The organism is Roseibium denhamense (assembly GCF_009711415.1).
GTDB lineage: Bacteria > Pseudomonadota > Alphaproteobacteria > Rhizobiales > Stappiaceae > Roseibium > Roseibium denhamense.
Genome location: NZ_SMLZ01000103.1, coordinates 57,258 through 103,698, shown reverse-complemented (window position 1 = coordinate 103,698; position 46,441 = coordinate 57,258). Strand labels below are relative to the sequence as shown.

At 58.5% G+C, this 46,441-nt stretch carries 40 protein-coding genes (1 of these 40 running past the window's edge); 18 read left to right on the top strand and 22 right to left on the bottom strand.

The annotated features are described in order from the left end of the window. The first annotated feature begins 37 nt into the window (after positions 1-37). A complete protein-coding gene (locus E1180_RS08720) occupies positions 38-5,935 on the top strand; it encodes a VCBS domain-containing protein (RefSeq protein ID WP_244314010.1) in 5,898 nt (1,965 codons plus the stop codon). 165 nt (positions 5,936-6,100) lie between these two features. Here the strand turns inward: E1180_RS08720 and E1180_RS08715 are convergent, their stop codons facing one another. From E1180_RS08715 to E1180_RS08680, 8 genes are all read right to left on the bottom strand, one after another. Beyond that, the gene (locus E1180_RS08715; RefSeq protein ID WP_155190789.1) at positions 6,101-7,321 is read right to left on the bottom strand and encodes a tyrosine-type recombinase/integrase; all 1,221 of its coding nucleotides are present in this window, start codon (positions 7,319-7,321) and stop codon (positions 6,101-6,103) included. 449 nt (positions 7,322-7,770) lie between these two features. Next, entirely contained in the window at positions 7,771-8,562 is a 792-nt protein-coding gene (locus E1180_RS08710; RefSeq protein ID WP_155190788.1) for a carbon-nitrogen hydrolase family protein, read from the bottom strand. Beyond that, positions 8,559-9,362 carry an ABC transporter permease gene (locus E1180_RS08705; protein ID WP_155190787.1) on the bottom strand — a complete coding sequence of 268 codons (804 nt, stop codon included), beginning with the start codon at positions 9,360-9,362 and terminating at the stop codon, positions 8,559-8,561. The genes E1180_RS08710 and E1180_RS08705 overlap by 4 nt, the downstream gene beginning before the upstream one ends. After that, positions 9,359-10,219 carry an ABC transporter permease gene (locus E1180_RS08700; RefSeq protein ID WP_155190786.1) on the bottom strand — a complete coding sequence of 287 codons (861 nt, stop codon included), beginning with the start codon at positions 10,217-10,219 and terminating at the stop codon, positions 9,359-9,361. The genes E1180_RS08705 and E1180_RS08700 overlap by 4 nt, the downstream gene beginning before the upstream one ends. Then, complete coding sequence (locus E1180_RS08695; RefSeq protein WP_155190785.1) at positions 10,219-11,262, bottom strand: ABC transporter ATP-binding protein; 1,044 nt, start codon at positions 11,260-11,262, stop codon at positions 10,219-10,221. Before E1180_RS08695 ends, E1180_RS08700 begins: the two co-directional genes overlap by 1 nt. A 61-nt stretch (positions 11,263-11,323) precedes the next feature. Continuing rightward, the gene (locus tag E1180_RS08690; RefSeq protein WP_155190784.1) at positions 11,324-12,412 is read right to left on the bottom strand and encodes an ABC transporter substrate-binding protein; all 1,089 of its coding nucleotides are present in this window, start codon (positions 12,410-12,412) and stop codon (positions 11,324-11,326) included. Positions 12,413-12,504: 92 nt separating this feature from the next. Continuing rightward, on the bottom strand, positions 12,505-13,584 hold the full coding sequence (speB, locus tag E1180_RS08685; RefSeq protein ID WP_155190783.1) for an agmatinase: 1,080 nt from the start codon (positions 13,582-13,584) through the stop codon (positions 12,505-12,507). Then, positions 13,550-14,773 carry an aminotransferase gene (locus tag E1180_RS08680; protein WP_155190782.1) on the bottom strand — a complete coding sequence of 408 codons (1,224 nt, stop codon included), beginning with the start codon at positions 14,771-14,773 and terminating at the stop codon, positions 13,550-13,552. Before E1180_RS08680 ends, speB begins: the two co-directional genes overlap by 35 nt. A gap of 126 nt (positions 14,774-14,899) precedes the next feature. On the opposite strand from E1180_RS08680, the gene E1180_RS08675 reads away from it, so the two are divergent. Next, positions 14,900-15,799, top strand: a complete 900-nt coding sequence (locus tag E1180_RS08675; RefSeq protein WP_155190781.1) for a LysR family transcriptional regulator — start codon at positions 14,900-14,902, stop codon at positions 15,797-15,799. Between the two features lie 52 nt (positions 15,800-15,851). Here the strand turns inward: E1180_RS08675 and E1180_RS08670 are convergent, their stop codons facing one another. Both E1180_RS08670 and E1180_RS08665 read right to left on the bottom strand, forming a co-directional pair. Then, positions 15,852-16,409, bottom strand: coding sequence for a cytochrome b (locus tag E1180_RS08670; protein ID WP_244314009.1), 558 nt, complete (start codon positions 16,407-16,409; stop codon positions 15,852-15,854). A gap of 151 nt (positions 16,410-16,560) precedes the next feature. After that, positions 16,561-17,262, bottom strand: a complete 702-nt coding sequence (locus E1180_RS08665) for a Crp/Fnr family transcriptional regulator (protein ID WP_155190780.1) — start codon at positions 17,260-17,262, stop codon at positions 16,561-16,563. 122 nt (positions 17,263-17,384) lie between these two features. Between E1180_RS08665 and E1180_RS08660 the strand changes: the two genes are divergently transcribed. The 3 genes from E1180_RS08660 to E1180_RS08650 all read left to right on the top strand — a co-directional run bounded on the left by E1180_RS08660 (position 17,385) and on the right by E1180_RS08650 (position 21,305). After that, the gene (locus tag E1180_RS08660) at positions 17,385-17,897 is read left to right on the top strand and encodes a FecR family protein (protein WP_155190779.1); all 513 of its coding nucleotides are present in this window, start codon (positions 17,385-17,387) and stop codon (positions 17,895-17,897) included. Then, complete coding sequence (locus E1180_RS08655) at positions 17,894-19,750, top strand: CHASE2 domain-containing protein (RefSeq protein WP_155190778.1); 1,857 nt, start codon at positions 17,894-17,896, stop codon at positions 19,748-19,750. The genes E1180_RS08660 and E1180_RS08655 overlap by 4 nt, the downstream gene beginning before the upstream one ends. 265 nt (positions 19,751-20,015) lie before the next feature. Further along, entirely contained in the window at positions 20,016-21,305 is a 1,290-nt protein-coding gene (locus tag E1180_RS08650; RefSeq protein ID WP_155190777.1) for an Hsp70 family protein, read from the top strand. Between the two features lie 92 nt (positions 21,306-21,397). On the opposite strand, the gene E1180_RS08645 is transcribed toward E1180_RS08650, so the two are convergent. Continuing rightward, a complete protein-coding gene (locus E1180_RS08645; protein WP_155190776.1) occupies positions 21,398-21,916 on the bottom strand; it encodes a glycine cleavage system transcriptional repressor in 519 nt (172 codons plus the stop codon). Positions 21,917-22,132: 216 nt separating this feature from the next. Here E1180_RS08645 and E1180_RS22700 point away from each other — a divergent pair, with 216 nt between their 5' ends. Then, the gene (locus tag E1180_RS22700) at positions 22,133-23,722 is read left to right on the top strand and encodes a SpoIIE family protein phosphatase (RefSeq protein ID WP_341873550.1); all 1,590 of its coding nucleotides are present in this window, start codon (positions 22,133-22,135) and stop codon (positions 23,720-23,722) included. A gap of 71 nt (positions 23,723-23,793) precedes the next feature. Here the strand turns inward: E1180_RS22700 and E1180_RS08635 are convergent, their stop codons facing one another. Both E1180_RS08635 and E1180_RS08630 read right to left on the bottom strand, forming a co-directional pair. Then, the gene (locus tag E1180_RS08635) at positions 23,794-25,194 is read right to left on the bottom strand and encodes a PepSY-associated TM helix domain-containing protein (RefSeq protein ID WP_155190775.1); all 1,401 of its coding nucleotides are present in this window, start codon (positions 25,192-25,194) and stop codon (positions 23,794-23,796) included. A gap of 72 nt (positions 25,195-25,266) precedes the next feature. Continuing rightward, on the bottom strand, positions 25,267-25,662 hold the full coding sequence (locus E1180_RS08630) for a DUF2946 family protein (protein WP_196220567.1): 396 nt from the start codon (positions 25,660-25,662) through the stop codon (positions 25,267-25,269). Between the two features lie 391 nt (positions 25,663-26,053). On the opposite strand from E1180_RS08630, the gene E1180_RS08625 reads away from it, so the two are divergent. The 8 genes from E1180_RS08625 to E1180_RS08590 all read left to right on the top strand — a co-directional run bounded on the left by E1180_RS08625 (position 26,054) and on the right by E1180_RS08590 (position 32,514). Continuing rightward, entirely contained in the window at positions 26,054-26,290 is a 237-nt protein-coding gene (locus tag E1180_RS08625) for a DUF6732 family protein (protein ID WP_244314008.1), read from the top strand. Between the two features lie 51 nt (positions 26,291-26,341). Further along, positions 26,342-26,995, top strand: a complete 654-nt coding sequence (locus E1180_RS08620; protein WP_155190772.1) for a precorrin-8X methylmutase — start codon at positions 26,342-26,344, stop codon at positions 26,993-26,995. A gap of 1 nt (position 26,996) precedes the next feature. Next, positions 26,997-27,236, top strand: coding sequence for a hypothetical protein (locus tag E1180_RS08615; protein ID WP_155190771.1), 240 nt, complete (start codon positions 26,997-26,999; stop codon positions 27,234-27,236). Continuing rightward, a complete protein-coding gene (gene cbiE, locus E1180_RS08610; RefSeq protein ID WP_244314007.1) occupies positions 27,233-28,432 on the top strand; it encodes a precorrin-6y C5,15-methyltransferase (decarboxylating) subunit CbiE in 1,200 nt (399 codons plus the stop codon). Before E1180_RS08615 ends, cbiE begins: the two co-directional genes overlap by 4 nt. Continuing rightward, entirely contained in the window at positions 28,429-29,154 is a 726-nt protein-coding gene (cobI, locus tag E1180_RS08605; RefSeq protein ID WP_196220566.1) for a precorrin-2 C(20)-methyltransferase, read from the top strand. The genes cbiE and cobI overlap by 4 nt, the downstream gene beginning before the upstream one ends. Beyond that, positions 29,124-31,022 (top strand): precorrin-3B C(17)-methyltransferase, encoded by a 1,899-nt coding sequence (gene cobJ / locus E1180_RS08600; protein ID WP_155190769.1) that lies wholly within the window; start codon positions 29,124-29,126, stop codon positions 31,020-31,022. Before cobI ends, cobJ begins: the two co-directional genes overlap by 31 nt. Then, a complete protein-coding gene (gene cobM, locus E1180_RS08595) occupies positions 31,019-31,795 on the top strand; it encodes a precorrin-4 C(11)-methyltransferase (protein WP_155190768.1) in 777 nt (258 codons plus the stop codon). The genes cobJ and cobM overlap by 4 nt, the downstream gene beginning before the upstream one ends. Before the next feature lie 89 nt (positions 31,796-31,884). Beyond that, positions 31,885-32,514, top strand: coding sequence for a class I SAM-dependent DNA methyltransferase (locus E1180_RS08590; RefSeq protein WP_155190767.1), 630 nt, complete (start codon positions 31,885-31,887; stop codon positions 32,512-32,514). 39 nt (positions 32,515-32,553) lie between these two features. On the opposite strand, the gene E1180_RS08585 is transcribed toward E1180_RS08590, so the two are convergent. Beyond that, positions 32,554-33,873 (bottom strand): cobyrinic acid a,c-diamide synthase CobB, encoded by a 1,320-nt coding sequence (locus E1180_RS08585; protein ID WP_155190766.1) that lies wholly within the window; start codon positions 33,871-33,873, stop codon positions 32,554-32,556. Continuing rightward, entirely contained in the window at positions 33,863-34,729 is an 867-nt protein-coding gene (gene cobA / locus E1180_RS08580) for a uroporphyrinogen-III C-methyltransferase (RefSeq protein ID WP_155190765.1), read from the bottom strand. The genes E1180_RS08585 and cobA overlap by 11 nt, the downstream gene beginning before the upstream one ends. A gap of 121 nt (positions 34,730-34,850) precedes the next feature. Between cobA and E1180_RS08575 the strand changes: the two genes are divergently transcribed. Further along, positions 34,851-35,945 carry a cobalt-precorrin-5B (C(1))-methyltransferase gene (locus tag E1180_RS08575; protein ID WP_155190764.1) on the top strand — a complete coding sequence of 365 codons (1,095 nt, stop codon included), beginning with the start codon at positions 34,851-34,853 and terminating at the stop codon, positions 35,943-35,945. Continuing rightward, positions 35,935-36,687 (top strand): cobalt-precorrin-6A reductase, encoded by a 753-nt coding sequence (locus tag E1180_RS08570; protein ID WP_155190763.1) that lies wholly within the window; start codon positions 35,935-35,937, stop codon positions 36,685-36,687. Before E1180_RS08575 ends, E1180_RS08570 begins: the two co-directional genes overlap by 11 nt. On the opposite strand, the gene E1180_RS08565 is transcribed toward E1180_RS08570, so the two are convergent. From E1180_RS08565 to E1180_RS08535, 7 genes are all read right to left on the bottom strand, one after another. Then, positions 36,667-37,449, bottom strand: a complete 783-nt coding sequence (locus tag E1180_RS08565; RefSeq protein WP_208997020.1) for a WecB/TagA/CpsF family glycosyltransferase — start codon at positions 37,447-37,449, stop codon at positions 36,667-36,669. The two genes, E1180_RS08570 and E1180_RS08565, sit on opposite strands and share 21 nt — an antisense overlap. 155 nt (positions 37,450-37,604) lie before the next feature. Further along, positions 37,605-39,095, bottom strand: coding sequence for a GumC family protein (locus tag E1180_RS08560; protein ID WP_155190762.1), 1,491 nt, complete (start codon positions 39,093-39,095; stop codon positions 37,605-37,607). Positions 39,096-39,247: 152 nt separating this feature from the next. Continuing rightward, the gene (locus tag E1180_RS08555) at positions 39,248-40,318 is read right to left on the bottom strand and encodes a glycoside hydrolase family 5 protein (RefSeq protein ID WP_155190761.1); all 1,071 of its coding nucleotides are present in this window, start codon (positions 40,316-40,318) and stop codon (positions 39,248-39,250) included. 30 nt (positions 40,319-40,348) lie between these two features. After that, the gene (locus E1180_RS08550; RefSeq protein ID WP_208997019.1) at positions 40,349-41,392 is read right to left on the bottom strand and encodes an acyltransferase family protein; all 1,044 of its coding nucleotides are present in this window, start codon (positions 41,390-41,392) and stop codon (positions 40,349-40,351) included. Between the two features lie 7 nt (positions 41,393-41,399). After that, positions 41,400-42,677 (bottom strand): hypothetical protein, encoded by a 1,278-nt coding sequence (locus E1180_RS08545; protein ID WP_155190759.1) that lies wholly within the window; start codon positions 42,675-42,677, stop codon positions 41,400-41,402. A 212-nt stretch (positions 42,678-42,889) separates the two neighbouring features. Then, positions 42,890-44,011 (bottom strand): glycosyltransferase family 4 protein, encoded by a 1,122-nt coding sequence (locus tag E1180_RS08540; protein WP_244314006.1) that lies wholly within the window; start codon positions 44,009-44,011, stop codon positions 42,890-42,892. 111 nt (positions 44,012-44,122) lie between these two features. Then, on the bottom strand, positions 44,123-44,560 hold the full coding sequence (locus E1180_RS08535; RefSeq protein WP_155190757.1) for a cupin domain-containing protein: 438 nt from the start codon (positions 44,558-44,560) through the stop codon (positions 44,123-44,125). A 454-nt stretch (positions 44,561-45,014) separates the two neighbouring features. Here E1180_RS08535 and E1180_RS08530 point away from each other — a divergent pair, with 454 nt between their 5' ends. Together E1180_RS08530 and E1180_RS08525 are read left to right on the top strand one after the other, a co-directional pair. Continuing rightward, positions 45,015-46,118, top strand: coding sequence for a GumK N-terminal domain-containing glycosyltransferase (locus E1180_RS08530; RefSeq protein WP_155190756.1), 1,104 nt, complete (start codon positions 45,015-45,017; stop codon positions 46,116-46,118). A 164-nt stretch (positions 46,119-46,282) separates the two neighbouring features. Continuing rightward, a protein-coding gene (locus tag E1180_RS08525) for a lipopolysaccharide biosynthesis protein (RefSeq protein WP_155190755.1) crosses the window boundary here: on the top strand, positions 46,283-46,441 show its 5' end (the start). 1,362 nt of this gene lie beyond the right edge of the window; only the first 159 of its 1,521 coding nucleotides appear in the window; it begins with the start codon at positions 46,283-46,285; the stop codon falls past the right edge of the window.

Below are 46,441 nucleotides of genomic sequence, written 5' to 3'. Positions count from 1 at the left end.
GGCGTTCTCCGTCAGTCAGCCGGTCGACGGGTTCTCGATGAACGCCGACGGCTCCTGGAGCTTCGATCCCACCGACGCGGCCTATCAGCATCTGGCGGCTGGTCAGACTCTGCCCCTGTCGATCCCGGTGACCGTCACCGACAGCGAAGGGGCAACCGCGGTCGCAGACCTGGTCATCACGGTGACGGGGACGAATGATGCGCCCACGGTCGATCCGGCATCGGTCGACACCGGGCAGGTGACCGAGGATGTCACACGGGCACCAATCACGGGAACGCTGCAGGGGCTGGACCCCGACACCGGCGACACCATCACCTGGGCGGTCGAAGGCAGCGCGAACTCTCCTTATGGCATGATAGGCATCCAGCCGGGCACCGGGATGTGGGTCTACCGGCTGGACGACAAAAGGAGCGCTGTGGATGCGCTTCACCAGGGCGAGACAGTGGTGGACCGCTTCACAGTGTCCGGCACGGACGCATCCGGGGCAAAGGTCACGCACGAGGTGGCGATCACCATCCATGGCACAAACGATGCGCCCGAGTTGATCGCGACGACGGCCTCCACCACCGAAGATGCCGCGACAGTCTCCGGCACGCTGCCCGGCACCGATGTCGACAGCGGTGATACGCTCATCTACGCCGTGGACGGCACGGCGCCGGCGGGCTTTGCGCTGAACACGGACGGGACGTGGACGTTCGATCCGTCGGACCCGACGTACCAGTCGCTTTCGGCAGGTGCCTCGCAGCCGGTGCAGATCCCGGTGGCGGTAACGGATACAACCGGCGCCAGCACGCGCTCGACGCTGACGATCACGGTCGCGGGCAGCAACGACGCACCGCAGGTCACCGGCGCGGTGGCGCTGCCGGGCGGGACAGAGGACCAGACGCAGGTGATCACCCCGGCGCAGTTGCTCGGTCGGGCGAGCGACATCGACACGGGCGACACACTGAGCGTTGCCGGCACGCCGACAGCCGATCACGGCACCTTCTCGGCGAATACGGACGGCACGTTCACCTTCCACCCGGCCCCCGACTACAACGGCCCCGTCGCGATCAGCTACGCGGTGACCGACGGCACAGCACCCGCCGTCCCCGCCAGCGCCACGCTGGCCCTCGCAGCCGTCGGCGATGCGGCGGTGATCACGGATACACTCATCCCGGACGTCACTGAGGATCGGAGCTACATCAATACCTACGGACAGCTTCAGGCCGATGGGCATCTGGACATAACTGATCCTGATCCCGGAGAGGCAAAGTTTGATCCCAACATTGGTCCACAGACCTATGCGGGAATGGGGTACGACACGCAGATGGGTGGTCACCTGCTGCTTCAGCAGAATGGGGACTTCATCTATTACATCGACAATCGGCTGGCCGCGATACAAGCACTAACCGGTGGTCAGACGACGACCGATCACGTCACCATCCGATCCGCTGATGGGACGACCCATCAGGTTGCGATCACCATAAACGGCACTGACGATGCTGCTCAGATCGGTGGTGTCACATCGCAAAGCGTCACCGAGGACTCGGGTGTCTCTGGTACAGGGAAACTGGAAACCCGCGGTGCTTTGACCATCACCGATCCAGATGCAGGACAAGCTGCGTTCACTGCACAAACTGCCGTCGCCGGGAGCAATGGTTACGGCAGCTTCAGCGTCGATGCTCAGGGCAACTGGACCTACTCCGCCGATAACAGTCAGGCGGCGATTCAGAACCTGGGGCCGGGTCAAACGCTGACCGATACGCTGCAGGTGACTAGTGTCGACGGCACCACCCATGACATTATGGTCACGATCAACGGGGCTATTGATGAGCCCAGCGTGGGGGCCATTGTCGGCACGGCGCAATCCGCGCCCGGCCATGCCTCGGCCTTTGTGGCAGCGCTGAACACTCAGAATTCAGCAACAATTCAAGGGTTGACCTTGCACGGGTTTGCAGCGGGTCAGGCTTTTGAGACATCTGCGGGCGAGCTGGTCGATTTGACATCTGCCACGGGTAGCGTCGGGGCTGGCAGAGCTGGTATTGGCGTCGATGCACCGGAACCTGCGGCCGCAACCGCGATCCATCAGACCTCGGCAAGCGTCAGCAATATTGACAGCCGCAAGGTCGACCCGACCGATCCGTCCGTTCAACAAGGCGAAACGATGGTGATCGAATTTGCCGGCGTTACACGCGACGCGTTGATCACGATGCAGTCCTTCGGTGGCCAAGGCGACCGGTTCACCTGGACAGCCTATGCCCCGAATGGCACGCCGCTGGATCACGGTGATCTCTCGGCGACTTCAACGACAAATCCATCGGGGTTTGTGGATCTGAAAGTTCAGACGGCTCAGCCCTTTGCCTATATCGCGCTCCACGCGGAGACGCCACCAACAGTTCCTGGGGGCAGCGGACCTTCCCAGTTCACTACGAATGTGAACGTGGAGTCGGTGCGTGCCGAACTGGTGCGCTTTACCACATCGCTGACTCTCCAAGGGGCGATTGGCGATACCGGCGATCCAGATGAATCTGTGTCCTGGCGAATCGAGGGATTGCAACAGGCCGAATTGTCCGCCGGCACCCGAAACGCCGATGGCTCATGGACCGTGACCCGTTCCGAAGCGGCGGGCCTTCAGGTGCTGCATTCCGATGTGCAACATCTGACGGTCACAGCGATTGCCACCGACGCAGGAACAGGAACGACGGCGCAGAGCGCAACAGTGCCAGTCACCGTTGATCCGGCGGGTGCCACCTATACCGTTATCACCGGCTCGCCCATCATTCGCACGGATGAGGATCGCGTTACCCCGGTGACCGGTGATCTGGACATCGACACCAGCCTTGGGACCGCACCGACCTTTGTATCGGGCGATACCGCGACGCAATACGGCCTGTTCCACATCGATGCCGACGGTCAATGGAGTTTCACTGTCGATACCGCCAAGGCGCAGGAACTGATTGGCCTCGGTGTGCGCGAACAGGTCACGGTTCGTACCACCAATGGCGCGACGCTCGACATGGACATCGAGGTCAAGGGTCAGAACGATCCTGGTGTCATGGTGGATCTGGCCGGGTCAAATGTCCGCGGTCCGGCAGCGGTTGTGGGTGGTCAATTGCAGATTAACGACATCGATGATCACCGCCCGAACAACATGTTCGTCCCGTCTGCTGGCGGACGACCGAGCAGTTCGTCCGATATCGTCGGGCAGTTTGGCACGCTTCACCTGGATGAAGACAGTGGGGTCTGGACCTATACGGTTGATCCGGCGCAGGCCGCGACCATACCTGCTGGAGAAATACGCTCCGAAGACTTCACAGCACTTGGTCTGCAACTGGGCGGCGGTGGACGACACAGCCTGACGCTGCGTGTGCAAGTGGATTCGTCGGGCTCGGCCCAGGTGCTTCAGTCTCTGACGGGTCAGGACAGCGGCGATGTGACCGAGGATCAGGCCGCTTCGGGCACGCAGGACCTCGTCGCAACGGGCGCTCTGAGCGGTGTGGTCGCAACCGATCCGCTACCGACAACGCCGATCGCGGGAACACATGGCACCTTGACCACCACGGCAGATGGACATTGGACCTACACCGCCGATAACACCGACGCGACGATCCAGGCGCTGAAAACCGGCGAGACCCTGACGGATGAGATCATGGTGTCCACATCCAGTGGGCAGGCCTACCGCGTGGCGATTACGATCCACGGGACGGATGACATCGCGCAGATCGGCGGTGCCGTCTCTGGCGCGGTCACCGAAGATGTCGGGCCGGGGCATCACACGTTCCCTGCCATGATCAGCACGTCGGGTGATCTCACAATCACGGACGCCGATTCAGGCGAGGCCGCGTTCACCGTTCAGACGGGTGTTGTCGGCACATACGGTACGTTCAGCGTCGATGCTGCAGGGCACTGGACCTACGAGGCCAACAATCAGCAGGGCGCAATCCAGCAGTTGACTGGCCGATCTACGCCCTTGACCGACACCTTCACCGTGACGTCGAAGGACGGAACGCAGCATGACGTGACGATCTCGATCCATGGCACCAATGACGCGCCGGTCGCGGTGTCCCAACAGGGCAATGTCACCGAAGGCGCAAGCAAGTCCGGCCACCTTTCCGTCTGGGACGTGGATGCGGGCGACACCCATCGGTTCACGACAACTGCGACCGTGCCGGGATTTGTTCTGAATACCGACGGCACTTACAGTTTCGATGCGAGCGGGACTGATTACCAGGGGCTGAAAGACGGGGAACTCAAACAAATCGACATTCCTGTCACCATCACGGACAAGGCTGGTGCATCCGATAGCTTCACCTTCCGTTGGACTGTGACCGGGACCAATGATGCACCGGTGGCCAAAGCTGCTGATCTGGGACAAACAGACCAAGGGGTAGACAAGACTTTCACGTCCGCAGAATTGTTGTCGCTTGTCCACGCGCAGGATGTCGATCATGACACCTTGACGATTTCCAGTGTGCAGATTGATCCCCAATTCGGAACCATATCTCACAATGCCGGATTGGACACCTGGACTTTCCATCCAGCGCAGGGTGTTCACCAAGACAACTTGCCAGTTCAAATCACTGTTTCAGACGGAACTGATACAACACGCGCGTCAGCGATTATCGATGTGGTGCAGACTTACACAGCGCCACATCTGGATGTCCTGGTCGATGTCGCGAGTGGCCAACACGTTTCCGGAGGTGCTAGTGCCGGCCACGGCGGTCAGCACGGTGGAGGTTACAACCAATACCTCGACCAGATGATGCAGCAATTGCAACGGGATCACGGCGGGCGGTCGGTGACCCATGTTCATGACGAAGTGAAGGGATCAGAACACAATGACAGGGTGTTCATCTTCGACGATATGAGGCATGAGCAAATCAATATGGAGAAGGGTCGCGACTTCTTCTACTTGCGCGGAACCACTCATGAGAAAATCGAAGGCAAGGAGGGCAGTGATACGCTGATCCTCGGAAGCTACGACAGCCATTCCTGGCATCGAATTCCAGAGATTAAGGATGTCGAAAACATCATGACCAATGATGGGGTCTGGGTGAGAGGAGGACCGCCTCACGGCTTCGATCCGCACTATTTCCAAGCGTCTCCACCGGCCAAATGGCACTATCCGATCGACATTGATCTTCAATCACATACACAAGGAGACACCGTCACCCGGGTGGAGATCACCAGTCTGCCGCGGGGCAGCCAACTGCTCGATTCCGGAGGGCAGGCGATCACACCGGATCAGCACGGCCATTATGTTTTCAATGTGCATGGTGGACATGTGCCGCAACTGACGCTTGTTTCAGACTCACAACTCGATCCCGCCCATGATGGAGTTGGTGCCACTGTCATCACAGACAACGTCGCTTCCGGAATGTCGACGACGACCACGATTGGTGCAGATGGATCACACCATCATGTGACGGCTCCTATCGTCATTCATGACGAACCGAGTGATGGCGATGCGGATCTCCTGTCGGTAGATGTCGTGCTCGTTGATCCTGTCGATGGGGCTGACAGCGCCTCAGCTCCGGACACAGCAGAGGCGCCGCCCTTACATGCCGACCCCGAACAAACAGACGGAAGGATCTCCGACAGCGACATGGAAAGACCGGGTGAAACAGACAAGGGTCCAGCCAATTCAGGTCGCGACCACCTTGCCGCCTATTTCGATGCAATTGGCCATGACCCTGACGCTGCCGGGCCCTCTTCTAAACAGGCTGAGCACCTGACGGTTTATCTGGAGGCGAGCGGCGCGGATCCGGATCAGACCGTGCATTCGCAAGACCCGCCCGATCCGGCAGTGCTCGCACTTGACGATCCGCATGCGCTCTCGGGGAACGACGCTCAGGATACGCCCGAGGATGATCCGGATGGCGGACAGATTGCAGATGTGCCGGATCCTGTTGTGCAGGATCCCAATGATGACACATCTCATTTCGGATCCTGACACCACAGGTTGGCGAGAGCCCTTCACTTTGGTTGGTAAAGCAGCCGGTCCGCAACGTGAGCCGTCTCAAGAACATTGAGGTTCCTCTAACCTGCAATTCTCAAATCCGCTTGCGCGAGACCTGCAAAGCAACGCGAAAGCCCGATTTCGCACATCGGCACGAATTTAGTCCTCACCTCCTTTCAACACCCAGGCTTCCCACGCCAGCATCATGTCCCGTCGCTGGTCCAAGAGATCCGTGCGATGATAGGCGGCCTCGGTCGCATTCTTGATCGTGTGGGCAAGGGCCCTTTCCGCCAGATCCTTTGGGTAGCCGTTCTCCGACGCCCAATCCCGAAAACTTGAACGAAATCCGTGTGCCGTCGCGACGCGGTCTGGCGTATCGCTGGCAACCTTGTGATCGCGCAGACACTTGGTCAGCGTCATGTCGCTGACCGGGGTGTTGTTGCGTGAAGGAAAGACCAGCTTCGTCATATCCGGCTCGACTTCCTCCAACAGGTTTTCGAAAAGCTCGATCAAGCAGGGTGATAGCGGCACGCGGTGCGCGACCTTTGCCTTCATGCGCTGGGCCGGCAAAGTCCAGATGCCCTTTTCCAAATCCAGCTCCGGCCATTCCATAAGCCTCACTTCACCGGAGCGGGCCGCCGTCAGAATCAGAATTTCCAGCATGAGCTTGGAACGTGTCTGGAGACCCTGGCGCAGGACATTCTGCACAAAGGCAGGCACATCCCGCCACGGGACAGCGGGTTGATTGGCAACCCGTTCACGCTTGCCAGGCTGCTTTGGCAGCAGCTGGCTGACGACACCAACGGGGCTCGCCATGATGTATCCATGTGCGGCGCACCAGTTCATCACGGCATCGCACCGCTGTTTGACACGTGAGGCCGTTTCCGGCTTTTCCAGCCAGATCGGTTTCAGGGCGCCAGCGAAATCCGCAGGAGACAAGTTGGACACCTGAATGCTGCCGATAGATGGAAAGACATATTGCTCCAGCGTGTTGATCCACTGGTTGGAATGTTTCTCATTTCGAAACCCGGCCTTCAGGTCCTCATGGACCTTGCCCGCCGCCTCGGCAAAGGTTGGCAGCAACATCTTGCGCTGCTCGGTTTCCAGAAGCCTCTGTCTTTCATTCAGCGGGTCCTTGCCGTTCTCCAACAGCCGCCGCGCCTGGATGCCTTTGTCTCGAGCTTCCTTCAGGGGGACGGCCGGATAGCTCCCAAGCCCCATATCCCGGCGCTTGCCGTTTTCAGGCGACACAAACCGGAAAACCCACTTTGCCTTGCCGACTGACTTTCCAGGAAAGAGATAGAGCCCCTTAACATTGCCATCCGAAATTGGCTTGTCGCCAGGCTTGATCTTCCGGACCTTGGCATCTGAGAGCATCATACAATCCACCAAAGCGTAATGGCCAATTCTCTGTAGACCATCATCTAGACCATCACAAAACTCGCTATTCACTGCCTCTTGATAATAGAGATTGATACGATTAGGGAGTGCAGAAAGTCAATTAGTTGTTTAAATATAATTCTATAATCACACTGCGTGAAATCGATTGATCGAGATTGAAGCTCATTGCTTGGCGGACTCTCTGTCCGCCATTTTCTTTTCTTTTTCAATCGCCGTTTTTTGAGCATCTTGCGCCGCCAGCCGAAGCGCATGCCTTCGCAGCGGTCAGATCGTGATTGCCTCACTATCCGCCGCTGCCCGAGACTGGTGCGAAGCGCGGAGAATTGGCTAGACCCTCATGAATAAAAACGGGATGACCTCGGTAGCTGCGAATGGCCACCGGTTTGCGGGCCCGGCCTCAACGGGAACATTACAGATGTGCCCGGCGGTCACGCACTCCGGTCAAAACACAGGCGGACTTCTTCCAGATAGGGGTTTTGCTGGCGGCAGGCCGCGTAGGCGCCCGGATCAAGCTCTGCGGCAAGCAGCGCCGGATCCGTTGCCGGGGCCTGGGCCAGACGCTGCCCATCCGGAGCTGCGATTGAAGATTGGCCCTGATAGCAAAACATTGCGTCCTTGCCGCAGTGGTTGGCGTAGGCAATGAACACCTGGTTTTCAAAGGCACGAACAGGGATCACGCTTTGGGCGATGAAAGCGCCGCCGTCACTTTTGGGAAGCGCGGTCGGGACGAGGACAGCATCAGCACCGCGCAAGGCCAGCCCGCGTACCCGTTCGGGAAATTCCACATCGAAACACACAAGAAGGCCAAAGGTCAGGCCGCCAAAGGTGAAGACCGGCGGAGACGCGGCACCGCGCTTGAAGAGCGTCTGTTCGTAATCGCCGTAAAGATGGATCTTGTCATAGGCAATCACCGTTCCGTCCGGCGCGGTGAAAAGCGCTGTGTTGTAGACTTGCCCCTCCCGTTTCAGCGCAAGCCCGCACACGATCCCGCACCCGGTTTGCGCCGACAGGGCCTTCAGCCAAGTCACGTCCGCGCCTGAAAGCTCTTGCGCGTTCTTGCTTATCAATGTCCCCGCGCCATAACCGCTGAGCGCCAGTTCGGGCAAGACGACAAGGCTGCAGCCCAGACTGGCGGCTTCGGTGACAGCCGAAGCTATCTCACTCCGGCGCCGGTCAAGATGTGTGACACCTGCATCCAGCTGGGCGGTGGCGATTTTCATGTTCCTTCGCCCCGGCTCCAGGCGCCCATCAGTTTCGGCAAATCCCCGAAGCGGGCAACCAGGCCGAACACCAGCACCGCCAGCAGAATAAACACCACGGATACGGCGGCCATAGTCGGTGTGTAGCCATAACGCAGCGCATTGAAGACCTTGATCGGGATCGTCTCCAAGGTGAAGCCAACGGTCATGTAGGCAACAATATATTCGTTCAGCGACAGCACGAACGCAAAGGCGAAGCCGGAGATGACATAAGGACGGATCAGCGGAAAAATGACGGTTTTCAAAAGCGTCTTATCGTCGGCTCCCATGGTCATGCCCGCCTCCAGAATGTCCCGGTCGATGGTGGCGAAGCCGAGCGTGATCGTGACCAAAGGCAGGCTGACAAAGAAGATCCCGTGGCTGATGATCACGGTCCAGGGCTGTCCGTAAAAGCCGGTTGTTGCCCAGAAACTGAGAGCGCCCAGCGCCGTGATGACCGGCGGCAGGATGAAAGGAGCAAAACCGATCATCTGCACGGCCCGGGCCCAGGGCGCGACGCGGCGCCACAAGAACCACGACAGGGGCAAGGCAATTGCCACGCTGATGGCCGACGCTGCCGCTGCCACCATCAGCGAATTCAACAAGGCAGACCGCCAGGCAGGATCCGTCACCACGCTCAAGTACCAGTCGGCGGACAAGCCCTGGGGGGGAAAGACCAGCGTCTTCTTTGCATTCAGCGCCACGCCTGCGATGACGATGACCGGCAGCATCATGAACAGGCCAATGACCGCGAAAAAGAGTTTGGCAGCGGGGTTTTTCATGGCGTTCCGATGCCCTTCTTCTCCGAGACCAGGATCGACAGCCCGACCAGAAACAGACTGGACAGGACAAGGAACACGGCCATGGCCGCGGCGAACGGCATGTTCGACTGATAGATCGCCTGATCGGTCACCAGAACGGACAGGGTCCAATGCTGCGGACGTCCGAGGATTTGCGGGAGCAGATAGGCCCCGAGCGCAAAGATGAAAACGATGATAAAGGTCGCCAAAAGGGTCTTGCGCATGATGGGCAGAACCACGTTCCAGAAGGCACGAAGCGGAGAGGATCCGAGCGTCCGGGCTGCCTCCATCAAGGAAGGGTCAAGCCGGGAAAAGGCCGGGTAGAGAACCAGAACCGTATAGGGAAACGCCTGATAGACCAGTCCGGTCATAACGGCGCCAAACCCGGGCGTCCAGGCCTCCGGTTTGTCCATGATGCTAAGGAAAACAAGAAAGTTGCTGAGGCCCGCGGTCCGGCTCAAGAGCGTTGACCAGGCAAAGCCGATAATGACTTCGGACAAGGACAATACAGCCAGAAGCGTGATTAGCCAGAGGACCTGATACCGGCGGCCGATCCGGGTCAACAGATAGGTGAACGGGACACCGATCAAAAGGCAGACAACCGAAACAATGGCTGCCAACGCCAGCGAAAACATCAGCACTTCGCCGAAGAACGGGGTCAGGAACCTTGCATAATTGTCTAACGTGAAAGCCGGTTCGTAAAACCCGCCCTGGACCCGCTTGAACACCGAAATCGCGACCATGATGCCGAAAGGCACGACAAAGAACAGTGCAAGCATGGCCGCAGGAAAGGCGATGGGCAGGTAATCGGCCGGTTTTTGCGGGGGATTGCGGCGCATCAAACGGCCTCCCGGCTGTCGAAGACCACACAAGCGTCCGCGGGGAGATCGATGGACACACGCGCCCCAACCTTCAGGCCGCCGTCGCGTTTTGGCGGGGCAAGCGCGATGATACGGTCAGCGCCTGCGTCGAGGTGAACCTCGACGGTTGCTCCCATTTCCCGAATGAAAACGACATCCGCCGGCAGCGGCCCCTCGCCCCCGCCTTTGATGACAACATCTTCCGGGCGGATCGAAATCAAGGCTTCGTTGCGCGGTCCAAGGCTCAGGCCGGGCACACGGCCGCCGGACAAGGCGGCACCGCTTTCAGCTTTCTGCACCCTTATGAGGTTTGCCTGTCCCAGGAAATCGGCAACGAACGGGCTCGCCGGTTTTTTGTAAGCTTCGATAGGCGCCGCCATCTGCTCGACCTTGCCATTGGACATGACGACAATCTTATCTGACATCGACATCGCCTCGCGCTGGTCATGGGTCACAACGATGGTCGTGATGCCAAGGCGTTGCTGAAGCTGGCGCAGCTCCACCTGCATCGCCTCGCGGAGTTTGGCGTCGAGCGCGGAAAGCGGCTCGTCCAGCAAAAACAGCTGCGGGGAGACGGCGAGCGCCCGGGCAATCGCAACACGCTGACGCTGTCCGCCGGACAGCTGTGCCGTCGAGCGGTTTTCGATGCCCGGCAGTTGCACCATGTCCAAGAGGTCACGGACCCTTGCCTCGCAGTCGGCCCGGCTGTTGCCTCTTATCTTCAGCGGATAAGCAATGTTTTCGCCGATGGTCAGGTGCGGGAATAGTGCGAGCGACTGAAACACCATGCCGAGATTGCGCTTGTGTGCCGGCATGTCGTTGATGCGCGCGCCCTGCAGGCTGATATCACCGGCGCTTGGATCTTCAAGCCCGGCAATCATGCGCAAAAGCGTGGTTTTCCCGCACCCCGACGGCCCCAGCAGACAGACGAACGCGCCGTCCTCGATTTCAAGGGAGATACCATCGACAGCGGTGACTGCGCCGTATCTTTTGGTGATGTCGACGAGTTGAAGACCGGACATGTGAGTTTCCTGAAAGTTTAAATGTCCGGGCCGCGACTGTTGCCCCGGCCCGGAAACAGCATCAACCGACGATCAGTTCGGTCCATTTCTGGTTCAGCCAGTCGGACTTGGTCGAATAGAGATCGTAGCGCGGTATCACCGGATCGATATCGGACGACACGGACGCAAATTCCGCATCGGTCATATCAAGCGTGTCGCGTTTCAGGGTCGGGGCCGTGCCAACCTTGAGCGACATCAGCTTCTGCATGGAGGGCTGGGTCATGAAGTTGATAAACTCATGCGCCTCGTCGCCCTTTTCAGAAGCCCGTGACAGCGCCCAGCACCCGGAATCCAGAATGCCGCCCTCTTTCGGGAAGGTCGAGCGGACCGGAAACCCATCGGCTGCGGCCAGCCCGGTCACGTCGTGATAATATTGCCCCATCGGGATTTCGCCGGATTTCAGAGCCTGTTCGAACTGGGCTTCATCCCGATACCACAAACGGACATTCGGCTTGAGTTCGGCAAGCTTTTCCATCACCTGCAAGATGCCCTCATCCGTATCGAGAACGTCTGTTCCGCCGAAGAAAGTCTTGGCCGTCACCTCCAGGAGGAAGGAGTTAGACACAAGCGCCAGAAGGCCCAGCTTGTCTTCATTGGCCGGGTCCCACATGAAGGCCCAGCTTTCGGGCGCTTCCGGATAGCTTTCCGTGTTGGAGACCAGTGTGATGTACCAGGCGACCGCCCCAACCCCGGCAACCTTGCCGTCCGGATAGCTGTTAATGAACTGCGGCAGGACCTTGTCCGCATCGGCGACCTTGGACAAGTCCAGCGGCGTCCACAGATTGGTCGATTGCCCCTTCAGCATGGCGACCTGGGACATCATGGACAGGTCGGCGGGTGCCTGTCCGGCGCGCGCGGCCTGCTCCAGCTGCACCAGCCAGGCTTCGCCGGTCGGCTCTGCAATGGACTCCACTGCAATGCCCGTGGCGCTGGTGAACTCCGGGAAGATGTGCTTGTCGAAGCTGTCCTTGAAGTAACCGCCATAAACGCCGACCTTGAGCGAACGGTCCTGTGCTCGCAAGACGGTCGGCATGGCCAAGGTTGAAGCGCCCGCCAGACCGGCGGCCAGGACGGAACGTCTCGATAGTCCGAATTTTACTGTATCTGTCATTTTCAATTCCCCTCATTGGCTGACCGACTGAGCGCCGGTCAGGAACAGGGCAAGCGGCTCATTCTGTGTGGAACTCGCTTGCCGTGTGAACTTCATGACTTCGTGGCCAGAGCCGGGCTGAACACCATTAGAGACAGGATCTCAAACAGCATCTGGGCCCCCGCATGCGCAGTGTTTGTTGTTGCGTCATATTGCGGCGCGACCTCAACGACATCGCCGCCAATCAGGTTGGTGCCCTTGAGGGCGCGCAGGATTTCCTGGGCCTCGCGCGTGGTCAGGCCGCCGATTTCCGGTGTTCCCGTTCCTGGCGCGAAGGCCGGGTCCAGGCTGTCGATATCGAACGACAGATAGACCGGCCCGTCTCCAACCTTTTCACGGGCGATCTCCGCGATCCTGGCGCAGCCGCGACCGGAAACCTCTTCTGCATGAATGACGGTCATCCCGGTTTCCCGGGAGAATTCCCAAAGATACTCGGATGACCCGCGGATCCCGATCTGGATTGTGCGCTCCGGATCGAGAACCCCTTCCAGGACGGCCTGCCGGAAAGGCCCGCCATGATGAAAGCGGCTGCCGTCGAAGGGGCCGGACGTGTCGCAATGGGCATCGATGTGGATCATGCCGACGGGGGCCTCGTGTCCGAGCGCCTTGAGGATCGGCAGCGAAATGGAGTGATCCCCGCCAACGGACAAGGGCACGACACCCGCTGCGGTCAGCTTCAGGATCGCGGCCTCGATGTCCTCGTGCGATTTGGCAAGATCGAACCGGCTTCTGAACGGAACATCGCCAATGTCGAAGGCCTTCAGGTCGAAGCCGGGCATGCATTCCAGCACGTGATTGAACGGTCCCACACGTTCTATGGCCCGGATGGCACGCGGACCGAACCGGCAGCCATTCCGGTTGGTGATCCCCAAATCCATCGGCATACCGACGAGCGCGACATCCACGCCGCTGAAATCCGGATCCTGCCAGTCCGTTGGCCGGTATGGGAGGTCCAGAAAGCTTGGAATACCGGCATAGGGTGCAACCCGGGTTCCGGCTGGATCAAAAAGCTTGTCCGCGACCGCCTTGAAGCCGGGGGTGTAGATGACGCTTTCGTTTTCGCCGGAAAACCTGGCGCGGATGGCGTCGAGTTTGTTCTTATCCAAAGCGGTTGCCCTTCCACGTGAGGTCATTTTCGAAAGCGTCCTTTGGAAAGGCCGACAGACGATTGGGAATGTGTCTCAGGCTGTCACACCCGACATTGGCAAATGCCATTCGCAGGTGCTGGTCCTGACCCGGTCCGAAATAAGTGCCCGGCAGCGCCAAGAGCCCGCATGTCCTTGCCAAGGCTTCGGCAACCACGGGCGCAGGAACACCGTCAAATGGGTGGCGCACATAGGCGAAATAGGCACCAATCTGATCGATCCGCCACTCCGGATGCGCTGCCAGGGCGGACCGGAACGTGGCGGCCCGCTTGAGGAGTTCGGCATTGGTTGCGCCCCGCCACTCCGCCAGATGTGCGATTGCCCAGGGCAGTGCGATCTGCGCTGCGCGGGCTGGGCAGATCTGAACGCAATCGAGAATTTTTCCGATCTCACGGACAGTTTGCGCGGACGCTGTCAGGGCACCGAGACGATGCCCTGGAATGGCATAGGCCTTGGAGAAACTGTAAAGGCCTATGACCGTGTCCCGCCAACGCTGGTCCTGATAAAGAGCGTGCGGCCGGGACGATGCGGGTCTGAAATCCCGGTACGTCTCGTCAATGATCAACCGGATCCCCTTGGCATGCGCGAGATCCAGAAACGCCGCGATGGTCTCCGGCGGATACACAGCGCCAGTCGGATTGTTCGGGGTGACCAGAACGATGGCCTTGACCTTGCTGTCAATCAGGCTTGCGGCCGCCGATACATCTGGCACGAACCCGGTCGATGCATCGAGCGGAAGGGTCCGTGTTTCAATGCCCAGCATGTCCATGGTCATTTTGTGATTGAAGTACCACGGCGCCGGCAAAAGAACCGCATCACCGGCCGCTGCAATTGCCATGATTGACACAAAGAAGGCTTGATTGCACCCCGCCGTTATCGCCACTTCATCAAACGCGATTGGCGCTTGGTACAGACGCGAACACTCTGCGGCGTAAGCGCCACGGACAGCCTCGTCTCCATAAATATCGCCGTAGCGGGAAGCCTCAGGAGACCGGGCAGCTTCTGCGATCTTTTCCAGGAATTCGGCAGGGGGCGGGTCGCCGGGCACCGCCTGGCTGAGATTAAGTGCGGGACCGTGGCGGCCGTCAAATCCGGACAGCCATTCAGCAGCCTCGGGTATCGGCGGCGTTGCCGTATCGATCAGGTTCGCATTCAAATTCACTGCGGGATCGCCCATCGCTTAACCTTGCCCCTCGCACATGAATTGTGCATGTGCAAAAAATGATCATAGCGCGGCTGAAAACTTGTAAAATAAGAACCTATCAATCATTACATTGAAAATAACAAATGTAATGGAGGTCGTATGCGCCCTTCCGGAAGTGACCTCAGGCTGTTGCAAGTCTTCGATGCGGTTGTGCGCCATGGAGGGTTCTCAGCAGCCGAAGGCGAACTCAACCTCAGTCAATCCACCATTTCCAACCATATGGCGGCGCTAGAGGATCGCCTGGGCGTCGTGCTGTGCCGGCGCGGACGCGGCGGTTTTCAACTGACAGAGGATGGCCGCGCCGTTCATGAGGCCGCCACCCGGCTTCATGGTGCACTGCATGACTTTTCCGCCGACGTTGGTGCGGTTCAGGGCAAGATCAGCGGTGAATTGCGCATCGGGATCCTTGATGCCGTTGCCGATGATGAAGCAACGCGCCTTCCGGAAGTGCTCGCTGAATTTCATGAAACAGCCGGTGATGTGAAGGTCCTCCTTGCACAAGAGGCCGCACAGGATCTGCAACAAAAAGTCCGCGATGGCACCTACCATTGCGGTATCGGTGTCGACATTTCGCCGGTCGACGGCCTGGATGCGTTTCCGCTGCACACGGAAACCCACAGCCTTTATTGCGGGCGGACCCATCCGCTTTTCAACCTGCCGGCAGACGATATCGGCCGCGCCGCTTTGCTGGAGCTGCCCTTTGTGAAGCGCGGCTACTGGTGCACGGAAAAGTCCCGGCAAAATGTCTTTCGCAATGTTGCAGCAACCGTTCTTCAGATCGAACCGCAACTGCTGCTGATCCGGTCCGGCCATTATGTCGGCTATCTACCCGATCACTATGCCGAACGTTGGTGCATCAAGGGCGAATTACGGCGGTTTGAATTGGCGGAATTCATGTATTCCGCACAATTCTATCTTTTTACCGCCAGAGACAATCGGAATTCTGGGGTGATCACGACACTGATCAACTCCGTTAAATCCGTCTGGCAAAAACCCTAAGACCCATACCATTGCCAAGCACATTCCTGGCAAAGCCAAATCGGGTGTGCCGTCAAAGGATGCGGTAGAGTGTTTCGTCCTTGCGCACCACGTGGTGCATGAGCACCGCGCCCAGATGCAGGGCCAGAAGGGTCAGCAGGATCCAGGCGCTCCATGTGTGAATGGCCGACAAGGTCCAGGCAATATCTGGCGTTTTCCCGATGGGGCTCCACACCTCGAACAAGCCAAACCATTTGAGCGGAAACCCGTGCGCGTTGGTCGCGAGAAAGCCGGACACCGGCATGATGATGAGCGCCAGGTAAAGCCCTCCATGAACAACGCTCGCCGCAAATTTTTCCGGCCGTGATCCGCTGTGCTGCGGCGGTTTTGTGAGCCAGCGGTTCCCGACCCGCAGCAGCATGAGCCACAGCACCATGAACCCGAAGCTTTCATGAAGCAGGTAGAACGCGGACACCACGTCCTTTTTCGCAAAACCGATCATCATACCCAGAGGCCAGGTTATCAGCACCAGGCACGCGACGGACCAGTGCAGCATGCGCGCTGCAGATCCGTAGCGTTGGAAAAAGGGAATTGAGTGTGTTTCAACGTCGAGTGCCCGCATATCCGCCATAATGTCACCTTTGCCATCCAGTTTGCATGCTTGACCGCTTGCCGATCCTGCGCATGCCTGTCCTGATCAAATCGATAAGACGATCTTTGCCCGTTTGCTTATGATGCACGGCACAGGCGATGCGCCCGTTACGTCCAGATGTGCCTGACCCTCAGTCGCTGTCCGCCAGGGCTTCGAGTGCGGCGCGGTCTTCAATGATGAGCCACCCGTCTTTTAGCGACACCAGCTCTGCTTTTTGCCACTTGCCCAAACACCGGTTTACGTTTTCACGGGTGTTGCCAATCATTGCCGCCAATTCCGACTGGGATTGTGAGAGCTTGGCCAGGGGCTTTTGCGGTGAAGCGGGAGGGACCTCTGTCAGCCTCAATAAAAGGCGGGCGAGACGAACCGGAAGTTCGAGGAAGGCAATCTCAAGCATCCGCTCATCGGACCGGCGCACCCGCTGGCACAAGAGCTCAATCAGCTGAATTGCAAAAGCCGGGTTGCGCTGAAGAACGCCAAGCAACTCCCGGCGCTCGAGAATCACAAGCGTGCAATTGGTCAGAGCCTTGACGGTCGCAGACCGCTCCCGTCCGTCCAGGACCGCGATTTCGCCGAAAACATCGCCTTTTCGCAACTCGTTCAAGGTGATTTCCCGGGCTGTTGGCGTGAGCACACTTACCCGGACGGACCCTTCCGCGATTGCGGCCATGCTCTGGCCTGGCGTTCCCATCGTGTAAATGGTTTCACCGGCCTTGTAGCGTTTCACAAACGCAAATTTGGCAAGCTCCTGCTTCTCTTGATCGTCGAGAGCATCAAAAATGAAACTCCTGCTCAACAAGGCCGCTTTATCGAGGTTGTCGGTGTCGTTCATGGCTGTATTCTCACTGTCAATTGATGGCGGCACGGCGAACCAAGCCTCAACTCTGTCGGATTCATATGACATCGGATACACTTAGCACCAATATCATGGCAATTTCTGCTTAGGATGAGCAAATGCGACCATATTCCGTTTTCCTGATTTTCAGCTTGCTTTTATCGACGCTGGCGGCCCCTTCCTTCGCGCAAACAGTGTCTGGATGCACCGAGCGCACCGTTACAGATCCTGACCGCACCGTTTACGAATGTGCCGGCGGCGTTGTTCTTGATGCTGAGGCTGCGGCACAGCTCGGATTGACAACGCCCTCAGGTCAACAGCGCCCGGACGGGGCCGAGCTTGAGTCCGATGCCGTTCTTATTGAGGTCGACCCCGGCAGCGGGCCCTTTCAAATCAGAACACCCCACGCCATCGCTGCCGTCCGCGGCACCACATATGTGGTTGATGTGACGGCGGACACGACGTCCGTTTTTGTCAGGGAAGGGGTGGTTGAAGTCACCAGGCTGGACGGTTCGGAACCTGTTCTGCTGGAGGCGGGCGACGGTGTGGACGTGACAGCGCAGGACCCGTTGATCGTCCGGCAATGGCCGCAAGACAGGGTCAACCGTTTGCTCAGCCGTTTCGGCCGATGAAACGGGCACTACCTGCCTGGGCGATTGCGTTGGCTCTGGTCTGCGGCGGGCTTTGGACATGGACCTTGGGCCAGAGGCAGATTACCGGAACCGCGAGCGTGCTTGACCGTTTCGAAACGGTCATGCTCGATCTGCGCATACACCTGAAAGGCCCACGCAAACCGCCGCCCCGCGTTGCCATTGTTGCGATTGACGATGCGTCCCTGGCCCGGCTTGGCGGTTTTCCGGTCAATCGGCGGGCACTGGCCGGGGTGATTGACGCCTTGCGCGAACAAGGCACGAAGGCCGTTGCCGTCGACATCCTGCTGGCTGGCACAACAACGGCTGCGGACGATCAGGCGCTGGCAGCAGCGCTTGCCAGCCTGCCGACCGTGATTGCTGCGGCCGGCCAGTTCGAGCGCACTCAGCAAGGATCGAAGCGCGTTCCCGATGCTGCGAACCTGATCCTGCCCCTCGGTCTCCTTTCAAATGCTGCGTCCGTAGGCCTTGTCAATGTGGCCAGCGATCACGGCGGGACCCCACGGCATATCCCGCTCCTTTTCAAAACGCCAGGCGGCCTTCAAACCGCATTTGCGCTTCAGGCAGCCGGGGCTCAGCTCGGTGCGATACCGGTCATTTCCGGCGAAGCTTTGGATGTGTCGGGGCGGTTTCAAAGGCTCGATCAGGGCTGGCACCTCCCGCTCAATTATTATGGACGCGCGGGCAGCATTCCGACCATCAGCGCGGCGGCCTTTCTCGATCCACATCATGAAAAACCGGATCTTTCCGGCACACTTGTCGTTCTGGGCGTGACGGCTGCGGCCGTTGGCGATCAGTTTTCGACGCCTTTCGATCCGATCCTTCCAGGGGTCGAAATCCATGCCACCGCCATTGCAAACCTTCTGGATGGTTCGGCGCTCGTGCGTGATCAGCAAGTCCGGGCAATCGACACGATTGCCGCTGCAAGCCTTGTTGTTCTGGGCGTCCTGGCCGTCAGCTTTCTTCCCTTTGCCCAGGCCACCATCGTTTTCGCGCTCGCTTGCATCGGCTGGCTGGCGGTCACGGCGTTTGCTCATTTTGAGGGCCTCTGGCTGAGCGGAACTGTGCCCCTTGCTGCCAGTGTTCCGGTGGTTTTGGGCCTTTCCGTCGTGCGCCAAGTCTTTGACCGGCACCAGTCACGCCAGCTCGTCAAGGCGCGTGCGGCCCTTAGCCGGTTCCATTCGCCAAAACTGGCTGCCCGGATTGCGGATGATCCGGATTTTCTGGCCACCCCGGAAGACCAGAAAGCCGCCATTCTGTTCATCGACCTGTCCGGCTACACCGGCTTCAGCGAAGCAACCGGCGCCCGCAAAGCCCGGGATGTGCTGAAGGAATTTCATACCATTGTGGTCGACGAAGCGGCCCGTCACGACGCGGTCGTTCTCGATTTCATGGGGGACGGCGCCATGCTCGGCTTTGGCATTGCGGCTCCGTCGAAGACCGACCCATTGCGGGCCTTGCAATGCGCTTTCAGTCTTGTTGGATCTGTGTCGGACTGGATTTCCGCCCGCGCTCTCGCCCCCGCGATCCGGGAGGTCAGGATTGGCGTGCATTACGGAGATGTTGTCGTTTCGCGGCTCGGACACCAGAACCAGCAACAAATTGCCGCGACCGGCGACTGCGTGAATGTTGCAAGCCGCCTTCTCGACGTTGCCAAGCAAAACCAGTCAGCCTTGGCGGCCAGCCAGGACCTGATCCGTGCGGCAGATGACACAAGCGCTTCTGGTGTGTCCGCCCCCCTGGTCAAGATTAGCGCTCTAAGGGGCCGGACCCAGCCCCTCGAAACCGGCCTTTGGACATCACAGGAATGCAAGTCGGCCAACACTGCTTCTTGACCGGCTGCTCGTCCACTCCACAATCGATTAATGCCCGCGTCCTGTTGCATTTCAACTGCAATCGGCGTACCTCACCGTCCTCATTTTCAACTGCCCCGCCACATCAGCGAAACGTAAAAAACCTGGACCTCCCTCCTGTTGGCCAAGGCATCGCCGTCCTTGATGTCAAGTTCTGACGGTTGCCCCTGACGTTTTACGATTTGCTTGAACGCTCCGGTCCGGCACTGCGCCAATCCGGGCGCCGTATCTTTTTTGGAGAAACGCCATGCCTGGAACACTCGGACTGGATTTCGGCACGTCAAACACCGTTGCCGTCGACGCCAGTGACGGGCAGCCCCGCGCAATCACGTTCAAAGACGGTGCTGACGTTTTTGCCTCGTTGCCGACCGTCTTGAGTTTCCTGGACAAGGGCCGGTCGCTCCCGCCCCATCCTGAAGTAGGCCCCTGGGCGATCCGGCAGTTTTTGGAAAGCTTCGGTGACGTTCGCTTTATCCAGTCCCTGAAGACCTTTGCCGCCAGCAACGCCTTCAAGGGGACCGGGATCTTCGGCACGCGCTTCAACTTCGAGATGTTGATGGCAGCTTTCCTGAAAACCGCATTTTCCCGGTCCGGTGGCTCATTTGATCCAGCTGGAACACGACTGGTCGTTGGCAGGCCGGTAGAATTTGCGGGCTACAAGCCCGACGAAGCCCTTGCAATGGAGCGCTACCGGGCAGCGTTTTCGCGCTTGGGGTTCAACGATATCCTGTTCGTCATGGAACCCGTGGCCGCCGCCTTTTCCTTCGCACGAACGCTTAAAAGCGATCTCACGATCCTCGTGGCCGACCTCGGCGGCGGCACCACCGACTACTCACTGATGCGGTTCGAGACCGAGGCCGGGCATCTCAAGGCAACGCCTCTTGGCCGGGGTGGTCTGGGCGTTGCCGGGGACACATTCGACTACCGGATTATCGATCAGGTCGTGCTGCCGAAACTCGGCAAGGGAACGGCCTACAAAAGCATGGGCAAAACCCTCGAACTCCCGCCCAATCTGTTTTCCAATTTCGCCCGCTGGCACACCTTGTCGGTCTTCAAGACCTCGGACGACTTCAAGGAACTGAAGAAGCTGCTGCGCCGGTGCCTGGATCCCGACAAGATCGAGACCTTCATTGAGCTGGTCGAAGAGGATCAGGGGTATCCGCTCTACAAGGCGGTCTCAGAAACCAAGGCCCGCTTGTCCTTGGACGATGAGGCTGAGTTTTCCTTTCCGCCGCTCGGGGCCGATTTCCGGGCGACCATCAAACGGGCTGATTTTGAGACCTGGATCGAAGGTGACCTTCAGCGGATGGATCAAGCCCTTGACGCCACATTGAACCGAACCGGACTGGCGTGTGCGGATATCGACCGCGTCTTCCTGACTGGCGGCACATCCTTTGTCCCGGCCGTGCGGGCCCGGTTTGCGGAAAAGTTCGGCGCCGGGAAACTGTCCGGCGGCGAGGAACTCACGTCCGTTGCAAATGGACTGGCCCTGATCGGCGCGCGCGAGGATGCCGTCGAATGGGCCGTTGCACCATGATGCTCTGAGCATGGGGCTGTGTCAGAAAGCCCCTGCTCTGCCCTACCGCATTGAAGAGAATTTTGTCCCGCTCTGATTGATCGCCCGCTGATCTAGTCGACCAGATTGATATCCGCCATCAGGTCGGCTGCGGTTTCCTGCAAAGCGTCGCTCAGGGCACCAGGTGACAATGTTTCCGGCAAACGCAAATCGGCGGATGCCTTGAACAAGGCCTCCCCTTGCATGGAGCCTGCAACGACTTCCGTCGTCAAATGCTCGATACTCACGCCCTGCGCGGTCAACACATGTGTGATGTCCCGCAAAATTCCCGGATGATCCTGGGAGACGAGATCAAGATGCGCGGACGTCCCATTCTGGGCTTCCTGCCCGGCTCTATCGGATCTCAGTGTAATGTCGATCCCATCTGCCGAAAGGTCCTGGAGACTGGCGACCAAGGCATCCGCCTGGTCTGCAGCAATCGCAACGCGCACGATGCCGGCGAACTCTCCGCCCAGCCGCGCCATGGAACTTTCAATCCAGTTTCCGCCCAGCGCTGCAATGCAGGCTGAAATGCGCTCCACCAATCCTGCCCGGTCTTTCGCAATAACCGTGAACACCAAATGGTTCTGCATATCACCCCTCCCCTAGGGTTGTAGGATCGAACCGCCGGATTTACTGTTGTCCGGCGGGTTCCAATGGCCAAACTTTATGTGCACTTGGCGCAAAGCAGACACGCCATGATTGCAATTTATCCCCGTCAACTTTCATTGCGGTACGAAAGTTTTCTCACTATGACCAAGGCAAACGCAATTGGAAGACCTAAATCAGGTAGGGACGTGACTGCGCATATGACCGAAACGGATAGGCCCGGCGAAATGCAGCCCAATCAGAGTCTGAAAAAGATAGATCATTTCTGGCTGACGCTCATGGACCGCCCGCTGACCTTTGCCGTTGTCGTTTTGATGGCGCTGGCTCTTCTGCCCGTGGCTGTCTGGCTGGATCTGCGCACGATCTCCGACCAGTCCTTGCGCGCTCAAGCGGTGGATCTGGACCGCGCCATCACCGAAATCCGCACCTATTACGCCCGGAATGTTGTCGGGAGGGTGCTTGATTCCGACGGCAGTATCGAGCCGACGCATGATTATCATGACAAAGCCGGCGGCATCCCGATCCCTGCGACGCTATCGATCGAGCTTGGTGACGTGATCGGCGACCAGGGCAATCTCGATTACCGTTTCGTCTCGGATCTGCCCTTTTTGGAACGCGGTTCCCATGACCTGACACCGTTTGAAGTCCAGGCCCTTGCCGACTTCCGCGAGAGCCGGGATGCGAACGACATCGAGATTGAATATGCAGGCACGTTCTTTGACCGGCATGTTCAGATCGCCTCCCCCGTGCTGATGGGCGAATCCTGCGTGTCCTGCCACAACACCCATCCGGAAAGCCCGAAAACCGATTGGGAAACCGGCGACGTCAGGGGCATTCAGGCAATTACCATCGATCAGTCGATTGCTGCCAACCTTTGGTCCTTCAAGTTCCTCCTGACCTATTTCGCCGGAGCAGGTGCATTCGGCATTGCCTTTGCCGGCCTTCAATGGCGTCAGGCGGTCCGCTTTCACAAAATGAACCAGGACTTGGAATGCGCCAACGGCGAAATCAGCAGCCTCAACACGCAGCTGAAATCGGAAAACCTGCGGCTGGGCGCCGAGATCGAGATTGCGCGCGAAATCCAGATGATGGTTCTGCCGACGCCAAATGAGCTCGGCGGCATCGATGAGCTGGAGGTGGCAGCCTTCATGCAGCCCGCAGATGAGGTGGGCGGCGATTACTATGACGTCCTGCAGCTGTGCGACAAGGTCAAGATCGGCATAGGCGACGTGACAGGCCATGGCCTGGAAAGCGGCGTGTTGATGCTCATGGTGCAATCCATCGCCGTTGCCCTTCAAGAACAGGGGACGACCGACCCCAAGCAGTTCCTGAACACACTCAACAGTGCCATCTGCCGCAATATCAAACGGACCAGGACCGACAAGCACCTCACGCTGTCCTTTGTCGACATAGAAGGGGACACGATCACCCTCTCTGGCCAGCATGAAGAACTCATCATCTTGCGCGCCGACGGTGAGCTGGAAGTGATCGACACACTTGATCTTGGGTTTCCGATCGGCCTGGAAGAAAACATAAGCGATTTCGTCCACACGCTGCAGCGCCCGTTCAAGAGCGGGGATACGCTTGTCCTTTATACGGACGGCGTGACGGAGGCCGAGGATTCAGCCAAATCGCTTTATGGACTTGACCGTCTGCTGGACAGTGCGCAGCGGCACAAGCACTGCGATGTCTCGATCATGCTGGAACATATGATCGCCGACCTTAAGGAGCATATCGGCGACGAGACCATCCACGACGACATCACACTTCTTGTTGCCCGGCGCCAGTGAGCCCGGCTTTATCCAGTTCCCTTTGACAAGGCCTCCGGCAGCTGCAGAGCCGCCGGAGACCATGGTATCATTTAACCAAGCGCGCGGCGCAGCGCAGGGATCCGGCCGATCAAGAGATAGTCGATGGCCAGCACGGCCAGCAGGGTGATTCCGACCAGCGGGAACGCCAGAGAAATGAACAACATCAGGATCATAGCTCCGCGCCAGTGCGGAAGATTGTCCGGCACTTTCGGGGCAAAGACCCGCAATGCCGCGCCTTTCGGGCGGCGCATCCACCACATGACAAGCCCGCTCACGCACAAGAAGATCACTGACAGGCAGAACACAGTGTTGAGCACGATGTTCCAAAGCCCCATATCGCCCTCGTGAAACGCGATCCCGACCGCCATGCTTTTGGCAACCGCCGAATAGTCGGCAAAACCTACATCGGCGAGGATCTTTCCGGTGTACTGGTCGACATGAACGGTGCGGTCGGCCATCGGGTTTGACGAATCGTTGCTCATGGAGTCCTGGGACAAGGTCCAGACCCCTGCTTCCGATTTCGGGAAGTTGACGCGGTAACGGCCCTCATACCCCAATGCTTTTCCAAGCATCGCGATTGTATCCACCGTGACGGGCGTGCCGTCCGGCAAACCTGTTACACCGGCGTCAGAACCAGAGGCCGGCATCAAGGTTTGCGCCAGTCCCCAAGGCACATCCTTCATGGCGCCGTGGTTCATGGAGGCATGCGTTTCGTCAGAAAGAGGAACGTTGTCCCATTTTTCTGCCGGAAACGAGTTCCAGGGCTGAACGATCTTGCCGCCCCAAACCCCGGCCCAGGCAAGACCGGACAGGAGGAAAACCACCAGGATCAGCGAACAGTAAATGCCGATCACCTGATGAAGGCTTTTCCATAAGGACCGGCCCCTTGCGGCCATGTCCGGCACGAAACGGTTCGTGCTACCGGATCGCGGCCACCAGAGATAGGCGCCGGTCACGATCAGAACGATTGCAAAGCCGGCCGCAATTTCAATCAACCGGTCCCCAAGGTCCCCGATCAGCAAGGTGCCATGGATATCCGACATGAAATCATACCAGCCATCCCGGCGCACCCAGCTCTCGATAACGTCTCCCGTGTATGGGTTCACTGCCACCAGATAGTTGGCGCCATTGTCCAGCACGCGGAAGACGGATGCTCCGTTTTCTGCCGGCGCGCCGATCCATTCCACAAGTTTCGCATCCGCTGAATACCCGGAAAGGGCGGCAGCGGACTGTTCGGAAATGCTGATCGGATTACCGGTGACGGGAACGGTGATTTTTTCGCCATCGCGGCCATCGAAAACCGAAATGTACATCATGGCCAGGCCGGTTATGGCCAGCATGATCAGGAAGGGGACAACATAGATCCCCGCGTAAAAGTGCCAGCGCCAGGCAGCCTGATAAAACCGCGTGGAAGCGGACGCATCTGTAGCGCCCCTTGAAGTCGTGCTCATGGTTTCCCTCACAACACCCGTGCGGTCCCCGCAGCGGGTTTGTCCAACTCAATATTTTTGTGAAACAAGACGTCAGACGCGCGAAGGCGGGGCACGGGCCCCAAGAGCACCGGGAGATTGGGCAAGCAGCGCAATGCCTGGTCCGTGGTAGGAGACCACGTCCGGCTGGGAGGCCTGCCGTTGAAAAATGGCCGGAATAACCGGCAATGCCAGGCCAGTGAGAACCGAGAAAACGCAATGATGCGTCCGGGTATCGGTTTGGTTAGGACCCGGGACTTCGTGCCCGTTCTCGTCAAGCGTGACCGTCCGGAAACCATCGGCGGTACACAGAACGACAGTAAAGTGCCCGTCTTCTTGAACACCTGGCATAAAGCCCTGGGGGATGGCTGAGACAAGCAGAACCGGCAGCAGCATCCAGAATGCGATCTGCCGGCACAGTCTCTTGAAATTTCCATCACCCGTTCGCAACGGTTCGCCCCCACCCAACTGGCGTGTGCGGCTCCTTTAACGTGTTTCTCAACCCCTGTAAAATCCTACAAGCTCCCTTCCGGACGCTGGCGGCGGCCACGCGTTTTTACAAATGGCGCTGCACTTTCAGTTCATGTCGGTTTGCCGCTTGATCAGCCCAAACGGCTCTTCTATTGTCGCGCGATCTGACGGCGTCCTGGCGAGGGACTGAAAGCGATTCCGGTTAGAGCCGACCCAATCAGGGGGTAACTGCCGGAGCTGTCGGCCACAGCCGGAGCCGAGCGGCCGCCCAAGCGGCCCAGCTGCGGACGTGTTTGCTTTCTTCTCCCAGCCATGGACCTCACTTCAATCCTTAGCGGCACGGCCGGATTATCTGGGGGAGAAAATGATTATGCGGGTTTCCTTGCTCGGCTTTGCTGTGCTCACACCGGCACCTGCCTTTGCACATGGCGGACACATCGGTGAACTCGCGGGGCATTCGCACTGGGTGGGCGTTGCGGCCCTTGCCGGAGCTGTCCTGGTTGCCGGGGCCGCGGCCTGGGCCGGACGCAAGGCCAAGGCAAACAAGGCCAGCGATAAAGCCGATGACAAAGACCCGGCGGATGCATCTGCCGAGGGTACACAGTAACCGGTGGCTGGTCCGGCGCGGAATTTCTCCGGCCCACAAGTATGGATGTAGATGGTGAGCGAACAGGTTTCATATGCCTATGAGAAGGATCCGGCTGCGATTTACCGGCAGTCCTTTTCCATTGTCCGGGCGGAAGCAGATCTGTCGGCCTTGCCAAGCGCGCTTCATCCGGTTGCCATCCGCCTCATTCACGCATGCGGCATGATCGACGTGCCACAGGACCTGGTTTGGTCAGGCGATTTGGCCGATGCCGCGCGGAGCGCTTTTGCACGCTCCGCACCGGTGTTTTGTGACGTGGAGATGGTCGCCCATGGCCTCATCCGCTCCCGGCTGCCCATCGGATCGAATGTCGTATGTAGCCTGAATGATCCGCGTGTTCCGGACATTGCACAGCGGCTCGGCACCACCCGTTCGGCCGCTGCCATCGACCTTTGGGCGGACCAGCTGGAGGGTGCGGTCGTTGCCATCGGCAATGCCCCAACGGCGCTGTTTCATCTGCTCGAAAATATTGCCGCAGGCGGGCCCAAACCGGGCCTGATCCTCGGGTTTCCCGTCGGTTTCGTGGGAGCAGCTGAATCCAAGGAAGCCCTGATTGCAAATCCCTTCGATATCCCGTTTTTGACGATCCGTGGACGGCGCGGCGGATCGGCCATGGCGGCTGCGGCGGTCAACGGTCTGGCGGCCGGACTGCCGGAGGAAGCCTGACATGGCCGATGGTAAAGACAAACCCGGCCTGAAATCCGTAAGGGCAGACAAACCGCTCAGATCACGCGGGTTTCTGTCCCAGCCAGGCGGAGGCCGGGCCCCTGAGGCAGTCGCGTCCCATCCAGGTGCTGCCCCAAACCTTTCGCGCGGGTCACGGCAAATCACCCCGTCGACCGGCAAGGCGCCTACACCCTTGTCTGACAAGCCGAAGATCAAGCGTTACACACCGGAGGGCTCTTGAGCACTCCCTGGCTGACCCTGATCGGCATGACCGAGGACGGCATTCTGGCATCCGGCGGCAAGGAAGCGCTGGAGCGGGCCGATATTGTTTATGGCGGCACCCGCCATCTGGCCCATACCGGTGACGTGTCAGCGGAAAAAAGGGGCTGGCCGCGCCCCTTTACCGATGTTTTTGAGGAGCTGAAGACGCTCAAGCCGCGCCAGGTTGCCATCCTGGCAACCGGAGATCCGATGTGGTTTGGCGTCGGTGCCTCGCTGACCGGCCAGTTCGCGCGCGGTGAGATGCGGATCCTGCCCTCTCCCTCCGCGTTTCAGCTCGCGGCCGCCAAAATGGGCTGGCCGCTCCAGGACTGTGACTGCGTGTCCGTTCATGGCCGGCCCATCGGCCTGTTGCGCTCGATGCTCTATCCGGGTGCAAAGATCCTGGCCCTGACGAGCAACGGCGGCGCCCCGCGTGACATCGCGACGCTTCTGGCAAGTGAAGGATTTGGACGCAGCCAAGTGACCGCCTTGGAACATCTGGGCGGTCCTGAAGAGCGCTTGATCCAGAGTTCTGCAACAGACTGGTGCGACACCACGGCAGATCTGAACACTGTGGCGCTGGACGTGATCCCAGACACTGGAACGCGTTTCAGGTCCCGCTGTCCGGGGCTGCCGGACGATGCCTTTCACCATGACGGCAAGATGACCAAGCAGGATATCCGCGCGGTGACGCTTGCCGAGTTAAAGCCGTATCCCGGCGCCGTGCTCTGGGACATTGGCGCGGGCTGCGGTTCGGTGGCCATTGAATGGCTGCGGGCCGCCGACCGCACCTCCGCAATCGGGCTGGAACCGCATCCGGACCGCAGGGCGATGGCAGCTGAAAACGCGCAGGCGCTCGGCGTCCCGCACCTTGTGCTGAATGACGGAACTGCTCCGGAGGGCCTTCAAGGCTTGCCACAACCCGATGCGATCTTTATTGGCGGCGGGCTCACCACTCCCGGTGTTCTGGAAAAATGCCATGAGATCCTGCAGCCGGGAGGCCGTCTGGTCGCCAATGCCGTCACCCTGGAAAGCGAGGCCATTCTTTTGCAGGCGTTTCAGGAATTTGGAGGCGGTTTGAAGAAGATCTCCGTTCACAGGGCGCGTGCTGTCGGCAATCTGACCGGCTGGCAGCCCCTGATGCCCGTCACCCAATGGAGCCTGACAAAATCATGAGTGGAACGCTTTACGGTGTCGGGCTTGGTCCCGGCGATCCGGACCTCATGACCTTGAAGGCGCATAGGCTGATTTCGTCAGCCCGCGTCATCGCCTATCCCGCCCCCGATACGGGCGAGAGCTTTGCCCGTTCGATTGCAGCCGCGATCATTCCCGCATCTGCCCGGGAAATTCCGATTGTCGTGCCAATGCGGGTCGACCGGTTCCCCGCTCAGGACATCTACGACAAGGCCGCCGCCGAAATTGCCGGGGTTCTGCGCGCCGGCGAGGATGTTGTCACGCTGTGCGAAGGCGATCCGTTTTTCTTCGGCTCGTTCATGTATCTGTTCGAGCGCCTGTCAGAAGAGTTTCCGACCCAGGTCGTCCCCGGCGTGACATCCCTGACGGCCTGTGCCGCGCAACTTCAACGCCCGCTTACGGCCCGCAATGATGTCCTGACAATCATTCCCGGTCCCCTTCCGGATGTTGATATCCGCGCCAAAATCGAAGAGGCCCAGGCCGTCGCGATCATGAAGGTCGGGCGGCATCTGGGACGTCTTAAAAGCCTTTTGAAAGACATGGGCCTGCTGGAGCAGGCAGGCTATGTCGAACGGGCCAGTTTGCCGGGGCAAAAGGTCGCCCGGCTGGTTGACCTTAAGGCCGAAACGGCCCCCTACTTTTCCATGATCCTCATCTACAAGGGAGACGAAGCTTGGACGCTTCCCCCATCCTTCTCGTCCTGAATCAGGCGGGACTTGATACGGCTGAAGATATCGCGAAACGGTTTTCCACCGCCCGCATTCACGGGCTGGCCGGGCGCGTGCCGACCGCCGACACGCAGTTCAACGAAACCATCGAGCATATCCAGCTGCTGTTTCAGGCCGGGCATCCAATCGTCGGCTTTTGCGCCAGCGGTATTCTCATCCGTGCGCTTGCGCCGGTGCTCAGCGACAAGCGGAAGGAGCCTCCGGTCATTGCGGTTTCAGAAGACGGGTCCAGCATCGTCCCGCTTCTTGGCGGGCATCGCGGGGCGAACGAACTGGCCCGGCTTCTGGCAAAGGCGCTCGGCGGCCACGCAGCCATTACGACGGCAGGCGATACGGCCCTCGGGATTGCTCTCGACGCCCCGCCCGCAGGCTGGAAGCTGGCCAATCCGGAAGACGCAAAACCGGTCATGGCAGAGCTGCTGTCCGGGGCAACCGTCCTGATTGAAGGTCCGGCCGACTGGCTGAAGAAGGCAAAGCTGCCGCAAAGCGATGATGCTGCGATCACGCTGCTTGCGACCGACGAACCGGTGGACGGCAGTCCGACCCGGCTGGTGTTTCATCCGCAAAAATATGTGGTTGGCGCCGGATGCGCGCGGGGCTGCGATCCAGATGAGCTAATCAATCTGGTGGACACGTATCTCGCGCTCAACGGGATCGCGAAGGGCGCTGTTGCCTGTGTTGCAACGATTGACCTGAAGGCCGACGAAGTTGCGATGAACGCGCTGGCCGACCACCTGGATGCCCCCTTGCGCTTGTTCACGGCCGAGGAACTCGAAACCCAGACACCGCGTTTGAAGAACCCGTCTGAGGTCGTTTATGCCGAGGTCAAGTGCCACGGCGTTGCCGAAGGGGCCGCGCTCGCAGCTGTCGGGCAGAGCGGCAAGCTGGCGGTTGAAAAGCAAAAGACCGCGAATGCGACATGCGCCATCGCCCGGTCGATCGACTGGGTCGACCCGAAGACCGTGGGCCGTGCACGCGGCCATCTGTCGGTCATCGGAATCGGTCCGGGCAAAGACGACTGGCGCACGCCCGAAGCGACCAGACTGCTGTCTGAGGCAAGCGACGTCGTCGGCTACTCGCTGTATCTCGATATCGTTGAAAAGCACATCAGCGGCAAGAAGCACCACAATTTCCCGCTTGGCGCGGAAGAAGACCGGGTCCGGTTCGCCCTGGAAGAGGCTGGAAAAGGCAAGACCGTTGCCTTGATCTCGTCGGGGGATGCCGGGATCTATGCCATGGGTGCGCTGGTCTATGAACTTTTGGACCGCGAGACGGGCAATGGCGGCGTGTCCGATGCCGCAAAGCGCGTCAGCGTTACAAACGCGCCGGGCATTTCCGCCTTGCAGGCCTGCTCCGCCCGCATTGGCGCACCGCTCGGACATGATTTTTGTGCCATCTCCCTGTCGGATCTTCTGACGCCCTGGGAGGCGATTGAAAAACGGCTCAAGGCCGCTGCGCAGGGCGATTTCGTGATTGCCTTCTACAATCCGGTTTCAAAACGGCGGCGCACGCAGCTTGCGGCCGCCAAGGACATCCTGCTGGAGCACCGTCCGCCGGAAACCCCCGTCGTACTCGGCGTCAATCTCGGCCGGCCGGAGGAAACCATCCGTGTCACCACGCTTACGGCGTTGACCGTCGATGAAGTCGACATGCTGACGACGGTCCTTGTTGGCTCATCCAACTCGAAAGCCGTTCAAACTGGCAGCGGCTCTCCATTCGTCTACACGCCCCGTGGATACGCCAAGCGCATCGACGCGCCCAAAGAGGCCGCAGAAGATCCCGCTCAATCGCCTGAGGACCAAGATCCCGCCAGCCTGCAACCAACCCCGGAAGAAACCATATGACAGTTCATTTCATAGGCGCAGGTCCTGGCGACCCGGACCTGATTACCGTGCGCGGTCTCAAGCTGATACAAAGCTGTCAGGTCTGTCTTTACGCCGGGTCTCTGGTACCGGAACAGATCGTTGCCGCCGCGCCGGAAAGCGCAACGGTGATCGATACGGCGCCCATGACGCTCGACGAGATTATTGCCGAAATCCAGAAGGCACATGCGGCCGGGCATGATGTTGCCCGGGTCCATTCCGGTGATCCGTCGATCTACGGTGCGACTGCGGAACAAATGCGGCGGCTGGACGCCCTTGGCATTGACTATGACGTCACGCCCGGCGTCCCGGCCTTTGCCGCCGCAGCGGCCGCTTTGAAATCCGAGCTGACCATCCCGGAAGTGGCGCAGACAGTGATTGTCACCCGGACGGCCATGCAGTCTTCGGCCATGCCGAACAATGAGGATCTAGACACGCTGGGGCGCAGCGGGGCAACTCTTGCCATTCACCTGTCCATCCGGAACCTTCGTGAAATCGAGCGCCAATTGACCCCGCATTATGGCGCTGACTGCCCGGTGATCGTTGCCTACCGGGTGGGATGGCCCGATCAGGCTTTCATTCACGGCACCTTGTCGACAATCGCAGAGAAGGTCCGCGCGTCGAAAATCACCCGGACCGCGCTCATTTTTGTCGGCCATGCCTTGAAACCGGACGCAGATTTCCGCGACAGCGCGCTTTACGACGCTGATCATGTTCATGTGCTGCGCCCCAAGAAGAAAAAGAAAGCGTCCTGACAAAGCGCCGGTCCGTTGGAAGGTTTGCACTGCCGCCATACTGCCGATAGGCTGATGGCAACGCAATCAAAGCTCAGGGACCGGCACGCATGGCAGACGAAAACCCGCTTCTTCAAAGAGCAGTGTCCCTGAACGGGGATCCGTTTGCCATCCGTGAGTTCTATGCCGGCTGGGCGAAGACATACGACACGGACCTGCTGCTCTCCATCGGATATGTCGCGCCGATGATCGCCGCCGACGCGCTGGTCAAGAATGTGGGAAAAGAGGCGCTGGTGCTGGACGCCGGCTGCGGGACCGGATTGGTCGGGATCGAACTGATCAAACGCAACTACGATCTCACCATTGACGGGATCGATCTGACACCCGAAATGCTCGAACACTCCCGGAAGAAAGGCGCCTACCGCAAACTCAACGAAGCGGATCTGACCGGGCCGCTCTTCGAGATTGCGGATGACACCTATGAGGGGGTGGTGTCCGCAGGTGTCTTCACGAACGGGCATGTGGGACCGGATGGAATTGATGAGCTTTTGCGCATCTTGAAGCCCGGCGCCCCTCTGGTACTGACCGTGCGGGACAGCGCCTGGGAAGCCGACGGGTTCAAGGACAAGGTGGAAAAGCTGGAGGCTGACGGGACCGCCAAGCTTCTTGAAGTCACCCACAGTCCGTATCACACCAAGGAAGACATCTTCTGCCAGCTGGTCGTGCTTCAGGCCGCCTAGTCACCTTAGTCTGAGTTCCGGCTGATGTCCCGGCATGCCCTAACGATTGGAAATCACATGGGCGAATGAGCCCATGACCCGGCCTCGCCGGAGCCCCATCGGATCAAGCTTTTGCCCATCCGCATCAGCCGCCGTGAACAACCTGTCTCCATCCCCTTCAAACAGGACAGAGGCATAGTGAAACTCGTGGGCCGATAGGTTGCCCACCCAAGGCAAACCGCCAAGAGGCTCGACCACACGGTAGCCCAAATGACGTTTTCGGTGCTGGAATGAAGTCTCCAGCGGGAGCAAACCCAGCATTTGATGACGCACACCTTCAGCATCGACAAGTCCGTCGCCGAGCGTCATGTAGCCCCCGCATTCGCCGTAAACCAGGCACCCTGCATCGGCGGCTGACCTCATACCTGCCCTGAACTCCGAGGCAGCGGCCAGCCGGCCCGCATGAAGCTCGGGATATCCCCCGGGCAAGTAAACCGCATCACTGGTGCTCGCGGGCTTCTCGTCAGCGAGAGGAGAGAATGTTTCGAGCGTTGCACCGCGGTTCTGCCAATGACTGAGGAGGTGCGGATAGGAAAAAGCAAAGGCAATGTCCGATGCGACCGCAATCTTCTGGCCAATCGGATCGGGAAGATTGGGGGGTTCAGGTGCCGTGATGGATAGGGGCGCTGCAAGCTGGCGAAGTAGACCCAGGTCAAGCGCGTTCGAGACAGTGTCAGCGGCCTGCTCGAGAAAATCGTCCAACTGCGGATGTTCTCCAGCTTGAACGAGCCCCAAGTGCCGTTCGGGCAGAACGAGCGCCTCTGAACGCGGCAATGCACCGATCACCTTGACCGGCAAACCGGCCAGCGCTGCCCTCAGCATTTTCTCGTGCCGGGCACTACCGACCCGATTGAGAATGACGGCGGCGACCGGCACGTCGGGACGGAAGCTCAAAAAGCCATGCACGAGCGCGGCAACCGACTGGGCTTGTTTCGCACAATCGACGACCAAAACAACAGGGACCCCAAGCGAGGCGGCAAGATCAGCTGCCGATCCGGTTCCGTTTGCCGCGCCGTCAAACAGCCCCATGGCGCCTTCGACCAAAAGCAGGTCCTTCGCGCTTGACCGGGACACGGCCAGAGCTTGAAGCGTTTGCGGGTCCATCGCCCATGCATCCAGGTTGATGCAAACCTCGCCGGACGCAGCTTCATGAAAGGCAGGATCAATATAGTCCGGACCGGATTTTGCCGAGGCAACGCGCAGACCTTGCCGCTTCAGGGCCCGCAGGAGCGCCAGCGTCACGGTGGTTTTTCCGGCCCCCGAAGACGGTGCGGCAATCAACAATCCGCTTGGTCCGGACTGCGGTCCGCTAGCCGGCATCTGCCACGTGTCCTGACGCCCGCAGCCCGAGCGGATCGCTCTCCAGAACCTTGCCCGACAAGGCCCCAAGCCAATCGAGGCCAGCCCTGAGACGCACCACCTCGCCAACACACACGATGGCCGGCGGCTGAAGGCCTACCTCCGCGGCTTCTGCTGCGCATTTGCCGAGTGTCGTTTCGAACACCTGCTGTTCGCTCAAGGAGGCATTGCACACGATACCCACAGGTTCATGCACAGATCGTCCACCGGCTATCAGTTTGCCGGCTATCGTCTCAAGGTGTTTCATCGCCATATACATCACGATGACCGGAGACCCTTTGGCAATTCCGTCCCAATTGACCGCGTCCGGAGTAAGCCCCGTCTGATCATGCCCGGTCAGAAAGGTCACAGCCTGATTGCAATCGCGATGGGTCGCCGGGATACCAGCATAGGCCAGACCGCCGATCCCAGCCGTGATTCCGGGGATCACCCGGAACGGGATCCCCGCCTCGACGAGCCCGAGGGCTTCTTCACCGCCGCGCCCGAAGACGAATGGATCTCCGCCCTTCAAGCGCAGCACACGCTTGCCGGCACGGGCATACTCAATCAGCTTCAGGGTAATGTCGCGCTGTTTGGGACTGGGCTTGCCGCCACGCTTTCCGGCATAATCCGTAATGGCTCCGGGTTTCACCCAGTCGAGAATGCTGCTGTCCACCAATGCGTCATACACAACGACATCCGCCTGCCGCAGGCCATTAAGGGCATGCAGCGTCAACAGTCCCGGATCTCCGGGGCCGGCACCGGCCAGCCACACCCACCCGCTTTCAAAGCGGGGCAAGCTGTCTGGCATTTGCAGGTCGTTTCGAGGACGGATCATGTCACAGCATTATCCGGCTTATCGTTCAACGCCAAGCCCTTCAACGGACTGGACACTTCTGAATGCGACATTTCTTCGCCGGGGCGCGCAAGTTTTATCCGTTTGGAGTATAGGAACGGTTATGGCAGCTGACGAAGCAAAAGAGTTACGGCGTGGTTGGACCACCGGCGCATGCGCGACGGCGGCGGCGAAGGCTGCCTATACCGCTTTGCTGACCGGCCGGTTTCCAGATCCCATCGAGATTACGCTGCCAAAGGGCGCAAGGGCCGACTTTGTGCTCACGCAGCACCGGATCGAAGGCTGGGAGGCGACCGCCTCCATTACAAAAGATGCCGGTGATGATCCCGATGTGACCCACGGTGCCTTGATCACCTCGACCGTCCGTCTGCTGCCGTCCGGGTCGGGCGTTTGTTTCAAGGCGGGGGCCGGGGTCGGCACGGTCACCCGGCCCGGCCTCCCCATTCCGCCCGGCGAACCCGCGATCAATCCGGTTCCCCGTCAGATGATGCAGAACGCCATCCAGGAAGCGGCTTCACAGTTTGGCGGCACGGGCGATGTTGAAATCGAAATCGCCATTCCTGGCGGACAAGACCTTGCCCTCAAGACGATGAACCCGCGGCTTGGCATTGTCGGTGGACTGTCGGTACTTGGAACGACTGGCATTGTGCGCCCGTTTTCTTGTGCCGCTTGGATCGCCTCGATCCACCGCGGCATTGATGTCGCAAGGGCCGCCGGTCTTGAGCATGTTGCCGGGGCGACCGGATCGGCGTCGGAGGACGCGATCCGACATCGCTATCACCTGGACGAAGCGGCCTATCTCGATATGGGAGATTTTGCCGGAGGTCTTTTGAAATACCTTCGCAGTCATCCTGTCCCGCGGCTGACCCTTTCCGGCGGCTTTGCCAAATTCACCAAGCTTGCGCATGGTGCGCTGGACCTGCACTCGGCCCGCAGTTCGGTGAATTTTTCATTCCTAAAAACCTTGTTGGAAGACAGCGGCGCTCCCCGGTCCCTGATATCCATGACGGACACGGCGAACACGGCAAAAGAAGTTCTTGATGCAGCTCTGGGCGAGCAAGTTGATCTGAGCACTCCGCTCGCCAGGAGAGCGAAGACCGCCGTCCGGGAGATCCTGCGGGACGCCCCGATAGAGGTCGAAATCCTGATCTGCGACCGGTCGGGCAATGTGCTGGGTGAATGTTCCTTTGACAGTTAAGCCCGCTCATATACTGCTTTTGGCCGGGACGTTCGAAGCCCGTAAACTTGCTCAGGGCATTCCAGAGACATTTCCCGACGCCGGACTGACCGTCTCCTTTGCAGGCGTTGTGAGCGACCTGCCGGATTTGGGTGTCAGAACCCGGATTGGCGGGTTTGGGGGGCTCGACGGTTTAAAGACCTTCATGGGCGCGGAAGGCGTGACCCACATTATCGACGCCACACACCCTTTCGCGGCTCAAATGAGCCGTACCGCGTCTGAGGCCGCATCCGCACTTTCAGTTCCGCTCGTGCGGCTGGAACGTCCGGCATGGTCTTCTGAAGCAGAGGATCAATGGCAAAGTGTACCGGGCGTTGCGGCCGCTGAACAGGCTTTGAGACCCGGCGGGCGGGTGTTTCTGGCGGTTGGGCGGAAGGAAATCGGCAAGTTTACCGGCAGGACAGACATCTATGGCCTCGTGCGGATGATCGAACCACCGGCGGAGCCGCTGCCGGACACCTGGGACCTAGTCCTTTCCAGGCCCTCGCAGGACGTGGTGGCGGAAATTGACCTATTCAAACGCCACGGGATCGACTGCGTGGTGTCCAAAAACAGCGGCGGCACAAGGTCATTTGCAAAAATCGCTGCTGCCCGCGCGTTGCAGCTTCCGGTGATCATGATCGAAAGGCCACTCTTGCCGGAGGCCGTCTGCGCATCCAGCCCTTCGGCCGTCCTGGAGAAGCTAGCCCGCCTGCTTGCGTGACCTGGCCAGCCTGAGTTTCGCTACAAGGACGAAAAACCGGGGGATCCCGACGACGTACCGGTGAAACAGGCGCACTGGTTCCTGGGCGAACCTGAACAGCCATTCCAGGCGGGCAGCCCTGACCAATCGGGGCGCTCTGATGACAGCTCCCGACATAAAGTCAAACAATGCCCCGACACCGACCGTGACGGGGACATCCAGTCTTTGGCGATGGGCCGTCACAAATTGTTCCTGCCTCGGGTTGCCCATGGCGATCAGAAGCATGTCAGGCCGCGCTTGATTGACTTCCGCACAAACAAGGTCCACCTGATGCGGATCGAAATAACCGTCCCGCACTCCGACAACTTCATGCTTGGGAAAGGTCCGCTCTATGTGAGCCTTAGCCTCGCGCACACGCTCTTCCTTTGCCCCCAGAAGGAACAGTCTTAAGGGTATCTTTGCGGTCGCAAGAATTTCCGGCACGAGGTCCGTGCCGTTCAAATTGTCGGGAAATCCTTCGCCTTCCAGAATACGGGCTACCAGATCGGCGCCGACCCCGTCATTCAAAAGGGTCATCTGCTGCAGGACAGCCGCATAATCCGGGTCATTCAAGGCTGTCAGGATCGTATGCGCGTTGCAGATGGCAATGTCGAGCCGCGCCCGGTCCGCAACCGATGTTTCCACCATGCGCACGACTTCCGCCGTTTCAAGCCGGCAAATGGCCAGGGGACCGATTTCGGCCTTCCGGATCGGCGCAGCATCGTTTTCCAAACGGCGTGACACTCGTTTCGAAGCTCCATCATGCCGGCTGACAGATCGTCTTTGCCTGCATTCGATTGTCTGGTTGCTCCCCTCAATACCTAAGGATGGCGCACGAAATCGTTAATCCGGCGCGAGAAACACCTGTTCTTTTCAAAGATGGGCATTTGCTGCGAAGATCAGGCCGTTTCCGGATCGCGGAAGTAAGACCGGAGCGCCGGGCTTTTGTACAAGAGCCGCACGACAATTATGAAAGCCGCGACTGTGAAGCCAAACAGGGCGCCGCCAACAATGCCTGCAATCAGAAGCGACAATCTTCCCGGCCCGTCTGCGGTCAGTGGTGCGGACGCGTAGGCCACGATACGAACATTGGTAAGACCAATGTTCTGATTTTCAGTGCTTTCCTGCATCCGCTTCAGGACCGCTTCATATAGGGAGCGCGCCGTTTCGGCCTCCAGCTCCAGTTTTTGCAAGATGCCCTGGTTCGGAGCGTTGCTGACAGACAGCGCTTTTTGCGTCTGCAGCTCCTTGCTGATTTCTTCCTGCTCACGCTGCGCCCGCTCAAGTTCGCTTTGTGCGGCCGCCACAATACGCTGCAATTCGCTTCTTATCTGCGACTGAATACCCGACAACGCCGCACGCGCAGCCGACAAGGAGGGATGCCGTGCGCCCAAAGCTGCTTCAAGACTCGCCACATTCGAAGATGCGGAGGCATACTGGCGCCTGAGGTCAACCAGCGTTGAGGACGCTACAGAATTGTCTAGGTTGCCCGACACCGCATTGTTCAGGTCAAGGGTCGACACGGCATTCAGGTTGGCCTGTGCCTCGATTGTTTTTTGCTGTGCGGTTAGCAAGGCCTGATTCAAGGACAAAAGACGGTCCTCGGAAATCAAATCGCCTTTCGCGGTCACCAGATCGTTTTGCGCGCGGAACTCGTCGACGGCGGTATCTGCAGCCCGTACATTGGCGGCCAACACCTCGAGCCGGGTGGTGAGCGCGTCTGTCAGGCCCGAATAGACCTGATTAACACTGCTCTTCTCGAAAGCAATGAATTCATCCGCGATACCGTTTGCAAGGATCGCCGATTTCATTGGATCCTTTGTTTTGACACCAAGGGAAACAAGGTAGCTGCCACCATCGCGGTAGGTGGACACAGCCTCTTTCAAGGCTGAGACTACGGCAAAAGTTTCATCACCGGCCCGTGCACCGCTGTTGAATTCGGCGTCCTCTTCTAGATCAAACCGGGCCACGACCCGTTCCAGAACAGCATCGGAGCGCAACAGCTGAATTTGGCTGTCGATGATGGATTCGATTGTTTGCGGAGGGACAACAGCGTCTGCCTGCCCCGTCACATTGAACAGGAGTTGGCGGGGGTCGAAGTAAAGGCTCGTGTCGGCCGTGTATGTGCGCGTCAAGGACATCAAGAAAGCGGATATCAGCAAGACCCCCGCCACTATGCAGATCGCAACCAATATCCAATGCCGCAGGAACCCGCGGATAAGCATCTGCAAATCAAGAATGGGGGCTTCGACAACTTGCAAACGATCTGAGGGCGCATACCGGCCGCTGCGGAGCTGAACAAGATCAGCTTGCGGACGCGCCGGGCGGCGCACCGGAGGGCGGGCTGCGTATTTCCGCCTGGAGATCTGCTGATCAAAGTCGTCCTGCACCTAGATCCAACCCTTGGAAACCATCGTTCTGCGAATCCGCGCCCAATCTTCAAAGATGGACCCGCACCAGTGCACCCCGGTCAACCTTCCATCGGCCAAAGATGCGGCCTGAATGAGGCCAACCCGATCCCGCCGACAATAATTTGATAACCTTAATATCCGGTTAGACAGACCGGTTCTCCCGGGCGTCCGGACGACATTATGCTGCCAAGCTGCGGCCGGTCGCCGGAACTCGTCGGCTGAATGTTGTTTCCTTCAGATTCCGGCCACCAGTCTCCGGCGGCCCAGTATGTCCACCCGATCCAGCGGTCTGGATGCGCGTCCATGAAGCCGACCATCTTTTCGAGCCCCGCGAGACACTCAGGGTCTTTCGACCCTCCGAATTCGCCCAGGAAAGCCCGTCCGTCAATTTCGTCAAGCCACTGTGTGAACCGCTCCATGCTGTCCATCACTCCGGCAACATTCGGGCATGTTTCGTGCGTTCCGGAAGAATCAATGTCCATATACTGGTGAACCTCCAGGGCGAAGTTTCCAGCCGGATCCTTTACATTGGCCATCACTTCGGCGTTTGGCCCGCCGGTCATGTCGAGCCACCAGCCAGTGATACCGCTCCAGTTGGTTCCAGGAACAAGTATGAGGTTCTCTGCCCCGGTTGCCCTGATCCCCGCGATTGCTTGATTGGCCGCTGCCAGCCAAACGGAATTCTGGATGTCATACGGCTCGTTCATTAATCCGAATGCAACATCGTCCTGATCGGAAAACTCAATGGCTAGCCGGACCCAGAAGTCCGCGAAAAACCGGGCGGGAAAATCCTGACTGCCGATCTGCCGGTCCTCATAGTAACCGAAGTCATGGGGGTCCAGAACAATGGACATACCGTTGGCGCGGATCAGGTCGACAGATGCTTTCAACCGGGCCAGTTCCTGCTCATCCAAGGGCATACCCGGAACACGTTGAAGCCGCGCCCAGCGGAACGGAAGCCGGACTACATTCATGCCTTGATCCGCGAAATACCTTATGGTCGCTTCGCTCGGATACCTGTAGTTGGTGCCGTATACACCGTCCCTGTCACCATATTCAGCGCCGGACAAGTTAACTCCCTTCAGGCAAACCGATGCGGCCGCTTGATAGGGAACGGCAAAGGCACAGGCTGAAATCACCAGGGCTTTGGCAATGCCCGTCGTCAAAAGTCTCGGATTTTTAATCGCCAGCCGAACGACCATATCGGTCTCCTACCGTGTCCGCGTGAAGGGTCAGGACTGCGCTTCAAACCATGCGCTGCGCCGCCGCCGGAAGAACTCAGCCACTGGTTTCTCGAACAAGTGGTACATGAAAATGGCCACGACAACAGATGCCACAATGCAAAGCCCAAGAAAAACGAATGGGTCTTGCATGGGTTCTGGAACCACTTTGACAACAACAGTCCTGAGCGCGGCCAGAACGAAGACATGAGACAGGTAAAGGCTATAGGAGGCATCTCCGAGAAGATGCAGAAACCGCCACTCCGGCAATTTGCTGAAATCAATTGATATCAAGGCGTAAATCACGATCATGGCCGGAACACCGATCACCAGAACGTGCGGCAGATCCGGCGATGCATTGTCCATGATGATGAGCAGCAGCGCGGCAGCCAGACCTATGGCAACACTAATACCTTGGCTCATCAGCCGGCCGCGCAAATAAAGATGTGCCAGGCAAACGCCCGCCAAAAACTCATACACAATGAGGTCGCCGTAAAAGCGGACCGGTGATCCCTCCGGTGCGGCGGTATGGACCACTATCACGGCAAGAGTCATGAGCCCTGCAAGCGCAGCAATCCGGTATCGTTCCGCCATGAACAATGTCACGGCAAACAAGAGGTAGAAATACATTTCGAAGTTGAGGGTCCATCCGGGAATAACAACTGGCCGCAAGATCTCACCGCTGGTCAATGAAGGATTTGGCCATGGCAAGAACAGAAGCGATGCAACAAGATGCTGCAGATCGAACTGGGTGGATTTCAGCAAACTGGGCGCTGCAAACGCGACCGCAGCAGCTGCCAAGGTAAAAAACCAGTAGAGCGGCACAATGCGTTCGACGCGGCGGCGCAGGAACGTCCGCGGGTCTGAAGGACGCCCGGCCGTCGTGTACCACATGACAAACCCGCTGATGACGAAAAACAGATCGACGCCGGCTTCTCCGAAAAGCATCCCGGAGATGTCCAGTTCGGGGTCGATATTGGTCATTTGCAAGACGCTGTGGAAGTACACAACGAGCAGGGCAGCAATGGCACGGGCGTATTGAAGTTGGATGAGCATCATTCGCCTAGCGGGCTGGAATAGGGTGGTTCAGGTGCCGCATTTCTTCTGTTTCGGCATTTTCAGACACGGTTTCGCCCCGGGCAAGATGACCTGCAAGCAGCCAAAGCAACGCTGCAATCTTGATCGAGAAGATTGCGGTACCGCCAATGAGCAAGTTCATAAAGATAAAAATGGACAAGGCATGCGCATACCGCCGCTCGGCCGCCGATCCGCACCTTGGATAAAAGCTCACGAACAACCACAGGAGGATCAGACTGAAGATCGTGCCAATCACGATAACATAGATGTAGCCGCTATCCGCCTGCGCGGGGGCAGTCTCTGCAGCAAAGCCGAGCACATCCGGAAGGCTCAATTCGCCGAACTTGGTAATCGTAAGAACAATCCGTCCCGGGATGTTGTCCCCGACAGCGTCAGGCATCAGCAGGTAAATCATTCCACCGGCGATCAAGACCAGCGGCATGACCATCAGGGCGAACAGCCTTGGCAGCTTGGGAAATACAAAGTAGCCGGTAAGGCAAATCACCGAGAACAGGATCATCGTCCGCGTATCATTCGTGAGAATGATCAGAATGATGGTCGCCAGGATGAAACCGAGCTGCATAGCCGAGAAGCGTTTCCACAAGGCGATGAGATAGATCATCAGAACGCCGGAGAAATTTGCATTCGACACCTGCTCCAGAAAAATGGAAGAGGACCGGTGATTGATGATGCCGAATGTGAAGCGTCCAGGCACCCGCTGCGCATTCTGAAACAGTTTGGTACCATCCAGAGAAATCTGCTCTAGCCCGCGCGTGTCTTCAAAGTATTTTGCCGGATAGAACAAGTCGCCATATTGATTGAGGTAGAAGACCTCCAACATCAACACCCCAAACACAATCGACACGCTCCAAAGGACAACCTTCTTCAAGGTTGCTGCATTGACGTAATAGCCAAGCATGCAAAAAATGCTCAGGATCAGTATGTTACGGAAGTAATCGATATAAAGCTGCTTGTTGATTAGGGTCACATAGGCTGCCATGCCCAGGGTGAAGATCAAGAACAAGAAGACTGCGACCTGTCCGGCGCGGATGCCTTTTACCAAGATCACCAGAAGACCCAGAAAGAGAATAAAAATCTCTGCTGCCGCGACGTCCCAAAACCCCAACGTGGTCACATGGGCGTTGATGATCGCGAGAAAGCCATTGAACGTGATCGCAGCCAGTACCAGCGCAAGCACCGGCCAGCCGACATCGCCCCTGCGATCCATTCCGCGAGGCTGTCCCGCCTGATTTTCCATGTGCATTGGATGCACCTGCTGCCATCCTTCAGATCGTCAAAAGGCCATGCCTGGTGCATGTAACCTTCAGTATCGACATCCTATAGGGTTTCAGGACATGAATAATCACCAAACCCTGTCCGGAATTTAAGATTTCAACGGATTTGGCCGTGCTCATCAATTGTACGATCCGGGGCAAAAGCGCCAAGGCAAAAAAGCTGCAGCCAGCGCGGCAAACTTCACGTAACAGACAACGCGTCCCGGTACATCTGGTCATAGAGGTCCCGGCACCGGTCCCAGCCATGTATCTGGGCGGACGCCATCGCATTTTCCCGTAAAGACGGCTCCTGCTGAAGCTTTGCCAGCGTTTCCTCAAATGCATCTGCTGCATCTTGCGCGGAGGCATAATCCGCCAGCCGGACCATCTGATGCTCGGCTGCCAAGGACTTGTACGCCTCATTCGGGTGGACGACCGGCAAGAGCCCCGCGCTCAGAGCCTCGATGAGAACCAGTCCAAAGCCCTCGTAATCCGATGCACTTGCAAACAAGCTCGATCTGGAAAGCCTTGTCTTGATTTCCGCGTTCTCAAGCCCGGCAAGCACCGACACATGATCCGTGAGACCTCGGGATGACACTTCGTCCAAAACCGTTTGGACACTCCAATCCGAAGCCACCCCGATCACATCGAGTTTCCAGTCCGGATCGCGTTCGACCAGGACCTTGACCGCATCAAGTAGACGGCCGAGCCGCTTATTGTTTGAGAACCGGCCGATTGTGACGATGTGCTTGCGCGGATCTTGAGAGCTGGCTTCCGCAAACTTTTGCAGATCAACCCCGTTTTCAATCAATGTGGCTTTCAGAGGGGCGATTTCCTGAAAAAGGGCCAGATCACTCTGGCTGCAACACGCAATCCGGCGGTATCCGGCCGCTGAGAGCCTCGTCAAGGATTTGAACCAGACCTTCTTCAACAGGCGGTACTTATCCGTATGGAAGAAGCCGCCATGGGTCGTTGCAACCAGAGGCTTGCGGTGCCAAAGGCGCGACAAAGACAGAAAATCATAAAAGAAATCAATTGCATGTACATGCACCAGATCCGCAGAACCAATCGCTTTGAGAATACGTGGCGCGATCGGATAACGACGGCTGCCATGAAAAGGCAGACGGTAAACCGATGTCCCGTCAATAACTTCGCTGGCGGGCAACTGATTTTCCCAATCGGAGAACACGCGGTCGAGCGTCACGACTGATACGCTCTTGAAACGCCCCTTCTGGGCCTCTGTCAGATTGCGGACAAAGTCTTCCAGTCCGCCGACGCCGGGCGCGTACTGGCGCACAACGTGAACCAGGTGACACTTGGTCAAGTCCATTGATCCATCAGGTACTGGCCGTGAGGCTGAAGATAGGGGCATAAAATCGAGTGGCTTCCTGAACTTACTCGCGCCGATCGTCTCCATTCGGCATGTGATGACTGACTACCGGAACACCATACGATGCAACTTGTTTGCCGCCCGGCACATCAAATGCAGGTAGGTTGGGACCGATTTTTGGTTGAACGCGACTTTCCGGATGTATTCCGGAACCACCCAAACAGCGCTGCTGCCATCCTTGAAGGACAAGGTCGTTCCCGGCACCGCGTGGTACTCCACACCGTTTTCATCCGTAATGAACGCCTCCCCTTCCAGGAACATGACAGTTTCATCGAAGAAGTAGTGCCAGCGGAATTTGCCGGCAGTGCAAGACCAATGATCGACGACCGTCCAGTCATCACCGATCCTGGACAGATTCCGGCTTCTAGCTTCCGGTGCGCCTTCCAGGATCCACTCTTTCTGGATCGGTGAGGGCTGCAACGCCTCCTTGTCGAGGTGTCCAACGGTCAGCAGTCCCCGTTGAGCTTGTGAACCGTCATTCATGTCGTTCCGGTGTCCTTCTATCCGGCGAGCTGTCCCGGCATCCGGGCAAACTATCTGCTCTTATATTCGGTTAGACTTCGTTACCGGCGTATTAGCCCGCCTTCATTAACCTGAACCTGTTTCGACAGTGTTTTAAACACCGCGCTCTCTGTCCGGTGAACTCCTACAACGGGTCTTGGCGCCAAGCCGAAGCTGTCCGGTACGCACGAGGCTTTCTCAATCGGCCGGGCACCCTTTTTGGGTTTGATTTAGATCGCTCTTAACTCAAAGATGTTTTAGTGTATAAGTTCAACCAAGACTACCCACCTTTGATCAAGATTGCCTTTCAACAGTGATACCACTCCGCAAAACGCAAGAGCGCATTCTTTCAGGTGTTTTTTCATTGCTTTATAGCTCTGTCTTTAAGCCGTTTAACTTTCACGTCCCAATTTGACCAGATCAAAAAACATTACCAATGACCCTTAACATCGTTTTCATTAGCCGCCACGACTACAGAACGGGATGGAAAGCGGGGATCCATTTTATCGCGGATGCCGTTCGTAATCTCGGGCATAAGGTGCGTTTCGTTTCTGTCGGTTTCAGCCCCTTGTCCATGATCGCCGAAGATCATCGAAAACCTCTTTATGGCAAGGCAAACCGCTGGGAGACCGTGGACAATATCGACTGTTACTTGTGGCAATCTCCCATCCATCCTTTTGGCAAGGGTTTGGGCAGATACAAGCGGCTTACGAATTTTCTCTTCCGGTGGTGGATCAGGTCTCCATGCAAAGCGCTCGACCAAGCCTGCCGGGAAGCTGATTTGATTGTTGTCCAATCCGGGGTGAGTGCGACACTTGCCGGCCGGGCGCGCCGGCATGCCCCGAAGGCAACAATCGTGTACCTGGCATCTGATCTTCTGGAGACAATCGATGCCCATCCCTACATCGCACGGCAGCTTTTCAAGGACCGCAAGAAACTCGATACTGTGGCCGTCATTTCGCGACCCATGGCTCCACATCTTGAGTATCTGGAGCGTCCTATCGTCTATCTTCCTCAGGGCATCCTAAAATCCAGGTTCAAACACACCACGCCGTCCCCATTCACAGCTGAACGGAACATCGTGACAGTCGGCTCGATGTTGTTTGACGAAGCGTTTTTCAAGGCCGCGGCGCCAGCGTTCCCGGACATCGTTTTCCATCATATCGGAACGCCTGAGTTCGAAACTGATCACAAGAACATAGTCTTTTATGGCCGCCTTCCATTTGAAGAGACACTGCCGTATCTGAAACACGCAAATGCCGGGATTGCTCCCTATCTCGACAGTGACAACACCGAATACCTCGCGGATTCGAGCCTTAAACTTGCTCAGTACGAGTTTTTGAAGTTGCCGGCGGTATGTCCCCATTTTGCGGTGGGCGGTAGGCCGTCACGGCACGGATACACCCCTGGCGATGCGCCTTCAATTGTTGGCGCACTCCAAAACGCTCTGTCCACTCCATTTGAAGACGGCGAATCCGACGTGCTTGACTGGTGTGACGTTGGAGCAAGAGTGATCGAGATGGCTCGGCAGCGGACTTGATGTTCCAGGCCTGTGGCCAACACCGACATAATCCTGTATTGCCATTAGCGGGACTGCCTCTGCGGCAGGTAACCGGCGGAATGCCGTGTTGTAATCTTCCGGATATAAAGAGATTTAGCAGAGATGCTGCCTCACGCTGAACTTTACTGAACGGTATCGCTGCAATGCACTCGATTTTAAGCGCCAGCCTGTTTGTCAGTGCGGCAGGCTCCCTCTCGCTTGTTGCGGGTTTTGCAAGTTCAGTCATCATAGCGAGGATGTTGGGGCCGGAGGGGACCGGCCTGACCGCTTTTGCTTTTTGGCTGGCAATGAGCGGCTACGCA

What these genes read in the sequence shown, in the direction of transcription:
- E1180_RS08720 (WP_244314010.1), top strand. Translation starts at nt 38, where the DNA reads ATGAACGCCGACGGCTCCTGGAGCTTCGATCCCACCGACGCGGCCTAT.
- E1180_RS08715 (WP_155190789.1), bottom strand. Translation starts at nt 7,321, where the DNA reads ATGATGCTCTCAGATGCCAAGGTCCGGAAGATCAAGCCTGGCGACAAG.
- E1180_RS08710 (WP_155190788.1), bottom strand. Translation starts at nt 8,562, where the DNA reads ATGAAAATCGCCACCGCCCAGCTGGATGCAGGTGTCACACATCTTGAC.
- E1180_RS08705 (WP_155190787.1), bottom strand. Translation starts at nt 9,362, where the DNA reads ATGAAAAACCCCGCTGCCAAACTCTTTTTCGCGGTCATTGGCCTGTTC.
- E1180_RS08700 (WP_155190786.1), bottom strand. Translation starts at nt 10,219, where the DNA reads ATGCGCCGCAATCCCCCGCAAAAACCGGCCGATTACCTGCCCATCGCC.
- E1180_RS08695 (WP_155190785.1), bottom strand. Translation starts at nt 11,262, where the DNA reads ATGTCCGGTCTTCAACTCGTCGACATCACCAAAAGATACGGCGCAGTC.
- E1180_RS08690 (WP_155190784.1), bottom strand. Translation starts at nt 12,412, where the DNA reads ATGACAGATACAGTAAAATTCGGACTATCGAGACGTTCCGTCCTGGCC.
- speB (WP_155190783.1), bottom strand. Translation starts at nt 13,584, where the DNA reads ATGACCTCACGTGGAAGGGCAACCGCTTTGGATAAGAACAAACTCGAC.
- E1180_RS08680 (WP_155190782.1), bottom strand. Translation starts at nt 14,773, where the DNA reads ATGGGCGATCCCGCAGTGAATTTGAATGCGAACCTGATCGATACGGCA.
- E1180_RS08675 (WP_155190781.1), top strand. Translation starts at nt 14,900, where the DNA reads ATGCGCCCTTCCGGAAGTGACCTCAGGCTGTTGCAAGTCTTCGATGCG.
- E1180_RS08670 (WP_244314009.1), bottom strand. Translation starts at nt 16,409, where the DNA reads ATGGCGGATATGCGGGCACTCGACGTTGAAACACACTCAATTCCCTTT.
- E1180_RS08665 (WP_155190780.1), bottom strand. Translation starts at nt 17,262, where the DNA reads ATGAACGACACCGACAACCTCGATAAAGCGGCCTTGTTGAGCAGGAGT.
- E1180_RS08660 (WP_155190779.1), top strand. Translation starts at nt 17,385, where the DNA reads ATGCGACCATATTCCGTTTTCCTGATTTTCAGCTTGCTTTTATCGACG.
- E1180_RS08655 (WP_155190778.1), top strand. Translation starts at nt 17,894, where the DNA reads ATGAAACGGGCACTACCTGCCTGGGCGATTGCGTTGGCTCTGGTCTGC.
- E1180_RS08650 (WP_155190777.1), top strand. Translation starts at nt 20,016, where the DNA reads ATGCCTGGAACACTCGGACTGGATTTCGGCACGTCAAACACCGTTGCC.
- E1180_RS08645 (WP_155190776.1), bottom strand. Translation starts at nt 21,916, where the DNA reads ATGCAGAACCATTTGGTGTTCACGGTTATTGCGAAAGACCGGGCAGGA.
- E1180_RS22700 (WP_341873550.1), top strand. Translation starts at nt 22,133, where the DNA reads ATGACCGAAACGGATAGGCCCGGCGAAATGCAGCCCAATCAGAGTCTG.
- E1180_RS08635 (WP_155190775.1), bottom strand. Translation starts at nt 25,194, where the DNA reads ATGAGCACGACTTCAAGGGGCGCTACAGATGCGTCCGCTTCCACGCGG.
- E1180_RS08625 (WP_244314008.1), top strand. Translation starts at nt 26,054, where the DNA reads ATGCGGGTTTCCTTGCTCGGCTTTGCTGTGCTCACACCGGCACCTGCC.
- E1180_RS08620 (WP_155190772.1), top strand. Translation starts at nt 26,342, where the DNA reads ATGGTGAGCGAACAGGTTTCATATGCCTATGAGAAGGATCCGGCTGCG.
- E1180_RS08615 (WP_155190771.1), top strand. Translation starts at nt 26,997, where the DNA reads ATGGCCGATGGTAAAGACAAACCCGGCCTGAAATCCGTAAGGGCAGAC.
- cobI (WP_196220566.1), top strand. Translation starts at nt 28,429, where the DNA reads ATGAGTGGAACGCTTTACGGTGTCGGGCTTGGTCCCGGCGATCCGGAC.
- cobM (WP_155190768.1), top strand. Translation starts at nt 31,019, where the DNA reads ATGACAGTTCATTTCATAGGCGCAGGTCCTGGCGACCCGGACCTGATT.
- E1180_RS08590 (WP_155190767.1), top strand. Translation starts at nt 31,885, where the DNA reads ATGGCAGACGAAAACCCGCTTCTTCAAAGAGCAGTGTCCCTGAACGGG.
- E1180_RS08585 (WP_155190766.1), bottom strand. Translation starts at nt 33,873, where the DNA reads ATGCCGGCTAGCGGACCGCAGTCCGGACCAAGCGGATTGTTGATTGCC.
- cobA (WP_155190765.1), bottom strand. Translation starts at nt 34,729, where the DNA reads ATGATCCGTCCTCGAAACGACCTGCAAATGCCAGACAGCTTGCCCCGC.
- E1180_RS08575 (WP_155190764.1), top strand. Translation starts at nt 34,851, where the DNA reads ATGGCAGCTGACGAAGCAAAAGAGTTACGGCGTGGTTGGACCACCGGC.
- E1180_RS08555 (WP_155190761.1), bottom strand. Translation starts at nt 40,318, where the DNA reads ATGGTCGTTCGGCTGGCGATTAAAAATCCGAGACTTTTGACGACGGGC.
- E1180_RS08550 (WP_208997019.1), bottom strand. Translation starts at nt 41,392, where the DNA reads ATGCTCATCCAACTTCAATACGCCCGTGCCATTGCTGCCCTGCTCGTT.
- E1180_RS08545 (WP_155190759.1), bottom strand. Translation starts at nt 42,677, where the DNA reads ATGCACATGGAAAATCAGGCGGGACAGCCTCGCGGAATGGATCGCAGG.
- E1180_RS08535 (WP_155190757.1), bottom strand. Translation starts at nt 44,560, where the DNA reads ATGAATGACGGTTCACAAGCTCAACGGGGACTGCTGACCGTTGGACAC.
- E1180_RS08530 (WP_155190756.1), top strand. Translation starts at nt 45,015, where the DNA reads ATGACCCTTAACATCGTTTTCATTAGCCGCCACGACTACAGAACGGGA.